This is a genomic window from Pseudomonas saudiphocaensis (genome assembly GCF_000756775.1).
Lineage (GTDB): Bacteria > Pseudomonadota > Gammaproteobacteria > Pseudomonadales > Pseudomonadaceae > Stutzerimonas > Stutzerimonas saudiphocaensis.
Genome location: NZ_CCSF01000001.1, coordinates 1,706,923 through 1,762,075, shown reverse-complemented (window position 1 = coordinate 1,762,075; position 55,153 = coordinate 1,706,923). Strand labels below are relative to the sequence as shown.

General features: G+C 61.2%; 55 protein-coding genes (2 of these 55 running past the window's edge). 29 read left to right on the top strand and 26 right to left on the bottom strand.

Going from position 1 to position 55,153, the window contains the following annotated elements; translation table 11 throughout:
• Together BN1079_RS08200 and BN1079_RS08195 are read right to left on the bottom strand one after the other, a co-directional pair.
• Nucleotides 1-1,377, bottom strand: the 5' portion of a protein-coding gene (locus BN1079_RS08200; RefSeq protein WP_037023580.1) for a TonB-dependent receptor domain-containing protein. It extends 906 nt beyond the left edge of the window; the window shows 1,377 of its 2,283 coding nt (coding positions 1-1,377); its start codon is at nucleotides 1,375-1,377; the stop codon falls past the left edge of the window.
• A gap of 266 nt (nucleotides 1,378-1,643) precedes the next feature.
• Nucleotides 1,644-2,336 (bottom strand): SIMPL domain-containing protein, encoded by a 693-nt coding sequence (locus BN1079_RS08195; protein ID WP_037023578.1) that lies wholly within the window; start codon nucleotides 2,334-2,336, stop codon nucleotides 1,644-1,646.
• A gap of 149 nt (nucleotides 2,337-2,485) precedes the next feature.
• On the opposite strand from BN1079_RS08195, the gene BN1079_RS08190 reads away from it, so the two are divergent.
• From BN1079_RS08190 to BN1079_RS08165, 6 genes are all read left to right on the top strand, one after another.
• On the top strand, nucleotides 2,486-3,739 hold the full coding sequence (locus tag BN1079_RS08190; protein WP_037023576.1) for an ATP-binding protein: 1,254 nt from the start codon (nucleotides 2,486-2,488) through the stop codon (nucleotides 3,737-3,739).
• 34 nt (nucleotides 3,740-3,773) lie between these two features.
• Nucleotides 3,774-4,334 (top strand): response regulator transcription factor, encoded by a 561-nt coding sequence (locus BN1079_RS08185; protein ID WP_037023575.1) that lies wholly within the window; start codon nucleotides 3,774-3,776, stop codon nucleotides 4,332-4,334.
• A gap of 299 nt (nucleotides 4,335-4,633) precedes the next feature.
• On the top strand, nucleotides 4,634-5,575 hold the full coding sequence (locus BN1079_RS08180) for an AEC family transporter (protein WP_037023573.1): 942 nt from the start codon (nucleotides 4,634-4,636) through the stop codon (nucleotides 5,573-5,575).
• A 197-nt stretch (nucleotides 5,576-5,772) separates the two neighbouring features.
• The gene (locus BN1079_RS08175; RefSeq protein WP_037023571.1) at nucleotides 5,773-6,756 is read left to right on the top strand and encodes a M23 family metallopeptidase; all 984 of its coding nucleotides are present in this window, start codon (nucleotides 5,773-5,775) and stop codon (nucleotides 6,754-6,756) included.
• Nucleotides 6,737-7,093, top strand: a complete 357-nt coding sequence (locus tag BN1079_RS08170; protein WP_037023569.1) for a hypothetical protein — start codon at nucleotides 6,737-6,739, stop codon at nucleotides 7,091-7,093. Before BN1079_RS08175 ends, BN1079_RS08170 begins: the two co-directional genes overlap by 20 nt.
• 18 nt (nucleotides 7,094-7,111) lie before the next feature.
• Nucleotides 7,112-7,537 carry a bactofilin family protein gene (locus tag BN1079_RS08165; protein WP_037023567.1) on the top strand — a complete coding sequence of 142 codons (426 nt, stop codon included), beginning with the start codon at nucleotides 7,112-7,114 and terminating at the stop codon, nucleotides 7,535-7,537.
• Nucleotides 7,538-7,541: 4 nt separating this feature from the next.
• Here BN1079_RS08165 and BN1079_RS08160 read toward each other — a convergent pair whose 3' ends face one another.
• The 6 genes from BN1079_RS08160 to gatC form a co-directional block, all read right to left on the bottom strand.
• Nucleotides 7,542-8,633 carry a calcium/sodium antiporter gene (locus BN1079_RS08160; RefSeq protein ID WP_037023565.1) on the bottom strand — a complete coding sequence of 364 codons (1,092 nt, stop codon included), beginning with the start codon at nucleotides 8,631-8,633 and terminating at the stop codon, nucleotides 7,542-7,544.
• Nucleotides 8,634-8,660: 27 nt separating this feature from the next.
• Entirely contained in the window at nucleotides 8,661-9,740 is a 1,080-nt protein-coding gene (locus tag BN1079_RS08155; protein ID WP_037023563.1) for a calcium/sodium antiporter, read from the bottom strand.
• Nucleotides 9,737-10,147, bottom strand: coding sequence for a septal ring lytic transglycosylase RlpA family protein (locus BN1079_RS08150; protein WP_037023561.1), 411 nt, complete (start codon nucleotides 10,145-10,147; stop codon nucleotides 9,737-9,739). The genes BN1079_RS08155 and BN1079_RS08150 overlap by 4 nt, the downstream gene beginning before the upstream one ends.
• 196 nt (nucleotides 10,148-10,343) lie before the next feature.
• Nucleotides 10,344-11,792: an Asp-tRNA(Asn)/Glu-tRNA(Gln) amidotransferase subunit GatB gene (gene gatB / locus BN1079_RS08145; RefSeq protein ID WP_037023559.1), complete on the bottom strand. Its 1,449-nt coding sequence runs from the start codon at nucleotides 11,790-11,792 to the stop codon at nucleotides 10,344-10,346.
• An 11-nt stretch (nucleotides 11,793-11,803) separates the two neighbouring features.
• A complete protein-coding gene (gene gatA, locus BN1079_RS08140) occupies nucleotides 11,804-13,255 on the bottom strand; it encodes an Asp-tRNA(Asn)/Glu-tRNA(Gln) amidotransferase subunit GatA (protein ID WP_037023557.1) in 1,452 nt (483 codons plus the stop codon).
• A gap of 14 nt (nucleotides 13,256-13,269) precedes the next feature.
• A complete protein-coding gene (gene gatC, locus BN1079_RS08135) occupies nucleotides 13,270-13,557 on the bottom strand; it encodes an Asp-tRNA(Asn)/Glu-tRNA(Gln) amidotransferase subunit GatC (RefSeq protein ID WP_037023556.1) in 288 nt (95 codons plus the stop codon).
• Between the two features lie 308 nt (nucleotides 13,558-13,865).
• On the opposite strand from gatC, the gene mreB reads away from it, so the two are divergent.
• The 8 genes from mreB to tldD all read left to right on the top strand — a co-directional run bounded on the left by mreB (nucleotide 13,866) and on the right by tldD (nucleotide 25,394).
• Nucleotides 13,866-14,903 carry a rod shape-determining protein MreB gene (gene mreB, locus BN1079_RS08130; protein WP_014851637.1) on the top strand — a complete coding sequence of 346 codons (1,038 nt, stop codon included), beginning with the start codon at nucleotides 13,866-13,868 and terminating at the stop codon, nucleotides 14,901-14,903.
• A 93-nt stretch (nucleotides 14,904-14,996) separates the two neighbouring features.
• On the top strand, nucleotides 14,997-15,965 hold the full coding sequence (mreC, locus tag BN1079_RS08125) for a rod shape-determining protein MreC (protein ID WP_269450531.1): 969 nt from the start codon (nucleotides 14,997-14,999) through the stop codon (nucleotides 15,963-15,965).
• Nucleotides 15,962-16,450: a rod shape-determining protein MreD gene (gene mreD / locus BN1079_RS08120; protein WP_037023552.1), complete on the top strand. Its 489-nt coding sequence runs from the start codon at nucleotides 15,962-15,964 to the stop codon at nucleotides 16,448-16,450. The genes mreC and mreD overlap by 4 nt, the downstream gene beginning before the upstream one ends.
• Nucleotides 16,451-16,600: 150 nt before the next feature.
• A complete protein-coding gene (locus tag BN1079_RS08115) occupies nucleotides 16,601-17,737 on the top strand; it encodes a PEGA domain-containing protein (RefSeq protein WP_037023551.1) in 1,137 nt (378 codons plus the stop codon).
• A gap of 96 nt (nucleotides 17,738-17,833) precedes the next feature.
• Complete coding sequence (locus BN1079_RS08110) at nucleotides 17,834-18,415, top strand: Maf family protein (protein WP_037023549.1); 582 nt, start codon at nucleotides 17,834-17,836, stop codon at nucleotides 18,413-18,415.
• A 75-nt stretch (nucleotides 18,416-18,490) separates the two neighbouring features.
• Complete coding sequence (rng, locus tag BN1079_RS08105; protein WP_037023548.1) at nucleotides 18,491-19,948, top strand: ribonuclease G; 1,458 nt, start codon at nucleotides 18,491-18,493, stop codon at nucleotides 19,946-19,948.
• A 37-nt stretch (nucleotides 19,949-19,985) separates the two neighbouring features.
• Nucleotides 19,986-23,786 (top strand): YhdP family protein, encoded by a 3,801-nt coding sequence (locus BN1079_RS08100; protein WP_037023547.1) that lies wholly within the window; start codon nucleotides 19,986-19,988, stop codon nucleotides 23,784-23,786.
• Between the two features lie 165 nt (nucleotides 23,787-23,951).
• Nucleotides 23,952-25,394: a metalloprotease TldD gene (gene tldD, locus BN1079_RS08095; protein WP_037023546.1), complete on the top strand. Its 1,443-nt coding sequence runs from the start codon at nucleotides 23,952-23,954 to the stop codon at nucleotides 25,392-25,394.
• A gap of 107 nt (nucleotides 25,395-25,501) precedes the next feature.
• On the opposite strand, the gene yjgA is transcribed toward tldD, so the two are convergent.
• Nucleotides 25,502-26,023, bottom strand: coding sequence for a ribosome biogenesis factor YjgA (gene yjgA / locus BN1079_RS08090; protein ID WP_037023545.1), 522 nt, complete (start codon nucleotides 26,021-26,023; stop codon nucleotides 25,502-25,504).
• Nucleotides 26,024-26,122: 99 nt separating this feature from the next.
• On the opposite strand from yjgA, the gene pmbA reads away from it, so the two are divergent.
• Nucleotides 26,123-27,469, top strand: coding sequence for a metalloprotease PmbA (gene pmbA, locus BN1079_RS08085; RefSeq protein ID WP_037023544.1), 1,347 nt, complete (start codon nucleotides 26,123-26,125; stop codon nucleotides 27,467-27,469).
• A 109-nt stretch (nucleotides 27,470-27,578) separates the two neighbouring features.
• Here pmbA and BN1079_RS08080 read toward each other — a convergent pair whose 3' ends face one another.
• From BN1079_RS08080 to BN1079_RS08035, 10 genes are all read right to left on the bottom strand, one after another.
• Nucleotides 27,579-27,851, bottom strand: a complete 273-nt coding sequence (locus tag BN1079_RS08080; protein WP_037023542.1) for an HPr family phosphocarrier protein — start codon at nucleotides 27,849-27,851, stop codon at nucleotides 27,579-27,581.
• Between the two features lie 9 nt (nucleotides 27,852-27,860).
• Entirely contained in the window at nucleotides 27,861-28,718 is an 858-nt protein-coding gene (rapZ, locus tag BN1079_RS08075; protein ID WP_037023540.1) for an RNase adapter RapZ, read from the bottom strand.
• A gap of 120 nt (nucleotides 28,719-28,838) precedes the next feature.
• Nucleotides 28,839-29,303, bottom strand: coding sequence for a PTS IIA-like nitrogen regulatory protein PtsN (ptsN, locus tag BN1079_RS08070; RefSeq protein ID WP_037023538.1), 465 nt, complete (start codon nucleotides 29,301-29,303; stop codon nucleotides 28,839-28,841).
• 3 nt (nucleotides 29,304-29,306) lie between these two features.
• Complete coding sequence (hpf, locus tag BN1079_RS08065; protein ID WP_037023537.1) at nucleotides 29,307-29,615, bottom strand: ribosome hibernation-promoting factor, HPF/YfiA family; 309 nt, start codon at nucleotides 29,613-29,615, stop codon at nucleotides 29,307-29,309.
• Nucleotides 29,616-29,711: 96 nt separating this feature from the next.
• Entirely contained in the window at nucleotides 29,712-31,220 is a 1,509-nt protein-coding gene (locus BN1079_RS08060) for an RNA polymerase factor sigma-54 (protein ID WP_074436831.1), read from the bottom strand.
• A 411-nt stretch (nucleotides 31,221-31,631) separates the two neighbouring features.
• Nucleotides 31,632-32,357, bottom strand: a complete 726-nt coding sequence (gene lptB, locus BN1079_RS08055; RefSeq protein WP_037023535.1) for an LPS export ABC transporter ATP-binding protein — start codon at nucleotides 32,355-32,357, stop codon at nucleotides 31,632-31,634.
• Nucleotides 32,357-32,920 carry a lipopolysaccharide transport periplasmic protein LptA gene (gene lptA, locus BN1079_RS08050; protein ID WP_037023533.1) on the bottom strand — a complete coding sequence of 188 codons (564 nt, stop codon included), beginning with the start codon at nucleotides 32,918-32,920 and terminating at the stop codon, nucleotides 32,357-32,359. The genes lptB and lptA overlap by 1 nt, the downstream gene beginning before the upstream one ends.
• Entirely contained in the window at nucleotides 32,907-33,479 is a 573-nt protein-coding gene (gene lptC, locus BN1079_RS08045; RefSeq protein ID WP_037023532.1) for an LPS export ABC transporter periplasmic protein LptC, read from the bottom strand. Before lptC ends, lptA begins: the two co-directional genes overlap by 14 nt.
• An 8-nt stretch (nucleotides 33,480-33,487) precedes the next feature.
• Entirely contained in the window at nucleotides 33,488-34,009 is a 522-nt protein-coding gene (locus tag BN1079_RS08040) for a KdsC family phosphatase (RefSeq protein WP_037023531.1), read from the bottom strand.
• The gene (locus BN1079_RS08035; protein ID WP_171819294.1) at nucleotides 34,009-34,989 is read right to left on the bottom strand and encodes a KpsF/GutQ family sugar-phosphate isomerase; all 981 of its coding nucleotides are present in this window, start codon (nucleotides 34,987-34,989) and stop codon (nucleotides 34,009-34,011) included. Before BN1079_RS08035 ends, BN1079_RS08040 begins: the two co-directional genes overlap by 1 nt.
• Nucleotides 34,990-35,231: 242 nt before the next feature.
• On the opposite strand from BN1079_RS08035, the gene BN1079_RS08030 reads away from it, so the two are divergent.
• The 11 genes from BN1079_RS08030 (at nucleotide 35,232) to hisC (ending at nucleotide 43,733) form a co-directional block, all read left to right on the top strand.
• Nucleotides 35,232-36,047 (top strand): ABC transporter ATP-binding protein, encoded by an 816-nt coding sequence (locus tag BN1079_RS08030; protein WP_037023528.1) that lies wholly within the window; start codon nucleotides 35,232-35,234, stop codon nucleotides 36,045-36,047.
• Nucleotides 36,040-36,837: a lipid asymmetry maintenance ABC transporter permease subunit MlaE gene (mlaE, locus tag BN1079_RS08025; RefSeq protein WP_037023527.1), complete on the top strand. Its 798-nt coding sequence runs from the start codon at nucleotides 36,040-36,042 to the stop codon at nucleotides 36,835-36,837. Before BN1079_RS08030 ends, mlaE begins: the two co-directional genes overlap by 8 nt.
• On the top strand, nucleotides 36,837-37,295 hold the full coding sequence (gene mlaD, locus BN1079_RS08020) for an outer membrane lipid asymmetry maintenance protein MlaD (RefSeq protein WP_037023526.1): 459 nt from the start codon (nucleotides 36,837-36,839) through the stop codon (nucleotides 37,293-37,295). The genes mlaE and mlaD overlap by 1 nt, the downstream gene beginning before the upstream one ends.
• A 27-nt stretch (nucleotides 37,296-37,322) precedes the next feature.
• Complete coding sequence (locus BN1079_RS08015) at nucleotides 37,323-37,970, top strand: MlaC/ttg2D family ABC transporter substrate-binding protein (RefSeq protein ID WP_037023525.1); 648 nt, start codon at nucleotides 37,323-37,325, stop codon at nucleotides 37,968-37,970.
• Complete coding sequence (locus tag BN1079_RS08010) at nucleotides 37,963-38,304, top strand: STAS domain-containing protein (protein ID WP_037023524.1); 342 nt, start codon at nucleotides 37,963-37,965, stop codon at nucleotides 38,302-38,304. The genes BN1079_RS08015 and BN1079_RS08010 overlap by 8 nt, the downstream gene beginning before the upstream one ends.
• Nucleotides 38,304-38,786 (top strand): phosphate-starvation-inducible protein PsiE, encoded by a 483-nt coding sequence (locus BN1079_RS08005; protein WP_037023523.1) that lies wholly within the window; start codon nucleotides 38,304-38,306, stop codon nucleotides 38,784-38,786. Before BN1079_RS08010 ends, BN1079_RS08005 begins: the two co-directional genes overlap by 1 nt.
• 88 nt (nucleotides 38,787-38,874) lie before the next feature.
• Nucleotides 38,875-39,114: a BolA family protein gene (locus tag BN1079_RS08000; RefSeq protein WP_037023522.1), complete on the top strand. Its 240-nt coding sequence runs from the start codon at nucleotides 38,875-38,877 to the stop codon at nucleotides 39,112-39,114.
• A 91-nt stretch (nucleotides 39,115-39,205) separates the two neighbouring features.
• A complete protein-coding gene (murA, locus tag BN1079_RS07995) occupies nucleotides 39,206-40,471 on the top strand; it encodes a UDP-N-acetylglucosamine 1-carboxyvinyltransferase (RefSeq protein ID WP_037023520.1) in 1,266 nt (421 codons plus the stop codon).
• 21 nt (nucleotides 40,472-40,492) lie between these two features.
• Nucleotides 40,493-41,122: an ATP phosphoribosyltransferase gene (gene hisG / locus BN1079_RS07990; protein WP_037023518.1), complete on the top strand. Its 630-nt coding sequence runs from the start codon at nucleotides 40,493-40,495 to the stop codon at nucleotides 41,120-41,122.
• A 111-nt stretch (nucleotides 41,123-41,233) separates the two neighbouring features.
• Nucleotides 41,234-42,544: a histidinol dehydrogenase gene (hisD, locus tag BN1079_RS07985; RefSeq protein WP_037023516.1), complete on the top strand. Its 1,311-nt coding sequence runs from the start codon at nucleotides 41,234-41,236 to the stop codon at nucleotides 42,542-42,544.
• A gap of 130 nt (nucleotides 42,545-42,674) precedes the next feature.
• Nucleotides 42,675-43,733, top strand: a complete 1,059-nt coding sequence (gene hisC / locus BN1079_RS07980) for a histidinol-phosphate transaminase (protein ID WP_037023514.1) — start codon at nucleotides 42,675-42,677, stop codon at nucleotides 43,731-43,733.
• Nucleotides 43,734-43,833: 100 nt separating this feature from the next.
• Here hisC and algW read toward each other — a convergent pair whose 3' ends face one another.
• On the bottom strand, nucleotides 43,834-44,976 hold the full coding sequence (algW, locus tag BN1079_RS07975; RefSeq protein ID WP_037023513.1) for a Do family serine endopeptidase AlgW: 1,143 nt from the start codon (nucleotides 44,974-44,976) through the stop codon (nucleotides 43,834-43,836).
• Between the two features lie 152 nt (nucleotides 44,977-45,128).
• Here algW and BN1079_RS07970 point away from each other — a divergent pair, with 152 nt between their 5' ends.
• The 3 genes from BN1079_RS07970 (at nucleotide 45,129) to cysN (ending at nucleotide 48,878) form a co-directional block, all read left to right on the top strand.
• Nucleotides 45,129-45,887: a Nif3-like dinuclear metal center hexameric protein gene (locus BN1079_RS07970; RefSeq protein ID WP_037026705.1), complete on the top strand. Its 759-nt coding sequence runs from the start codon at nucleotides 45,129-45,131 to the stop codon at nucleotides 45,885-45,887.
• Nucleotides 45,888-46,049: 162 nt separating this feature from the next.
• Nucleotides 46,050-46,967: a sulfate adenylyltransferase subunit CysD gene (cysD, locus tag BN1079_RS07965; RefSeq protein WP_037023512.1), complete on the top strand. Its 918-nt coding sequence runs from the start codon at nucleotides 46,050-46,052 to the stop codon at nucleotides 46,965-46,967.
• Between the two features lie 12 nt (nucleotides 46,968-46,979).
• The gene (gene cysN, locus BN1079_RS07960) at nucleotides 46,980-48,878 is read left to right on the top strand and encodes a sulfate adenylyltransferase subunit CysN (RefSeq protein WP_037023511.1); all 1,899 of its coding nucleotides are present in this window, start codon (nucleotides 46,980-46,982) and stop codon (nucleotides 48,876-48,878) included.
• Between the two features lie 189 nt (nucleotides 48,879-49,067).
• Here the strand turns inward: cysN and BN1079_RS07955 are convergent, their stop codons facing one another.
• The 6 genes from BN1079_RS07955 to lon all read right to left on the bottom strand — a co-directional run.
• Nucleotides 49,068-49,508 (bottom strand): YtoQ family protein, encoded by a 441-nt coding sequence (locus tag BN1079_RS07955; RefSeq protein WP_037023509.1) that lies wholly within the window; start codon nucleotides 49,506-49,508, stop codon nucleotides 49,068-49,070.
• A 108-nt stretch (nucleotides 49,509-49,616) separates the two neighbouring features.
• Nucleotides 49,617-50,411, bottom strand: coding sequence for an ABC transporter ATP-binding protein (locus BN1079_RS07950; RefSeq protein ID WP_037023507.1), 795 nt, complete (start codon nucleotides 50,409-50,411; stop codon nucleotides 49,617-49,619).
• Nucleotides 50,411-51,301 (bottom strand): ABC transporter permease, encoded by an 891-nt coding sequence (locus BN1079_RS07945; RefSeq protein WP_037023506.1) that lies wholly within the window; start codon nucleotides 51,299-51,301, stop codon nucleotides 50,411-50,413. The genes BN1079_RS07950 and BN1079_RS07945 overlap by 1 nt, the downstream gene beginning before the upstream one ends.
• A 59-nt stretch (nucleotides 51,302-51,360) precedes the next feature.
• The gene (locus BN1079_RS07940; RefSeq protein WP_037023505.1) at nucleotides 51,361-52,332 is read right to left on the bottom strand and encodes an ABC transporter substrate-binding protein; all 972 of its coding nucleotides are present in this window, start codon (nucleotides 52,330-52,332) and stop codon (nucleotides 51,361-51,363) included.
• Nucleotides 52,333-52,609: 277 nt separating this feature from the next.
• A complete protein-coding gene (locus tag BN1079_RS07935; protein WP_037026704.1) occupies nucleotides 52,610-53,005 on the bottom strand; it encodes a protease inhibitor I42 family protein in 396 nt (131 codons plus the stop codon).
• Nucleotides 53,006-53,295: 290 nt separating this feature from the next.
• Nucleotides 53,296-55,153, bottom strand: partial view of an endopeptidase La gene (gene lon / locus BN1079_RS07930; protein WP_037023504.1) — the 3' portion only. Its footprint extends 518 nt past the window's final position; the window shows 1,858 of its 2,376 coding nt (coding positions 519-2,376); its start codon lies beyond the right edge, outside the window; its stop codon occupies nucleotides 53,296-53,298.

Below are 55,153 nucleotides of genomic sequence, written 5' to 3'. Positions count from 1 at the left end.
GCGCGGACTGAAGTGGCCGCCAAAGGCCTCATGGTCGTCATATCGAGCGCCTAGAGTCAGCGCCAAGTTGTCGAGAATGCGCCATTCGTTCTCTGCAAAAACCGCTCGGGTGGTCTGTTCGAAGTCTTCACCGGCCAGGCTGTCCGTCATTTCGGCCTTCCACCACTGCACCCCGACAGTGGCTATGTTTGAGTCACCAATGGGGGCGGTCAGCTTGCTGTCGAATACCAGGTTGGTGGTTTCGAGTTCGCGGTCATCCCCAGAGATGATGGATGGATAACCTACATAAGGCGTGCCGATTGGCTTGAACTGTGGATTAGGGTTGCCACGCCGATCCAGAGGGGCTCCACCCGGAATCGTACGACCGATGGTCTCAGTGGTGTTATGCATCAAGCTGCTTTCTAGAGTGCCGAAGCTGAAGCGGCCGGTGTGGGTCAATGCATATTGATCCCGTTCAAAACGCAGCTTGTCGGAGTAGCCATTAGCTTGAGTCGGCTCACTAACCGAGCAGCCGAGGTCTGCGGGACCATTACCCCAGCCGTCGAGAGTGCCAAGTTGGCAGTCGTCGTTTTCGTACGATTGACGGCCACGTTCAACGTCCAGCGAAATGTCGTGGTCATCGTTTGGAGTCAGGGTCAGGCGGCCGCCGATAGTGTGGTTCCCACCTTCTACAGGTGAGCCACCGCGGCGGCTCATTGGCACGCCTGGGGCAAATTCCAAGTTAGATTCGTCACGGTCGAACAGGCTGCCGCGTACCTGCAGGCCGAGTAGGCCGTCGACCAGCGGACCACTGGCGAACACGCTAGTAGAGCGAGTGTCACCGTAATCGCGATCTTCCTGGTAGGTATAGTCTTGGGTGAACGAGCCGGTCCACTCCTTGCCTACCTTACGGGTGATGATGTTAATCACACCGCCCATGGCGTCGGAACCATACAGGGTAGACATCGGGCCACGAATGACTTCGATACGCTCGATGGCCGACAACGGTGGCATAAAGCTGGTTGAGGTTTCACCGAAGCCATTAGGGGTAACGTTACCGGCAGCGTTCTGCCGGCGGCCGTCGATAAGAATCAGCGTGTACTTGCTTTCTAGCCCGCGGATGCTGATGTTTAGCCCGCCCGTCTTGCCGGTGCCCTGGCCGATATCAATCCCTTCCACGTCGCCCAGCGCCTGAGCCAGGTTGTTGTAGCGCTTCTGCTGCAAGTCTTCCTGGCTGATCACACTAATGCTTGCTGGAGCATCAGTAACCTTCTGCTCGAAGCCGGAAGCACTGACAACCATGGTGTCCAGATTTACCGGATCGTTATTGGCTAAGGCAGGCAGACTGCAGCCGATTAGAGCGACGGCCAATGCTGAGCGAGCGAACGGAGCGTACATGCGCGGATCCTGTGGTAGGTGAGAATCATTCCGGCGCGCATGATAGTTATTCGCGAATAGGAATTCCTTACAAAATAATTGCTGCGATGGCGTTTTGTCTGCGCCGTTGGGCTGTAATGCCCGAACTGCAAGGCTTTGGCTAAATGTAAAAAAATGTTTCTCGGCTGTTTGGGGTGATTCCAACTGCCTTGGCGAGAGGTAGAGGCGCGCTTGCAGTTGCTGCAAGCGCGAGGTCGAACGCTTCGCTCTGTGGTCCCCGTTGTGCCTTATGGCATCAGCACTTCAATAACGCCGTCGGCAGTGACACTGACCTGGCGGGTGCCGGCTTCGATCTCGGGTGTCCCCATGCTGTCCATGGCTTTCATCGCCATGCTGCGCATCACCGGCTGGTAGCCACCGCCGCTGCCGAGGTTGAGGTTGACGATGCGGTAATCGCTTCCGCCCAGTGCCTCAGTGGCCAGCTCTGCTCTGGCGCGAAAGGCGGTGATGGCGTCTTTGAGCAGGGTGTCTTCGTTCTGTTTGCGGATCGGGTCGGAGACGCTGAAATGCATGCCGCCCATCTTCAGGTTCTGCATCAGTTCGCCAGTAAGCTGGGAAAGCGCAGCAAAGTTTCCGCTCTCCAGGCGCAGCTCTGCGCGTTCGCGCCAGGCGGTAATTTGCTGGCCTTTCTCTTCATACACCGGGTAAGTGTTGCGACTGCCCTGGCTGACCAGCACGTCCTTGGATTGCCGCGCGCGTTGCAAGGCCTGGTTCATCACCTCAGTGGTTTGTGCGGCAAGCTTTGCTGGATCCTGATGCTGGGCTTCGCTGTAAAGGGTGACATGCATGCGGTCGTGAGCCACTTCGCTGGTGGCTTCGGCGCGCAGGGATATCTGGTTGTAGCGTGGCTCATCGGCAAGGGCCGGAATGCAGACCAGGCAAGCCAGCAGGGCGACGGGGCGGGTCAAAAAAGCGGACATGTGGGCTCCTGAATGGTTGTTATGCAGGCTGCAGCCTTGTGACTTTAATCCGTTGTGAATGGTTGCGCAGATTTTCTATGCGTCTCATTGCCGCAGAACGGGTGCCTTCAGAGGTGCTTGGTTATACTCGCGAATCGCTTGGAGACCCTATGTACGCATCCGTTCAGCTGCTATCGGCCAGCCGGCAAAACCTTCGTCTGCTCACCCTTATTCGTGTCCTCGTGCTCGGTGCCCAGGCCGGCGCGGTGGGGCTGGCCTATGCCACTCAACTTGTCGCATTGCCGTGGCTGCATCTGGGCGTGACGCTGGCCGTTTCCGGCCTGATCTGCCTGGCGACCGCCTTTCGGCTGCGTGGCCCCTGGCCGGTTACCGAGCAGGAATATGCCTTCCATCTGGCAACCGACCTGCTGATTCACAGCGCATTGCTGTATTACTCGGGCGGCTCGACCAATCCCTTCGTGTCTTACTACCTGGTGCCGTTGACGATCGCGGCGGCGACCTTGCCGTGGTTGTATTCGATCGTTCTTTCCGGCCTGGCGCTGGCTGGCTATACGCTGATGCTGGTGTGGTACGACCCGGTCATCGTGCCGCCGGTCGACCGCACCACGATGCTGGTCTACGGCATGTGGCTGAGTTTCGCTCTGGCCGCCGCGCTGATTACCTTTTTCGTGGCGCGCATGGCTGAGCAGTTGCGGCGTCAGGAGCAGCTCCAGGCTCAGCGCCGCGAGGAAAACATGCGCGACCAGCAGTTGCTGGCCGTGGCCACTCAGGCTGCGGGTGCCGCACACGAGCTGGGCACGCCGCTGGCGACCATGAGCGTGCTGCTCAAGGAGTTGCGCCAGGAGCATCGCGACCCGCACCTGGATGAGGATCTTGCGCTGCTGCAGTCCCAGGTCCAGCTCTGCAAGGACAGTCTGCGTCAGCTGGTGCGCGCCGCCGAGGCGGACCGCCGCCAGGCCATCGTCGAAATGAACGCACGCGAGTGGGTTGAGTCGGTGATGCAGCGCTGGCATCTGATGCGTCCGGAAGCGACGTTCCGCTTCCAGTGCCTGGGCAGGGGTACACCGCCAAGGCTTATGCCGCCGGCCGATCTCGGCCAGTCGTTGCTTAATCTGCTGAATAACGCCACCGATGCCAGCCCGGACGACCTCGAAATCCGCCTGGATTGGGACGCCCAATGGATCAAGCTGACCATTCGTGACCACGGTGCGGGTGTCCCACTGGCAATTGCCGAGCAGATCGGCCGGCCCTTTATCACCACCAAGGGCAAAGGCTTCGGTCTGGGACTATTTCTCAGTCAGGCGAGCGTGACACGTGCCGGCGGGACTGTGAAACTCTACAATCACGAAGATGGCGGCGCCCTGACCGAACTGAGGCTGCCGCATGGCTCGGTACGGGCCTGATCACTGACGTGACCCAATTGCGAGGAATGCATAGATGACCGAAGAGTTGCAGCACGACGGCGAAGATCAGCCTCATCTGCTGCTGGTGGATGATGATCCGACCTTTACTCGCGTTATGGCGCGCGCCATGACCCGCCGGGGGTTGCATGTCAGCATCGCCGGTTCGGCAGAGGAAGGGCTGGAGATGGCCCGCCAGGAGACGCCCGATTACGCGGTTCTGGATCTCAAGATGGAAGGCGACTCAGGGCTGGTGCTGCTGCCCAAGCTGCTTGAGCTGGACCCGGAGATGAAAGTGCTCATCCTGACCGGCTATTCGAGCATCGCCACGGCGGTCGAGGCCATCAAGCGCGGCGCCTGCAACTACCTGTGCAAGCCTGCCGATGCGGACGACGTGCTTGCCGCGCTGCTGTCCAAGCATGCGGATCTGGATACGCTGGTGCCGGAAAACCCGATGTCGGTTGACCGCCTGCAGTGGGAGCACATCCAGCGTGTGCTGGGCGAACACGACGGCAATATCTCGGCCACTGCCCGTGCGCTCGGCATGCACCGGCGTACCCTGCAGCGCAAATTGCAGAAGCGGCCTGTCAGACGCTAACCTTCCGAACCTGTAGCGAACGTGTGCGTTGATCGTGCCGGGCGAGAAATGAAGCCGTCGGCTTGAGTGTGTGCAGCCTCCTGTGGGAGCGGGCCATGCCCGCGAACAAGCGCTGCACCTCGCTACCGTCCCTTCTTGGACGTGGCCGTTCTCAAGAAAGCGCTCGGTGCTTAGGTCGGGTTGCCGACGAGTCGCGATAAGCATAAAGGCGATACTCCCGCGCCTGGCTTCCAGTTGTAGTTCGGGTCGCGCGTCCATGACCCGGGGAGCGCCCTCCAGCCCATTGTCCGAGCCTATCCATGTCTTCCCTTGTTGTTCAGACACTCGGCGTCACCGCTCCGGTATTCGCGATGCTGTTTCTCGGCGTCGTGCTCAGGCGTATCGGCTGGATCGACAGCGCTTTTATCGCCAGCGCCTCGTCGCTGGTGTTCAGGGGCTGCATGCCGACGCTGCTGTTCCTTTCGATCCTCAAGGCGGATCTGAGCGCGGCGTTGCAGCCGGCGCTGCTTGGCTATTTCGTCCTGGCCACTGTCGCCAGTTTCCTTTTTGCCTGGGGCTGGGCCATATGGCGCTGTCCGCGAGCTGATCGTGGCGTCTATGTGCAGGGTGCCTTTCGCGGCAACAACGGCATTGTCGGCCTGGCCCTGGCCAGTAGCTTGTACGGCGACTATGGGCTATCGCTGGGCAGCGTGCTCGCCGGTTTGGTGATCATCATTTACAACATTCTCTCGGTGGTGGTGCTGGCCATCTACAGCCCCGGCGGCAACGCCAGCCTGCGCTCGGTCTTGTTGGGAATTGTGCGCAACCCGCTGATCATCGGCGTCGCGGTGGCGATTCCCTTCGCCTGGTGGCAACTGCAGTTGCCGGAGTGGCTGCTGACCTCGGCAGGCTACTTTGCCCAGTTGACCTTGCCGCTGGCGCTGATTTGTATCGGCGGAACCCTGTCGCTGAGCGCCCTGCGCGAAAGCAGTGGTACGGCTATCAGCTCCAGCTTGATGAAGATGGTCTGGCTGCCACTGTTTGCCACTCTGGGCGCCTGGCTGCTGGGTTTTCGTGGTGCGGAGCTGGGCATTCTCTTCCTTTATTTCGCCAGCCCCACAGCAGCTGCGAGCTTCGTCATGGCGCGTGCGGTCAATTCCAACTATCAGCTGGCCGCGACCATTATCGTGGTCACTACGCTGTCTGCGGCGGTGACCATCAACGCAGGCCTGTTGGCGCTGAGTTGGCTGGGGTGGATATAGCGACGGATTTGACAGCACGACCCGGCTGCCGCCGTCGCCCAATGTGAGCGGTATCGGCTCGAGCGCTTAAGAATCTTCAGGCGATGGTCGTATTCGGTTATCAGGCCTCAGAAAAAAAATCGGGTTTCCTTCAAATTGCCCAACTCGATCAACGGCTGCCCGGAGAGGCTGCCGTTTTATGTTTCAGAGAGTCGTTCATGGCGTTTTTCACATCTTCAAGCCGATCACTGACGCGCGACGACATTCGTGTGGTGAATCTGCGCAAGTTTGCCGTACCGGGTTTTGCTCTGCTGCTGGCATTGAGTCTGGGCAGTTTTGCCGGGGGCGTCTGGGTTGGCAGCGACAGGCGCGCCCTGCCCGAGGTTACGGATCAGTACGAGCCCGCCCTGGTCGATGAGGACCGATTCGTCATTGCCCGCGTTGGCAAGGTGGTGGGCCGGCTGAAATCGATGGAGTCCGATCTGCTCGCATTGCAGCGCATGATGGATGAGCAGCGCGTGCTGCACGGGCAGTTGTCGGCACTGGATCCGGCACTGGTGCCCTTGCTGTTACCTGAGCGCACGACGATCCCGGCAAAAGCGCAGGGTGGCGTACTGTTTCCGCCACAAGGTTGTTCAGGCGAGTTGCGGATGGGTGCAGGCGGTTTGACGCTCGCCGATCTGCAGCGCAGCGAAAAGTCGCTGCGCTGCATGCGGGAGATGTTGGACAAGCTGATGCAACGTGTGGCCGAGCGAAATGCCGCGCTGATGGCAATACCCTCTCGCCGGCCGGTGGGCGAGGCGCGGCTGGGGTCGGCCTATGGCAATCGCATCGACCCGTTCCGCAAGAAGTTGGCGTTCCATTCAGGCGTCGATTTCGCATTGCCCAGCGGCTCCGAAGTCGTCGCCGCTGCCGGTGGCCGGGTACGCTTTGCCGGATACCGCGGTGCGTACGGAAATCTGGTGGAAATCGATCATGGCAATCGTCTGGTCACACGCTATGCGCATCTGTCCCGGCTGAATGTGCAAGCTGGGGATGTGGTCACGCCTGCGCAGCGTATCGGTGCGGTGGGTTCCACTGGGCGTTCGACAGGCCCGCACCTGCATTTTGAAGTGCTGCACGATGGGCAGTTCGTCGACCCGCAACGCTTCCTGGCGTTAGGCGATCTGGAGCGAGACAGCGATGACCTGGCTGCCGACTAAACGCCTCTCCAGCAAAGATCTGGTTCGTGCCGAGCATCGTTTGCAGACCGCCAGGCGCCCGTGCGCAGAGCGTTGGGTGATCCTTGTTCTGCTTTGCGCGATAGGCGCGCTGCTCTTTCTGCGCAACCACGAGCAGACCGCCCATGCGCAGCGGATCGAGGCATTGAGTCAGGAGAGCGTGAACCTGCAGACGGCGCTGGAGCTGAGCCGGCTACAGTGCCAGGAGCACCAGGCCACCGAAGAGCAGCTGCTCAAACGCATCGCTGCGCTGTCAGCTCAGGCGGAACGGTTGCAGACCGACCTGGCCTTCTTCCGTCAGCAGAAGAAAACCCGTTAACCGTTTGTGGAGTAGGTGATGTTCAGCAAGAAAAAGCCGGTGTCGCGTGTCGCCATTGATCAGTTTTCCAGTTTGATTTCAGGAAATCTGTCGCTCGTCGGGGACGTGACGTTCGAGGAAGGGCTGAAGATCAGTGGCGAGGTACAGGGCAACGTCAGCCACAAGCCGGGCACCCATAGCCTTCTGGCGCTCAGTGCCGAGGGGCGGATCGAGGGGAATGTCAGCAGTTACGATGCGCTGATAGACGGCACCATCGTCGGTGATCTGGTGGTGGAGCATCTGCTCGAGCTGCATTCCAATGCCCGTGTGCAGGGCAACATCCGCTACCGTCAATTGAGCATGGAAAATGGCGCGGTGGTCGATGGTTCGCTCAATCGCATGGGCGACGATGAGGAGGTTGCACAGGTATTCGAGTTGCCGCGTCCGCAGGCCCGCGAAGGCTGAGGGCCTAGGTCCGGTGCTGCTTCTTCCAGGCCCGGGCGGCGATAATGAACAAGGTGATTGCGGTCAGTGGCAGGGCGTAACCGAGCATCACATCGCCGAAGGTGTCGGTGAACGGGCGGTTAGCGCTGCTCATTACCAGATAGGCGGTATACGCCACGTAGTAGGCAAGGAACAGCAGGCCCTCCCAGCGGTTGATGGTGTAACCGGCGAAGAAGATTGGCAGGCAGGCGATCGCCACTGCGATCATTACCGGGAAGTCGAAGGCCAGCGCATTGGGCGACACGGCAATAGCCTGCGGCGAGACGAGAGAGGCGAGCCCAAGTACGCAAAGCAGGTTGAAAATATTGCTGCCAACGATATTGCCTACGGCGATATCCCGCTCGCCTCGGAAGGCAGCCATGATTGAGGTAGCCAGCTCAGGCAAGGATGTGCCGATCGCGATCACGGTTAAACCAATGACCAGCTCCGACAGCCCGAGTGCGCGCGCCAGCGACACGGCCCCCTCGACCAGGAAGTTGGAACCGACCACCAGAAGCACCAATCCGCCCAGCACCAGGCATGCGTTGATCAGCCCGGCATGCGGCTTGGCTGGCGTATCCAGGCCGAACTCCTTGGCGAATTCGTCATTGGTATCAGTGGCTGTGTCGCGACGACTGCTAATGATCAGAAACAACGTATAGACCACCACGGCACTGAACAACAATGCACCATCGAGGCGGCTGAGCTCTCCATCCCAGGCTAGCGCGAAGGTGACAAGGCTCGCGCCTATCATGATCGGCACATCCAGGCGGATCAGTTGGCGCGATACTACCAGCGGCGTGACCAGCGCAGTCAGGCCGAGAATAAGCAGTACGTTGGCAATATTGCTGCCCACCACGTTACCAATCGCGATGTCACCGCTCCCGTTGACTGCTGCCTGCACACTAACCGCCGTCTCCGGCGCGCTGGTGCCGAAGGCGACGACCGTCAGGCCGATGATCAGTGGCGAAATACCGAACTGAGCCGCCAGTTTGGCGGCGCCGCGTACCAGTACCTCTGCGCCGGCAACGAGCAATACCAGGCCTGCAATCAGGTAAACGAAGGTCATCATGGTCAAGGGTGCAACTCCGGGGGCAGAACGGGTTTAACGCTGGACTTTCCAGGCGCGTAGAGAGGCCACGGCAAGCGTAATGCCCGTAATGGGCATTACGTACCAGATCATCACGTGGCGCAAGAGTTCGATGGCAGGCAGACCGGTGGAAAGCATCGCCAGGTAAAGCGTATACGCCAGGTAGTAGCCAAGCAGCAGCGCACCTTCCCAGCGGTTGATCCGGTAACCGGTGAAGAAAATTGGTATGCAGGCGACGAATACCGCAAACATGACCGGCAGATCGAAAGCCAGCGCATTGGGTGAAATCGACAACCCCTCGGGCACCACCAAGGCGCTTGCGCCGAGCACCAGCAGCAGGTTCAGAACGCAGCTGCCGACCACGTTACCGACGGCGATACCACGCTCGCCGCGATACAGGGCTAGCAACGATGTGGCCAGTTCAGGCAGAGAGGTGCCGACGGCCACCACTGTCAGACCAATCACCAGCTCGGAGAGGCCGAGGGCGCGCGCCAGAGAGATCGCGCCTTCGATGAGCAGCTGCGAGCCGAGTACCAGCAGGCCCAGCCCCATGAGTACCAAAAAAATGTGGCGGAGCCAGCCGCCAGGGGCGCTGGCCGGGCCGCGTTCAGACTCGGCTCTGCCGTTCAGTGCAAGACGCTGCTGGCGTTTGCCGGCCATAAGCAGAAAAAGGGCATAGAGCAGCATGCCGGCCAGCAGCATGCAGCCATCCCCACGGCTGATGCGGCCGTCCCAGGCCAGCACCAAGGTCAGTGCACCGGCAGCCACCATCACCGGAACATCCAGGCGAATAAGCTGCCGTGCCACCATCAGCGGTGCCAGCAGTGCCGCAAGACCGAGGATCAGCAGGATGTTGGCAATGTTGCTGCCGATCACGTTGCCAACGGCAATATCGCCGCTGCCGCTCAGCGATGCCTGGACGCTGACCGCCAGTTCCGGCGCACTGGTGCCGAAGGCTACAACGGTCAGGCCGATCACCAGTGATGAGATGCCCAGACGCTCAGCGATCTGCGCCGCGCCGCGTATCAGACTTTCGGCACCGAGGGCCAGCAGCAACAGCCCGGCAAGCAGATAGATAAGCGTCAGTGGTGTCATTCGATGGTTTCGATACGCACGCCGATGATGCCCTGATCGATCATGCCGATCCGTTCGGCAGCTGCGCGGGACAGGTCGATGATGCGCCCCCGCACAAAGGGGCCGCGGTCGTTGATGCGTACGACCACCTGCTTGCCGTTGCTCAGGTTGGTCACCCTGACTTGGGTGCCGAAAGGCAGGGAGCGGTGAGCGGCGACCAGTGCGTTCTGGTCGTGCCTTTCACCGTTTGCAGTACGTTTTCCGTGGTGCATTCGGGCGTAAAAGGAGGCCTTGCCCTGCTGGCTGAAGCTCTTGTCCTGCTGAGTGGGGCGAGGCTCAGGTGGTGTCGGGGCGGGTGCGCGTTCGGCGCAGCCGGAAACGAGCAGGGCAAGTAGAAGCGGGACAAGGTGCCATGTTCCCAGGCGCATGGAGTGTCCTTCAGTCTTGGTTGATCAACGAAAATACGGTAGGAGGTTGCGCCACTGTAGGAGCGGACTTGTCCGCGAGCTCTGCTTTCCCGTGCCAGCGCGGAGTCACCCGCCAAAAAGCTCGCGGGCGAGCCCGCTCCTACAAAAGCGGCTGCCGAACGCAGGTCCGAACGAATCCGGAGCTGCGCGGCTGCGGTTAGCCTTCGAGCTTCTGCTTCAGCAGTTGGTTCACCTGGCCGGGGTTGGCCTTGCCTTTGGAGGCTTTCATGGCCTGCCCGACGAAGAAGCCGAACATCTTGCCTTGCTTGGCTTCATCGCTGGCGCGGTACTGTTCCACCTGTTCGGCATTTGCCGCCAGGACCTCGTCGAGCATCTTCTCGATGGCGCCGGCGTCGGTGACCTGCTTGAGGCCCTTCTTCTCGATGATCTCGTCGGCTGAAGCGCCTTCACCGGCAGCCAGTGCTTCGAAGACCATCTTGGCGATCTTGCCGCTGATGGTGTTGTCCTTGATGCGCAGGATCATGCCGCCCAGCTGCTCAGCTGAAACCGGCGATTGCTCGATCTCCAGGTTTTCCTTGTTGAGCAGGCTGGACAGTTCGCCCATCACCCAGTTGGCGGCCAGCTTGGCGTCGCCGCAGGTGGCGTTGACCTGTTCGAAGTAGTCGGCCAGTTCGCGGCTGGCCGAGAGTACGCTGGCGTCGTAGGAGGAAAGACCGAACTGGCTTTCGAAACGCTCACGCTTCTGTACCGGCAGTTCCGGCAGACTGGCGCGGATTTCCTCGAGGAAGCTCGGTTCGATCACCACCGGCAGCAGGTCAGGGCAGGGGAAGTAACGGTAGTCGTTGGCTTCCTCCTTGCTGCGCATGGAGCGGGTTTCGTCCTTGTTCGGATCGTACAGGCGGGTTTCCTGCACCACCTTGCCGCCATCCTCGATCAGCTCGATCTGGCGCTGTACCTCGTAATTGATTGCCTTCTCGATGAAGCGGAAGGAGTTGACGTTCTTGATCTCGGCGCGGGTGCCGAACTCGGCCTGGCCCTTGGGGCGGACCGAGACGTTGCAGTCGCAGCGCAGCGAACCTTCGGCCATGTTGCCGTCGCAGATGCCCAGATAGCGCACCAGAGAATGCATGGCTTTCACATAGGCCACCGCTTCCTTGGCCGAGCGGATGTCCGGCTCGGAGACGACTTCCAGCAGCGGTGTGCCGGCGCGGTTCAGGTCGATGCCGCTCATGCCGTGGAAGTCTTCGTGCAGGCTCTTGCCGGCATCTTCCTCCAGGTGTGCGCGAGTGATGCCGATGCGCCGCGTCGTGCCGTCTTCCAGGGTGATGTCCAGATAGCCCTTACCAACGATGGGGTGATCCATCTGGCTGGTCTGGTAGCCCTTGGGCAGGTCCGGGTAGAAGTAGTTCTTGCGCGCGAAGACGTTCTGCTCGGCGATTTCGGCATTGATGGCCAGGCCGAACTTGCAGGCCATGCGCACGGCTTCGGCATTGAGCACCGGCAGGGTGCCGGGCATGCCCAGATCGACCAGGCTGGCCTGAGTATTGGGTTCGGCACCAAAAGTGGTGGCGCTGCCGGAAAAGATCTTCGACTGGGTGGCGAGCTGTGCGTGGATCTCAAGCCCGATGACGGTTTCCCATTGCATCTTCAATCTCCTCAGAATCCGGCCGGGGTGCGCTGGTGCCAGTTGGTAACTTGCTGATACTGATGCGCCACGTTGAGCAGGCGCGCCTCCTGGAAGTACGGCGCCAGCACCTGCACGCCCACCGGCAGGCCATCAATGAAACCGGCCGGCATGGACAGGCCGGGAATGCCGGCCAGGTTGGCGGTGATGGTGTAGATGTCTTCCAGATAGGCGGAAACCGGGTCGGCGTTCTTCTCGCCCAGTTTCCAGGCCAGATTCGGTGTGGTGGGGCCGAGAATCACGTCCACTTTTTCGAAGGCACTGACGAAGTCATTCTTGATCAGGCGGCGAATCTGCTGGGCCTTGATGTAGTAGGCGTCGTAGTAACCGGCGGAGAGGGCGTAGGTGCCAACCATGATGCGGCGCTTGACCTCATCCCCGAAGCCTTCGGCGCGTGAGCGCTTGTAGAGGTCCATGAGGTCCGCCGGGTTTTCGCAACGGTAGCCGAAGCGCACGCCGTCGAAGCGCGACAGGTTGGAGCTGGCCTCGGCCGGCGCGATCACATAATAGGACGGAATCGCGTGCTGCATGTTCGGCAGGCTGATGTCCTTCACCGTGGCGCCGAGCTTTTTCAGCTCCTCGACCACCGCCATCACCGCGTCAGCGATTTTCGGGTCCAGGCCTTCACCGAAGTATTCCTTCGGCAGGCCTATGCGCAGGCCGGCCAGGGGCTGGGTCAGGGCTGCGAGATAGTCATCCAGCGGCTGTTCGACACTGGTGGAATCCTTGGCGTCGAAGCCGGCCATGGCCGACAGCAGCAGCGCGCAGTCTTCGGCGGTGCGTGCCATGGGGCCGGCCTGGTCGAGGCTGGAGGCATAGGCGACCATGCCCCAACGCGAGACGCGACCATAGGTGGGCTTCAGGCCGGTCAGGTTGGTCAGCGCGGCTGGCTGGCGGATCGAACCGCCGGTGTCAGTGCCGGTAGCGGCAGGCAATAGGCGCGCGGCGATGGCTGCGGCCGAACCGCCTGAGGAGCCGCCGGGGACACGGTCAAGATCCCATGGGTTCTTCACCGGGCCGTAATGGCTGGACTCGTTGGCCGAGCCCATGGCGAATTCGTCCATGTTCAGCTTGCCGAGCGTGACAGTCCCTGCCGCGGCGAGCTTCTCGACCACGGTGGCGTCATAGGGGGCGGTGAAGTTGTCGAGCATCTTCGAGCCGCAGCTGGTGCGAATGCCCTGGGTGCAGAACAGGTCCTTGTGACCGATGGGGGCGCCGAGCAGGGCGCCATTCTCACCGGCCGCGCGACGCTCGTCGGCGGCTTTGGCCTGGGCAATTGCCTGCTCTTCGGTAACGGTAATGAAGCTGTTGATCTGCGGATCGAGCTGGGCGATACGGGCCAGCAGGCCGCGCGTCAGTTCTTCAGCGGAGAATTGTTTGTCGGCGAGGCTGCGAGCGATCTCGGCGAGGGTCAGTTGATGCATGTCGGCGTCCTTTATCACTCGATCACCCGTGGGACCAGGTAGAGGCCTTCTTCCACAGCCGGGGCGATGGCCTGGTAGGCGTCGCGCTGGTTGGTTTCGGTCACTGCGTCGGCGCGCAGGCGCTGGTGTGTTTCCAGGGGATGAGCCAGCGGCGCAACGCCTTGAGTGTCGACGGCCTGCATGCGGTCGACCAGGCCGAGGATATTGTTGAGGGTTTCGGTGGTGCGGGGGAGGTCGGACTCAGTCAGGCCCAGGCGGGCCAGGTGAGCGATTTTTTCCACCTCGGAGCGTTCAATCGCCATCGGTTTCTCCAGCGCAAAGCGAATCGGTGCGACCTGCATCTACCATGAGCGGCGCATGGGCGGCAGGCGGGCCACGGCGGCGGGCTTTCGGGCCCGGAAAAGCCGACAATCTTACATGTCTGCAAGGCTTCTCGGTAGCATGGCAACACTCAGGCGGCGGGCGGTTCATGGTTCGCGGCAGCCGCCTTTTCGCCGAATGGCTCACGCCTGGCCCGTTCGGCATGGACGTGCGCCTTGCCCTGCGATCCCTCCATTGTTAGAGTTTGCGGCACTTTTTCCCCACGCGTTTGCCCCAAGGGCCACTTCCCATGTTCAAAAAACTGCGTGGCATGTTTTCCAGTGATCTGTCGATCGACCTGGGCACTGCCAATACCCTTATTTATGTGCGTGACCGGGGCATCGTCCTGGATGAGCCGTCCGTGGTTGCCATTCGTTCTCACGGCAACCAGAAGAGCGTTGTGGCGGTAGGTACCGACGCCAAACGCATGCTGGGTCGCACCCCCGGCAACATCAACGCCATTCGCCCCATGAAGGACGGCGTTATCGCCGACTTCAGCGTTTGCGAAAAAATGCTGCAGTACTTCATCAACAAGGTGCACGAGAACAGCTTCCTGCAGCCCAGCCCGCGTGTTCTGATTTGTGTGCCATGCAAATCCACTCAGGTGGAGCGTCGTGCCATTCGCGAGTCGGCACTGGGTGCCGGTGCGCGTGAAGTGTTTCTGATTGAAGAACCCATGGCCGCCGCTATCGGTGCTGGCCTGCCGGTGGATGAGGCCCGTGGTTCGATGGTGGTCGATATCGGTGGCGGCACCACCGAAATCGCGCTGATCTCCCTCAATGGTGTGGTCTACGCAGAGTCTGTGCGTGTTGGTGGCGATCGCTTTGACGAGTCCATCGTCACCTATGTGCGCCGCAACTACGGCAGCCTGATCGGTGAGTCCACCGCTGAGCGCATCAAGCAGGAAATCGGCACCGCTTTCCCGAGCAATGATGTACGCGAAGTAGATGTGCGTGGTCGCAACCTGGCCGAAGGTGTACCGCGCAGCTTTACCCTCAACTCCAACGAAGTGCTCGAAGCGCTGCAGGAGTCGCTGGCAACCATCGTTCAGGCGGTCAAGAGTGCGCTGGAGCAATCGCCGCCAGAGCTGGCTTCGGACATTGCCGAGCGCGGCCTGGTACTGACCGGTGGTGGCGCATTGCTGCGTGATCTGGACAAGCTGCTGTCGCAGGAAACCGGGCTGCCGGTTATCGTGGCCGAAGAGCCTCTGACCTGCGTTGCGCGTGGCGGCGGTCGGGCACTGGAAATGATGGACCGTCATGCCATGGACCTGTTGTCCACCGAATAACCGGCGTCAGGGTACACATGCAAGCCGAAAGCGGGGTCAAGCCCGCTCTCGGCTTGTTGCGTTGAGTTTGCCTGCAGTTGCGAGGATTCGCCGATCAAACCGCTATTTGCCAAGGGACCCATGCTCGGAGTGCGCCTGCTGGTGCTTTCCGTGGTCTGTGTTGTGCTGATGGTGGTAGATGCCCGCTTCGATACGCTCAAACCTGTGCGCAGCCAGCTGGGGCTGGTGCTGACTCCTTTCTACTGGCTGGCTGATCTGCCGGTGCGTACCTGGCAGCGGGCCACCGAGCAACTCAGCAGCAGCACCAGCCTGGCGGCTGAAAACGAAAAGCTCAAGGCCGAAGCATTGCTGATGCAGCGGCGCCTGCAGAAGCTGGCAATGCTTACCGAGCAGAATGTGCGTCTGCGCGAGCTGCTCAACTCCGCTGCACTGGTCGATGACAAGGTCATCGTCGGCGAGCTGATCGGCCTCGACCCTAACCCCTTTACGCACCGCATCCTGATCGACAAGGGTGAACGAGACGGCGTGTTCGTCGGTCAGCCGGTGCTCGATGCCAGCGGCCTCATGGGGCAGGTCGTGGAGGTGATGCCCTATGCGTCCAGGGTCCTGCTGCTGACAGACGTTACCCATAGCATTCCGGTTCAGGTCAATCGCAACGGCCTGCGTGCGATTGCCGTGGGCACCGGCAGCCCGGACTATCTCGAATTGCGCCATGTCGCCGAGACCGCCGATATCAAGGAAGGCGATCTGCTGGTCAGCTCCGGTCTTGGTCAGCGTTTCCCCAGTGGCTATCCGGTTGCCCAGGTGACGGAAGTGGTACGTGGTTCCGGCCAGCCGTTTTCCATCGTTCGCGCGACGCCCACTGCAATGCTCAATCGCAGTCGATACCTGCTGCTGGTCTTCAGTGATTCGCGCACGCCCGAGCAGCGCGCCACAGATGCTGCCGAAGCCCAGGTTACGGCAGACCGGGAGGCGGCAGAGGTGCAACCCGCGCCGGCCGAGCCTGCAGCTGAGCCGCAAGCGCCAGCCGCTGAGCCTGAGAGCACGGAGCAACAACCATGAGTGGCGGGCGGACCAACGGCACCTGGGTCATCTGGCTGACCCTGATGATTGCGTTGTTGCTATCCATTGCACCCATGCCGTTCAGCGCCGGGCTTGGACGTCCGCTCTGGCTGGCCATGGTCATTTCGTATTGGGCGATTGCTCTGCCGCACCGGGGGGCGATGGTGGCGGCGTTCGTCTGCAGCCTGATGCTCGACGTGCTATCCGGCACGCTGCTGGGGCAGAACGGGCTGCCGCTGCTTCTGGTTACCTTCCTCGTGCTCAGCCTGCAGCAACGCCTGCGCATGTTCCCGCTGATGCAGCAGAGTCTGGTGCTGATGGTGATCCTCGGCATCGGACAGCTGGTGCAGCTATGGCTCAACACGCTCACCGGCAACCGTCCTCCGACCCTGCTGTTCCTGGTCCCGGTGCCCGTCAGTGCCTTGCTCTGGCCATGGCTGTTCATGGCGCTGCACTGGATGCGACGGCGCTTTAACGTCTATTGAGCCAAGCGCGCTGTGCCGGCTGCGGCGCTAGTGTCCTTGTGCCTTCACGCCTTTTCTGAAATCATCCACACCTTTGATAGCCAAAGGCCACGCTGGCCCGAAACTTATAATTAGATCTATCACGCTAAGCACAATACGGACGAGTGGGTTATGGATACGGGCGTTTCGATTTGTTCCAAGCCGAGAAAGGTGTTTATTGGGGCGAAGGCGGTGCTGGCGGGGGCCGGCTTCCTCGGCGCACTGGTCATGTTGCTGGCGGTGGGCAGCGGCTACTCCCAGGCCGACAGCGTTGCTGTATCTGGCAAAGGTGCGCAACCTCAGATCGCACCCCTGAGCAAGACAGCGTCGGGCAGCGGCGAGTATTCCGAACAGCTGGCGAAGAAGATTGCCGAACTCGACGCCATCCTGGCTGAAAAACAACGTCTCGAAGACGCCTTGCGTGTCGAGAAGAGCGCGCAAAGCGCAGCCGCCTTGCAGTCGAGCAATGCCAAGAAGCTGATCCGCATGGAGCTGGAGGATTTCTTCGCGCAAGCCAGCAACCGCGAGCGTCTCGACTCCCTGCTTGAGGATTACAAGCGCAGTGCCGATGAAGAGCAGGCCGCGTTGCAGCGTGTGCAGTCGGTAGAGAAGGACCTGAGTGCCAAGCAGTTGAGCTTCTCCCAGGCCGCGAGAGATGTGGAGCGCCTGAAGGCACAGCTGGCTTCCGAAGTGCGCAAACGCAACAGCAAGAAGATCCAGTCGATTGCCCGTCGCCTGGACAAGACGCTCTATTTCAACGAATCGGTTTCATTCCGCTGCTCGACCACCAAGAGCCTGGCTGCCTGTCTGGCTGGCTACGAGCACGATGGGCGGATGTCGCAGTGGGTGCTCGATCACTACGAGCGGGTTCTTGGCGAAGACATTCGCGATCAGGTCGAAAACCTCAAGCTCAGCCCCAACTGGTACGGCTATCGCACCAAGACCGAGTTTTCTGACGCGAGCATGAGCATGGATGGCACCGTCAGTGCGCAGATGAGCATCCAGGCCACCGTGACTGCCAAGAAGATGATGGCCTGCGCGATTCTCGACGTGCCGTATGAAATGTGCGACAGCAAGACCCACTCGCTTATCGTGCGCAGCAACAAGTACAACGATAAGGTGGTGATCAACGAGCAGCCGCAGGGTTCGACACCCGTTTCGCTGATGCTCGACAGCGGTGTTTACGACATCCAGGTGACCTCTGGTGGTGTGACACAGAAGCGCACCCTGTCGCTCAAAGGCGATCAGGTCGTCAACTTCAAGTTCTGATCCGAACAAGCTGGCGTGCCTCGCACGTCAGCTTCCGGCCCACGCCCGGATATGCGAACCTGCCTAGTCTCCATCTGACCAGGATCAAGACCAGGCATGCCCGCATTGTTTCTCGCCTCCGCGTCGCCCCGGCGACGTGAATTGCTGACCCAGATCGGCGTTCCCTTCAGCCTTCTTTCCGTTGCCATTGACGAGACGCCTCACGCGGATGAGTCGCCGGACACTTACGTCCAGCGGCTGGCGCGGGAAAAGGCGCTGGCAGGGCTCGCGTCCGTCGAGCAACCCGCAGCCTGTGTTCTGGGCGCCGATACCACGGTGGTGCTGGACGGGCAGATTCTAGGCAAGCCCGCCGACAGGGCTGATAGCTTGGCGATGCTGCAAGCCCTGTCCGGGCGCGAACACCAGGTAATGACTGCCGTGGCGCTGGCGAACAATACCGAGTGTATCGTGCGCCTGGTTGTCAGCCGGGTGCAGTTTCGCCCGATTACGACGGACGAGGCTGAGCGCTACTGGGCCAGTGGCGAGCCGGCGGACAAGGCCGGTGGCTATGCCATCCAGGGCCTGGGTGCAGTATTCGTCAGTGGCCTGCAGGGCAGCTATTCCGGCGTGGTCGGCCTGCCTTTGTGCGAAACGGTGCAGCTGCTCGAGGCTTTTGGTATTCCTGTCTGGGCCACTTGAGCCATTCAAACCGTTAGAATCGGACCACCTGTCAGCTTCGGCTGTTTCGTATCCCGCCACAGGCCGAGAAGAATAATGAGCGAAGAGATTCTGATGAATATCACCCCCATGGAGTCCAGGGTGGCGGTGGTGGAGAATGGTGTCCTGCAGGAGGTGCATGTCGAGCGCACACAGCGTCGTGGCATCGTCGGCAACATTTATAAGGGCAAGGTGGTGCGGGTGCTGCCGGGCATGCAGGCGGCGTTCGTCGATATCGGTCTGGAGCGCGCCGCCTTCATCCATGCCTCGGAAATCTCCGCACGTGAAGGCAATGCAGTCGAGCCCATCAATGCGCTGGTTCATGAAGGCCAGGCGCTGGTGGTTCAGGTGACCAAGGACCCCATCGGCACCAAGGGTGCGCGGCTGACCACGCAGCTGTCGATTCCTTCCCGCTACCTGGTGTACATGCCCAGGACCAGCCATGTGGGGATTTCCCTGCGCATCGAGGATGAAACCGAGCGCGAGCGCCTCAAGCAGGTGGTGGCCGAGTGCGTTGCCGCCGAGGGCATCAAGGAAACCGGCGGTTTCATTCTGCGCACCGCAGCGGAAGGGGCTGGCAGCGACGAGATCCTTATGGACATCCGCTACCTGCGCCGCCTCTGGGAGCAGATCGATGAGCAGATGAAGACTGCGGGGGCGCCGACGCTGATCTATGAAGACCTGTCGCTGGCCATGCGCACCCTCCGCGACCTGATCAATCCGCGTATCGAGAAGATTCGCATCGATTCGCGGGAAAACTTCCAGAAGGTCAGGCAGTTCGTTGATGAACTCATGCCTGAACTGAGCGAGCACCTGGAGCATTACCCGGGCGAAAGGCCGATTTTCGATCTGTACAGCGTCGAAGATGAAATCCAGAAGGCGCTCGATCGCAAGGTGATGCTCAAGTCCGGTGGCTACCTGATCATCGATCCGGCTGAAGCGATGACTACCATCGACGTCAATACCGGCGCCTTCGTTGGTCATCGCACCCTTGAGGAAACCATCTTCAAGACCAACCTCGAATCCGCAACTGCCATTGCCAGGCAGCTGCGCCTGCGCAATATCGGCGGCATCATCATCATCGATTTCATCGACATGGCGGACGAGGAGCACCGGCGTCAGGTCCTGCGTACTCTGGAAAAACAGCTGGAGCGCGACCACGCCAAGACCAATATCATCGGGATCACCGAACTGGGTCTGGTGCAGATGACTCGCAAGCGCACCCGCGAGAGCCTCGAGCAGGTGCTCTGCGAGCCGTGCATGTGCTGCCAGGGGCGCGGCAAGCTGAAAACGCCGGAGACGGTCTGCTATGAGATCTTCCGGGAAATCCTCCGCGAGGCCCGGGCCTACCAGCCTGAAGGCTATCGCGTGCTGGCCAACCAGAAGGTCATCGACCGGCTGCTCGATGAGGAGTCGGGCAACGTCGCCGACCTTGAAAGCTTTATCGGACGCTCGATTAAATTCCAGGTCGAAACCATGTATTCACAGGAACAGTATGACGTGGTGCTGCTCTGAACCGACGCCCGCCTGAAGTCGCCTGGAGCTCAAGTCCGTGAGCCGGTTGTCTGCGTTTTCCCTCGCTGTTTTGCGCCGCACGCTCTGGCTGATTGCGGTCGGGCTGATGCTGGTGGCCCTGTACGTCAGCCTTGGCCGGCAATTGGTTCCGCTGGTGGCCGAGTATCGGCTTGAAGTACAGGGCAAAGCCCACGAGTTGCTTGCCATGCCGCTGAGCATCGGGCGCCTGGAAGGTCGCTGGAGGGGCTTCGCGCCACGGCTGCTGGCCCATGATGTGCTGCTCGGCGAGGGAGGCGCGGCGATGCGCCTGGACCGTCTGGCCCTGGAGCCTGATCTTGCCGCCAGTCTCTGGTCGCGGCAGTTGCATTTCAAGTCCGTGGAGGTCTCGGGTATTCATCTGAGCCTTGTGCAGGATGAGGAAGGCCGTTGGCGTGTCGAGGGCTTTCCCGAGCGCGAGCAACAGTCGTCCAATCCGCTGGAACGCCTCGCTGAAGTGCAGCGCCTTGGCCGGCTATCGCTGCTTGATAGCCAGGTAACCGTCGAAGCACATGGCGAAGCGCCGCTGGCCCTGACCTACGCCAACCTGGAGCTGCGCAGCCTCGATCAGCGGCTGCAGCTAAGTGGCGGCCTGATATTGCCCGACGGCCAGCCGCTGAGCCTGAATGTCCAGGCACGAATCAATCACGATGATTGGCGCGATAGCGCGGCGCGGCTGTATCTGCAGTTGCCGCGAAGCGACTGGGCGCAATGGTTGCCGGAAAAGCTGATGACCAGCTGGAAACTGGAGCGCCTGCAGGCAGGAGGCGAACTCTGGCTCGATTGGCGTGAGCGCAGCCTGGCCAAAGGCGTGGCGCATCTGGTGGCGCCAGCGCTTGAGCTGGGTCAGTCGCAATCCGAGCCTGTGCTGATCGAGGAGCTGGCGCTCAAGGCCTATCTGGACCGTGCAAGCGAAGGCTACCGGTTGCAGGTCGACGGGCTGGCTTTCAGCTTCGATGGTACCCGCTGGGACGATATGGCGCTGGTGCTGCAACAGCATGTTGCCGATGACCACTGGCAGTTGGGTATCGATCAGCTTCCAGTCGCGCCGCTGGCAAAGTTGGCTCAGGCTCTGGTGCCTATGCCGGCAGTCGCCAGCGAATATCTGCTGGGACTGGCGCCCAGTGGAACGCTGCGCAATGTTCAGCTCGATTACCGTGCCGCAGCGCCGCTGGCCGAGCGGCTGGCTTTTGTGGCCAACCTCGACAAGGCGGCAATCGACGCCTATCACTGGATTCCCGCGGCAAGCAACGTCAGCGGCCTGGCACGCGGCAATCTTGGCGGCGGCGAGCTGCATTTTGACAGTCAGGATTTCAGCCTGCATCTGGCGCAGTTGTTCCCGCGCCCGTGGGACTATCAGCGCAGCCGTGGCAGCCTTGCCTGGACGCTGAATGAAGAGGCGTTCACGTTGGTTGCGCCTTATCTGCAGGTCGAAGGCGAGGAGGGGAAGCTTGCTGGCGACTTCCTGATCCGCCTGATGCGTGACCCCGAAGCCGAAGACTATATGGACCTGCGTGTGGGGCTGAGCGAGGGCGATGCGCGCTACACGGAGAAATACCTGCCAACCCGCTCGCCGGCATTGAGTCCGGCCCTGAGCGAGTGGCTGACGGCGGCGATCCGCGAAGGCATTGTTGAGCAGGGCTATTTCCAATATCAGGGTTCGTTGAACAAGTCCGCCGTGGATACCGCGCGCAGTCTGAGCCTGTATTTTAAGGTCCGTGACGCCGATTTTGCCTTTCAGCCAGGCTGGCCAGCGTTGCGCGAAGGGCGCGGTGAAGTGCTGATCGAGGACGACCAGGTGCGTGTGCGCCTCGCCGAGGGGCGCATGCTCGACAGCCGCGTGCATCATGTTCTGGCTCGGATTCCCCTGCGTCAGGGCGAACGGCCGCTGCGGCTGGCCATCGAAGGGCAGGTCGAGGCAGGCCTGCGGGATGCGCTGACGCTGATGCAGGTTGCCCCTATCGGTACCGCCGATCTGTTTGCCGGATGGCGTGGCGAAGGAGCACTGAGCGGTTCGCTGAAACTGGATATTCCCTTGGCGGCCGGCAAGGCACCCAAGGTGGAGGTGGAGTTCTCCAGCGCCGATGCGTCGCTGTACATCCCGCAGGCCGATCTGCAGCTCGGGGCGCTGAGCGGTGACTTTCGCTATGACAGCGAGCGCGGCCTCAGTGCCTCACGTATCAGTGCGAGTGCACTGGGCAGCCCGATCAGCGGCAAGGCCAGCGCCACCGGCACTCCGGGCAAGCCGGCCACTCGCATCGAGGCGGGTGGCGTGGTGTCTGTGGCTCAGCTGAAGGCCTGGCGGAAGATCGAACAATCATTGCCGGCTTCGGGCCAAATACCCTTTCAGTTGAGCCTGGCCCTGGGCGGCACGGGGAGTCGCCTGCAGATCGATTCTTCATTGCTGGGCACTAGGCTTCAATTGCCGGAGCCCTTCGCCAAGGCTGCCAACCAGCGGCGCGACACGACCCTGCGCATGACCTTGGGTGGCGAGCGCCAACAGTACACGGTCAAACACGGATCTTTGGCCGCGCTGACATTCACCGCTCCCGGTAACCGGTGGAGCGACGGTGGTGGCGAGCTTGTACTGGGCGGGGCGGCGGCCAACCTGCGCAGCGACCGTGGTCTGCACGTGCGTGGCCATCTGCCACGGGCCAACCTGGCTGACTGGCAGGCGCTGCTAGCCGAGTACAGCGCGCCCGATCAGGGCCAACAGGCAACCTCCTTGTTGCGTCGCGCGCAGCTGGATATCGGTGTCTTTGAAGGGTTCGGCACCAGGGTTGAGAATCTGGCGCTGGACCTGCGCCGGCAGGCAGACGCCTGGTCGCTGGGACTGGATAGCCAAATCGTCGCCGGCAGCGTTCGGCTGCCCGATGCACAAGGGCAGCCCATGGTGCTGAAACTGTCGCACCTGCGTCTACCGGTATCCGAGCCGGCGGAGCCTGAGATACCACGCCAGGATCCGCTTGCTGCAGTTGATCCCCGAAACCTGCCAGCAATGGATATCGCTGTGGCCAAGGTGCTGCAAGGCGAGCAGCTGCTGGGCGCCTGGTCGCTGAAGATGCGTCCGCGCAGCGACGGCGTGGAATTCTCGGATCTGGATCTGGACCTGAAGGGGCTTCGGCTTGCCGGTGCGGGAGGCTGGAGCACCTCACGCAGCTGGTACAAGGGGCGACTGGAAGGCGGCAACCTGGCCGACGTGCTGTTGGCCTGGGGCTTTGCGCCTTCGACCACCAGCGAGCGCTTCCACGTGGATGCCGATGCCAGTTGGCCCGGCTCGCCGGCATTCTTCGGCATACAGCGTCTGAGCGGTCGTCTGGACGCCAGGGTGCGTAACGGTCAGCTTCGCGAAGTCGATGGCAGTGCTCAGGCGCTGCGCGTGTTCGGCCTGCTCAATTTCGACTCCATTGGCCGGCGTCTGAGGCTGGATTTCTCCGATCTGTTCAGCAAGGGCCTGAGCTTTGACCGGATCAAGGGCGAGCTGGTCGCAACCGAAGGCATCTTCGTGACCCAAGGCCCCATTACGGTGACCGGGCCGTCCAGTAACCTGGAGCTCGATGGCCGGCTGGACATGGTGCGTGACCGCATCGACGCCAAGCTGCTGGTAACTCTGCCGGTCAGCAACAATCTGCCGCTGGCTGCACTGATCGTCGGGGCGCCGGCCATCGGCGGCGCGCTGTTCGTGGTCGACAAACTGCTGGGTGACAAGGTCGCCCGCTTCGCCAGCGTTCAGTACAAGGTCGAAGGACCATGGCAGTCGCCGAAAATCACTTTCGATAAACCCTTTGAAAAGCCCAACTGATGGCCCGGGGACCGTTTGCCGGCTTGAGGATGGACCTCAGGGCCATGTCCCTTATCATGTAGCCTTTGCAATGAACCCGAATCCCGGGCTTTCGTCGTCCGTGCACGCTGGTGCAGCGTACCCCGTCTTTTCGTAGCGTGCCGGCATAGCCCGTGTGGAGTAAATATGAGTGAACTGCTGTTACCTGTCACCGAGCGCCTGCTGACACCCGGTGGGCTGACCCTCGATGATCTGCCGGGGCTACTCGGCGAATTGGCCGGCCCTGGTATCGACGCGGCAGATTTGTATTTTCAGGATCAGGTGAGCGAGACCTGGGTGCTGGAAGACGGCATCGTCAAAGAGGGCGGTTTCCATATCGAACAGGGGGTTGGCGTACGGGCGCTCTCCGGTGAAAAAACCGGTTTCGCCTACAGTAACGCAATTACCGGAGAGGCCCTGCGTGAGGCCGCGATGGCGGCGCGCTCAATCGCCCGTGACGGTCGCCAGGCATCTGTCGAAGTATTATCGAAAGCTTCCTTCGCGCCGCTTTATGAACAGGGCAATCCGCTGGACGGCCTGAGCCGCGCGGAGAAGGTCGAGCTGCTCAAACGCATCGATGTTGCCACGCGTGCGCTGGACCCTCGCATCAAACAGGTAACCGTCAGTCTGGCCGGCGTCTGGGAGCACGTTCTGGTGGCCGGGCTGGATGGCGCCATGGCCGCGGACGTACGCCCGCTGGTGCGCTTCAATGTCAGCGTCATCGTTGAACAGAATGGTCGCCGTGAGCGCGGCGGGCAGGGCGGCGGTGGTCGCAGTGGCTACGAATATTTTCTCAGCGAAGACCGCGCCATGGGCTACGCGCGGGAAGCGCTGCGCCAGGCCCTGGTGAACCTGGAGGCCGTGGCGGCACCGGCCGGTACGCTGCCGGTGGTATTGGGGCCGGGTTGGTCCGGCGTGCTGCTGCATGAGGCGGTCGGCCATGGTCTGGAGGGCGACTTCAACCGCAAGGGCAGCTCGGCCTATAGCGGACGCATTGGCCAGAAGGTCGCTTCGTCGCTATGCACCATCGTCGATGACGGCACTCTTGCCGGGCGCCGCGGCTCGCTCAGTGTCGATGACGAGGGCACGCCCACCCAGTGCACCACGCTGATCGAGAACGGCATTCTCAAGGGCTATATTCAGGACAAGCTCAACGCTCGATTGATGGGCGTGGCACCGACCGGCAACGGGCGCCGTCAGTCCTATGCGCATCTACCGATGCCGCGCATGACCAACACTTACATGCTCGCCGGTGAAAGCGATCCGGAAGAAATCATCCGTTCGGTGAAGAAGGGTATCTATTGCGCCAGCCTCGGCGGCGGTCAGGTGGATATCACCAGCGGCAAGTTCGTTTTCTCCACCAGCGAGGCCTACCTGATCGAAGACGGAAAGATTACCGCGCCGGTGAAGGGCGCGACCCTGATCGGTAACGGCCCTGAGGTGATGAACAAGGTGTCGATGGTGGGCACCGACCTGGAGCTGGACAGCGGTGTGGGCACCTGCGGCAAGGACGGGCAATCGGTGCCCGTCGGAGTCGGCCAGCCGACATTGAAGATTGACGGGATTACCGTCGGTGGCACGGGTAGCTAATAAAACTTCTGAGTTGGAGGTCGTGATCTGTCTGTGGGAGTGGCGTCAGCCGCGAAGTTCGCGGCTAAAGAATTCGCTCCCACAGCCGTCAGCCAGCGGGAGTTGAATCAACGCAAGCCGCGCTGGCTTTCATCCAGTTCGCGGATGTATTTGAAAATCTTGCGGCTGGCGGCAGGCGGTTTGTTGCGGGCCGCTTCGTGCTGGGCATGGCGGATAAGACTGCGCAGATGCTGGCGGTCGGTTTCGGGATAGTCGGTGACGAAGGCTTCAAGCGTCTCGTCGTTTCCCGCGACCAGGCGGTCGCGCCAGCGCTCCAGCGCATGGAAACGTTCGTTGTATTGGCGGGTGGAAGCGTCGAGCTGGTCGACCAGAGCCAGAATGGCTTCGACGTCCTGGGCGCGCATAAGCTTGCCGATGTACTGCAGGTGGCGTTTCTGTGCGATGTGCGCCGTATGTTTCGGCGCGTCGGCCAGGGCCTTGCGCATGGCATCGGTCAGCGGCAAGCGGTCGAGAACGTCGGGCTTGAGCGTGGCGAGGCGCGCGCCAAGGTCCTGCAGCGCATGCAGCTCACGCTTGACTTGAGTTTTACTTTTTTCCTCGAAGCCATCGAGATCGGAAATATCAGGCATGGGGCAGGTCCAGTAGGAGATGCCGCCATGATAACAGCAGCCTTGATGCCGGCGCAGTCGGCTCGGCGCCTAGAACGAATCAGTGGTACGGAGTGTTTTATGAGTGAAGTAGAGGGGATCGGCCCACAGGCGTTGCCGGGTTTGCGTGAGCAGGTTGCGCGCATCATCGAGGAGGCGAGTCGGCAGGGCGCCAGCGCCTGCGAAGTTTCCGTCTCGATGGAGCAGGGGCTGTCGACTACTGTGCGCCAGCGTGAAGTCGAAACCGTCGAATTCAATCGTGATCAGGGCTTCGGCATCACGCTCTATGTCGGCCAGCGCAAGGGCTCGGCCAGCACCACCGGCAGCGGTGAAGAGGCCATTCGGGAAACCGTGGCTGCTGCTCTGGCAATCGCCAGGCACGCTTCGGAAGACGAATTTGCCGGGCTCGCTGACCCTGCCTTGATGGCAACCGAGGTTGCCGACCTTGACCTTTACCACCCTTGGGGTATTTCTCCAGATGAGGCGGTGGAGCTGGCGCTGTCCTGCGAGGCCGCCGCCTTTGCCGCCGACAAGCGCATCCTCAATGCTGACGGGACCACGTTGAGCACTCACCGCGGCTGTCGCGGCTACGGCAATAGCAATGGCTTCATCGGCGCCTACAGCAGCAGCCGGCACAGCCTGGGCTGCGTGATGATCGCCGAGTCCGAAGGGCAGATGCAGCGCGACTACCACTACGATGTCAGCCGTGTCGCCAGTGAGCTGGCGGCTCCGGAGGCAATCGGCAGGCGTGCTGCCGAACGCGCCGTACGGCGCCTTGGCGCCCGTCCAGTGCCGACCTGCGATGTACCGGTGCTGTTCTCCTCGGAGTTGGCGACCGGTCTGTTCGGTCACTTTCTCGCCGCGATTTCCGGCGGCAATCTGTATCGCAAGTCGTCCTACCTCGAAGGAGCGTTGGGGCAGACGCTGTTTCCCGAATGGCTGAGCCTGGACGAGCGCCCGCATCTTCCTCGTGGGTTGGCCAGTGCGGCTTATGACGGCGACGGTCTGGCCACCTACGCAAAACCGTTCGTGGAGAACGGCAAGCTGGTGTCATATGTGCTGGGGACCTATTCCGGTCGCAAACTGGGTATGCCAAGCACGGCCAATGCCGGCGGTGTGCACAACCTGTTCGTCAGCCATGGAGATGAGGACCAAGCGGCCCTGATCCGTCGGATGGGGCGAGGCTTGCTGGTCACCGAGCTGATGGGGCAGGGGTTGAACCTGGTTACTGGCGATTATTCACGCGGTGCCGGTGGATTCTGGGTGGAAAACGGCGAAATCCAGTTTCCGGTTCAGGAGGTGACCATCGCTGGCAACCTGCGCGATATGTTCCGGCAGATCGTCGCGGTGGGTTGCGATACCGAGACCCGAAGCAGCATCCACACCGGTTCGGTGCTGATCGAACGGATGAAAGTGGCAGGGCAGTAAGCGGCTGCAACTGGAGCACACAGTCTCGGCTCGTCGGGTCAGGCTTTAGCGGCTCGGCGAGCGGGAAGCCAGAGGAACGGCCGTTGAGGCTTACCGCCTCGCAGCCCCGTTATTCCCCTTCTTCGAAATAATTTTCGACCAATGCCACCAGAGCCTTGATGGCCTCATCCTCCTGCTCACCTTTAGCTTGCAGATGCAGCGTCGTTCCCTTGCTGGCCGCGAGCATCATCACGGCCATGATGCTCTTGCCGTTGATCAGGCTGCTGGGCTCGTGCCCTATCTGGATATCGCAGGGAAACTGGTTGGCCACGCCAACGAACTTGGCAGCTGCGCGGGCATGCAGCCCCAGCTTGTTGATGATGGTGATTTCGCAGGACGGCATGAAGGGTTCCTAGACCAGATCGCGATGGCGGACCTGGACGTTCTTGAGGGGCTCACGTAGCGCGTTGCAGAGTCGTTCTGCCAGGTACACCGAGCGATGGTGACCGCCGGTACAGCCGATAGCGACAGTAACGTATGCGCGATTGCTGGCGGCGAAGCGGGGGAGCCATTTGCTCAGATAACCGAGAATGTCCTGAAACATCTCCTGGACGTCGTTTTGGGTATCCAGGTACTCAATGACCGGCTGATCGAGCCCGGAAAAGTCGCGCAGCTCAGCCCGCCAATAGGGGTTGGGCAGGCAACGGACGTCGAAGACCAGGTCGGCATCCACCGGCATGCCGCGTTTGAACCCGAAGGACTCGAACAAAAAGGCGGTGCCTGGCTCAGGCTTGTTCAGCAGGCGCAGTTTCAGGGAGTCGCGCAGCTGGTAAAGGTTGAGGTTGGTGGTATCGATCTTCAGGTCGGCCTGATCGATGATCGGCGCCAACAGCTCTTCTTCATCACGTATGGCTTCGGCCAGAGAGCGGTTTTCATTGGTCAGCGGGTGCCGTCGGCGCGTTTCCGAGAAGCGCTTGAGCAGCGTCTCGTCGGCGGCGTCGAGATAGAGCACGTCACACTGGATATGCCGGGCACGGGCCTCTTCGAGCAGCTCCGGGAAGCGCTTGAGCTGGCTCGGCAGGTTGCGTGCGTCGATGGAGACTGCCACCAGCGGCTGCAGCAGCTCAGTATGCAGCAGAGCCTTTTCAGCCAGCTCTGGCAGCAGCCCGGCTGGGAGGTTATCAATGCAATAGAAGCCACTGTCTTCGAGAACGTCGAGGGCGGTGCTTTTGCCCGAGCCAGAGCGCCCGCTGACAATTATCAGGCGCATGGACGCAAACTAACTGGCGCGTGGAGTTGAGAACCCTGCTGCAGGCAGCAGGGGCGCGAAATGCGTGAAGGACTGATTGCGGACACGTCTCGCTCCCTGTTGGCGGGCACGCCCGGCCGTTTAACGGCCGTGCTGGATATCGACCACTGCCTGATACAGTTCCTGGTCGGTTGTAACCTCGCGCAGCCGGTCACGGACCTCTTCCTGGTCCAGCATGCTGGCAATCTGTCGAAGCAGCTCAAGGTGTTCGTCGGTCGCCGCTTCCGGTACCAGCAGTACAAACAGCAGGTCGACCGGAGCGCCGTCAATGGCGTCGAAGTCCACCGGTGCGTCGAGCCGCAATACTGCACTAAGCGGTGCCTCGCAGCCGGGCATGCGGCAGTGAGGGATGGCAATGCCGTTGCCGAAGCCGGTGGAACCCAGCTTCTCGCGAGCCACGAAGCTTTCGAAAATGCTTTGAGGGTCGAGTTCGGGAAGGTCCTGGCCGATCACCTTGGCAATCTGCTCCAGGACGCGCTTTTTGCTACCGCCCGGCACGTTCACCAGTGAACGGCCGGGGGTGAGTATGTTTTCAAGTCGGATCATGGGTCAGCGAGCCACGGTACCTTGGGTATGGTCGAGTTGTTTTTCTTTGTGCTTGATCAGCTGACGATCGAGTTTGTCGGCAAGCAGGTCGATCGCAGCATACATATCTTCGTGTTCGGCATTAGCAACCACTTCGCGGCCGGCAACGTGCATGGTGGCTTCGGCTTTCTGCTTCAGTTTTTCGACTTGCAGGGTGACCTGGATATCGATGATGCGATCGAAGTGCCTTTCCAGACGTTTCAGTTTCTCCTCGACATAGATACGCAGTGCTTCGGTTACTTCCAGATGAAGGCCGGTAATCTTGACTTGCATACTGCTTCTCCTTTTTGCCTCATGCGAATGAACGAGCCCTGAAGCCCGTCCCCAGAAGAAATCGGCCAGGATGTCGGCTGTTGCAACACGCTGGCATTACAGCAATCGCTTGCGCTCGCTGGAGGGTGCAATTCCCAGGGATTCCCGGTACTTGGCGACGGTGCGACGTGCCACCTGAATGCCCTGCTCCTCAAGTAGACCAGCGATCTTGCTGTCGCTCAATGGCTTTTTGGGGTTTTCCGCTGCCACCAGCTTCTTGATTATGGCGCGGATTGCGGTGGATGAGCACTCGCCACCCTCGGCTGTGCTGACGTGGCTGGAGAAAAAGTACTTCAGCTCATAGATGCCACGGGGGGTATGCATGTATTTCTGCGTGGTCACGCGGGAAATGGTCGATTCATGCATGCCGACCACTTCTGCGATGTCATGCAGCACCAGCGGTTTCATCGCCTCGTCGCCGTGCTCAAGAAAGCCGCGCTGATGCTCAACGATCTGGGTCGCTACCTTCATTAGGGTTTCGTTGCGGCTGAGCAGGCTCTTGATGAACCAGCGCGCCTCCTGCAGCTGGTTGCGCATAAAAGTGTTGTCAGCGCTGGAGTCGGCGCGCTTGACGAAGCTGGCGTACTGGGCGTTCACCCGCAGGCGCGGCATCGCGTCCTGGTTGAGCTCGACCAGCCAGCGGTTGTTGTCCTTGCGCACGATCACGTCAGGAACGATGTATTCAGGCTCGCTCGTTTCGATCTGCGAGCCGGGACGGGGGTTGAGTGACTGAATCAGGTCAACGATCTGGCGTAGCTCGTCTTCCTTGAGCTTCATGCGCCGCATCAGCAGGCTGTAGTCGCGGCTGCCGAGAATGCCCAGGTGATCGCTGACCAGACGCGTGGCTTCGTTCAGCCAGGCGGTATCTGCGGGCAGTTGGCGCAATTGCAGCAGCAGACACTCACGCAGGTCACGGGCGCCGATGCCTGCCGGCTCGAACTGCTGGATGCGGCGCAGTACCACTTCGACTTCGTCGAGTTCGATTCCCAGCTCGGGGTCGAAGGACTCCAGCACTTCTTCAAGGCTTTCATCCAGGTAGCCCTGGGGGTTGATGCAGTCGATCAGGGTGGTGGCGATGAGGCGATCGGTGTCGCTCATGGGGGCCAGGTTGAGCTGCCAGAGCAGGTGCGACTGCAGGCTCTCGCCCGATGATGTGCGGCTGGTGAAATCCCATTCCTCGTCATCGTTGCTGGGCAGGCTGCTGGCGCTGGTCTGGTAGATGTCTTCCCAGGCGGTGTCTACGGGCAATTCGTTGGGAATGCGCTCGCCCCAGTCGCCTTCCTCGAAACTCTCCATCGTGTTGACGGGCTCTTCGTACTGGCTGTCCGGGCTGCTGTTCTCGCTAGGAGTGTTCTCGATCTTCTGGTCGAGAGACTCGGCCATCGGATCCGGATTGTCGAAGTCTTCTCCGTCTTCTTCGCGCTCGAGCATGGGATTTGAATCCAGCGCTTCCTGGATCTCCTGCTGGAGGTCGAGGGTCGAGAGCTGGAGCAGTCGTATGGCTTGTTGCAGCTGGGGTGTCATCGTCAGCTGCTGGCCCATCTTCAGGACTAGCGATGCTTTCATTGCAGAGGACTTCGAACCTTGTTTGCCGGCGCAACTGCGCCTGTTCCGACTTCGCTGGCGCTGCTGCGCCGGTTTAAGCAAATTATATGCCTGAAGAGGAAGCGGTTGGCTAGTCCTGAATTGCTCCATTCGAGGACGGCAGGCAGACAGGTCTTTGAAAAAACGTAAGCGAGGCAGGCAAGACGAGGCGCAACGACCAACGGGAGTAACAGCCAAAGGCTGGCCCGAAGGGCAAGTGCAGCGAGTCAAAAGCCGAAGAACGGACCGGGCTCGCGTACGGGTTTAGTTTCCTAAATGAGCATTACTCACTTCGCTCGCCCTCCGGGCCGCGCTGAAGCGCGTTAGCCGCAAGCGGCTTTCTGAAGCTGCTTTTTACGAAGTATTGCCAACGTAGGTTGTTTCAAAGGCTTGCTACAGGCGGAACTCGTGACCCAGATAGACTTCCTTGACCAGCTGGTTGTCGAGGATGGTCTGTGCGTCGCCTTCGGCAATTAGCTGCCCGTCGTTGACGATATAGGCGGTTTCGCAGATGTCGAGTGTTTCGCGCACGTTGTGATCGGTGATCAGTACGCCGATGCCCTTGGACTTGAGGTGGTGAATGATCTGCTTGATGTCGCCGACCGAGATCGGGTCTACCCCGGCAAAGGGTTCGTCCAGCAAGATGAATTTCGGGGCAGTGGCCAGTGCGCGAGCGATCTCCACACGACGCCGCTCACCGCCGGACAGGCTCATACCGAGGCTGTCGCGGATGTGGTTGATGTGGAACTCCTGCAGCAGGCCTTCCAGGGCTTGCTGGCGACCATTGCGATCCAGGTCCTTGCGGGTTTCGAGGATGGCCATGATGTTGTCAGAGACCGACAGCTTGCGAAAGATCGAAGCTTCCTGGGGCAGGTAGCCGATGCCAACGCGCGCGCGGCCGTGCATGGGCAGGTGAGTGACGTCCTGATCGTCGATCAAGACGCGCCCCTGGTCGGCCTTCACCAGGCCGACGATCATGTAGAAGCAAGTGGTCTTGCCGGCACCGTTCGGGCCCAGCAGCCCGACGATCTGCCCGCTTTCGATGGACAGGCTGACGTCGCGTACGACTTGGCGGCTTTTGTAGCTTTTGGCCAGATGCTGGGCCTTGAGGGTTGCCATTACTCGCTCTGCTCCGCAGCCGGCGTTCCTGTAGCGGAACCTTCTTTCTTGCGCGGCTGGATGACCATATCCACGCGTGGGCGAGGGCTGGTCACGTCGACGTTGGTGGCGCGACCGGCGTTGACGATCTGGCGCTGGGTGTCATAGACGATCTTCTCGCCCTCGAAGGTGTTGCCCTCCTGGATGACCTTGGCCTGGTCGATCAGGATGATGCGTTCGTTGGCGGCGAAATACTGGATGGTCAGGCCGTAAGCCTTGACGATCTCCTTGTCGACCGCCGGCTTCTGCTCGTAGTAGGCGGGCTTGCCGATGGAGGTGAAGACCTCGACATCGCCATTGCCGTCCTGGGTGATGGTCACCGTGTCGCCGGTGATCTTCATCGTGCCCTGGGTGATCACCACGTCGCCGCGGTAGACCGCAACGCCCTGGCGATCGTCCAGTTCGGCGGTGTCTGCCTGGATCCGGATCGGCTGGTTGCGATCTTCAGGAAGGGCGTGGGCGTTGCTGCCGAGCAGGAAAATGCTCAAACCGAGCAGGAATGGGAGAGTCTTAACGCAGCTCATGCTGGCCTCTTACGTTGGATAGCAGGAGCATCCTGCCTTCGTTCAGGTACGCTTTCATGCCCGTGGCAGTTGTCACGCCGTTCGCGGCGACGATTCTAACGGGTTGTCGGGTCTCGGCATAATCCTTCTCGGGCAAAACCGTCATCCGCGTAGTGGTGATGATGGTCGGGCGGCCTTCGGCGTCGGTGCGCTCGATCCGCACGCTGTCAATCAGCTCGACTTCTTCGCCTTGAGGGCCGACTTCGCCGCGCTCGCTGGTGATGTGCCAAGGCAGCTCGGTGCCGCGGTAGGAGCGCAGGTCGGGGCGGGTCAGCAGGCTGATGTCGCTGGCCTTGATGTGCTCCATTCTTTCGGCGGTAAGCTCGTAGTTGCGTCTGCCGTCCGGCTGATATTGCACGGTGCGCGGGTTGATCACGTAGAAATCGATCGGCGACTCTTCGGTCGAGGTCGTGCGCGGTTGCTGCATAAAGCTTTCTGGACGGATGTTCCAATAGCCAGCTGCAGCCAGTAACAGGGCGATCAGTAGCAGGATGGCGGGAAGACGGATCTTGCTCAGCATCGAAACCTCTAGAGATAGGCCGATTGGGCGGCTGCAAGGGTGCCCTGGGCGCGCATGATCAGTTCGCAGAACTCGCGTGCTGCACCCTCGCCGCCGCGAGCGCTGGTGACGCCGTGAGCATGCTGGCGTACGAAGGCGTCGGCGCTGGCCACGGCCATGCCCAGGCCGACCCGGCGAATCACCGGCAGGTCTGGAAGATCGTCGCCGAGGTAGGCTACCTCAGAGTAGTCGAGGCCCAGCTCGGCGAGCAGTTCATCGAGCACCACCAGCTTGTCTTCACGGCCCTGATAAAGGTGCTGGATGCCCAGGTTCTGCGCCCGGCGTTCGACCACAGGGGTCTTGCGGCCGCTGATGATCGCGGTGCGCACGCCGGAGTTGATCAGCATCTTGATGCCGTGGCCGTCCAGGGTGTTGAAGGTCTTGAATTCGCTGCCGTCGACCAGGAAATACAGCTTGCCGTCGGTCAGCACTCCGTCCACGTCGAATATGGCCAGGCGAATGTCCCGGGCGCGGTGCAGAAGATCATTCATTACATTACTCCCGCACGCAGCAGATCGTGCATGTTGAGCGCGCCGACCGGTCGGCGGTTGGCATCCACCACGACCAGCGAGTTGATCTTATTGTCCTCCATGATCTTCAGAGCCTCGGCGGCGAGCATTTCGGCACTGGCGGTTTTGCCGCCCTTGGTCATCACCTCATCAATGCTGGCCTGGCGCACATCGATGCCCTTGTCCAGGGTGCGACGCAGGTCGCCGTCGGTGAAGATCCCGGCGAGGCTGCCGTCGTCGGCGAGAACCACGGTCATGCCCAGCCCCTTGCGGGTCATTTCCAGCAGCGCATCACGCAGGGAGGTGCCGCTCTTGACTTGTGGCAGGCGGTCGCCGGAATGCATCACGTTGTCGACCTTGAGCAGCAGGCGTCGGCCCAGCGCCCCGCCGGGATGGGAAAAGGCAAAATCCTCGGCAGTGAAGCCTCGCGCTTCGAGCAGAGAGATGGCCAGCGCATCACCCAGCACCAGACTGGCCGTGGTGGAGGAGGTCGGGGCAAGGTTCAGCGGGCAGGCCTCGGTGCTGACACTGGCGTCAAGGTTGACCGCGGCGGCGCGTGCAAGCAGCGACTGGGGATTGCCGGTCATGCTGATCAGGGTGATACCCAGGCGCTTGATCAGCGGCAGCAGCGTGACGATCTCGTTGGTGGTGCCAGAGTTGGAGAGGGCGAGCACGACGTCATCCTGGGTGATCATGCCCATGTCGCCGTGGCTGGCTTCGGCAGGGTGCACGAAGAACGCCGGCGTGCCGGTGCTGGCCAGCGTAGCGGCAATCTTGCGGCCGATATGGCCGGACTTGCCCATGCCCACCACAACCACGCGGCCCTGGCATTGAAGGATGAGTTCGCAAGCCTGGACGAATTGCTCGTCGATGCGAGCCTTGAGTTGCTCGACCGCTTCGATTTCCATGCCGATGGTGCGTCGGGCGGTTTCGATAAGCTGGCTGCTTTGGCTCATGTTCACATCTTCGCCTGAATGAAAACGCGAGATTATAACGACAAAGCGTATGTTGCTCACCGAAAAAGCTGTGACTTATTGCGCCTTGCAATCCTGCGCCTGGAGGTGCACTGCTCACCTGCCGATACATTCAGCGGCTTGGGAGCGATTCTGCGCGGTGCTATAGTGCGCCGCCGAAAGCAGCCCTGCGACGTATCCCTGCGGATTCGTGGAGCGTCTGAAACGCAGGCTGTATCCAAGGAGAACTGATGAGCGTTGCCAGCGCCTACGCTGTCGAGCTGAAGAATCTGACCTTCAAGCGCGGCGAGCGGAGCATTTTCAATAATGTCGATATCGCCATTCCGCGCGGCAAGGTGACGGCCATCATGGGTCCGTCCGGCTGTGGCAAGACGACTCTGCTGCGCCTGATCGCCGCCCAGTTGCGCCCGGAAAAGGGTGAGGTGTGGGTTAATGGCGTCAACCTGCCGAGTCTGGGGCGTCGCGCGCTGTTCGACATGCGCAAGCAGTTCGGTGTGCTGTTCCAGAGCGGCGCGCTGTTTACCGACCTCGATGTGTTCGAGAACGTCGCCTTTCCTCTGCGGGTGCATACCAAGCTGCCCGACGAAATGATCCGCGACATCGTCCTGATGAAATTGCAGGCGGTGGGGCTGCGCGGCGCCGTCGAGCTGATGCCCGACGAGCTGTCCGGCGGTATGAAACGGCGCGTGGCGCTGGCGCGGGCCATCGCGCTGGACCCGCAGATTCTGCTTTACGATGAACCCTTCGCTGGCCAGGATCCCATTGCCATGGGCGTGCTGGTCAAGCTGATCCGTCTGCTCAACGATGCCCTGGGTATCACCAGTATCGTGGTGTCTCATGATCTGGCCGAGACCTCCAGCATCGCTGACTACATTTATGTGGTCGGTGATGGTCAGGTGCTGGGCCAGGGTACGCCCGCCGAGTTGCGCGATTCGACCAATCCCCGCGTGCAGCAGTTTATGCGTGGCGCGGCGGACGGCCCGGTGCCTTTCCATTTCCCCGCGCCGGCCTATGCCGAGGATCTGTTGCGAGGCCCCAATGCGTAAGTTGTCTGTTACCGAACGCGTTCGCAGAGTCGGCGAGGCCGGCCTGAACGTTGTTGGCGCGCAGGGGCGCGCAACGCTATTTCTGTTCCACGCACTCTTTGGTCGCAGTGGGTTGGACAACCGCTTTGCCCTGCTGGTCAGGCAGCTTTACTCAGTGGGCGTGCTGTCGCTGGCGATTGTGGTGGTTTCGGGCATCTTTATCGGCATGGTGCTGGCGCTTCAGGGGTACAGCATTCTCAGCAGCTATGGTTCCGAGCAGGCGGTGGGGCAGATGGTTGCGCTGACGCTGCTGCGCGAGCTTGGGCCGGTGGTGACTGCGCTGCTGTTTGCCGGGCGTGCCGGCTCTGCACTGGCTGCTGAGATCGGCAACATGAAGTCCACCGAGCAACTCTCCAGCCTGGAAATGATCGGTGTCGATCCGCTGAAGTACATCATCGCGCCGCGTCTCTGGGCCGGCTTCATTTCGTTGCCGCTGCTGACCGTGATTTTCAACGTTGTTGGCATCTGGGGCGGCGCCATGGTGGCGGTAGACTGGCTGGGCGTCTATGAAGGTTCGTTCTGGGCCAATATGCAGAACAGCGTCAGCTTTACCTCGGATGTGCTCAATGGCGTGATCAAGAGCCTGGTGTTCGCCTTTGTCGTCACCTGGATCGCAGTGTTCCAGGGTTACGACTGCGAGCCGACCTCTGAAGGAATCAGCCGTGCCACCACACGAACCGTGGTCTACGCCTCACTGGCGGTGCTCGGCCTCGACTTTATTTTGACCGCCCTGATGTTTGGAGATTTCTGATGCGTATCCGCACCCTGGAAATTGGTGTTGGCCTGTTCCTGCTTGCGGGCGTGCTGGCCTTGCTGCTGCTGTCGTTGAGAGTCAGCGGGTTGAGCGTGAGCAATGGCGACACCTACAGGCTGTACGCCTATTTCGACAATATCGCCGGCCTCACGGTCAGATCCAAGGTGACCATGGCGGGCGTGACGATTGGCAAGGTGACGGCCATCGACCTGGACCGGGAAAGCTACACCGGTCGCGTCACCATGGAGATCCAGCAGGATGTCGATATCCTGCCTTACGATTCCACCGCCTCTATCCTCACCGCCGGCCTGCTGGGTGAGAAGTACATCGGCATCAGCGTGGGTGGCGAGGAGGAAACCCTCGGTGACGGCGACACCATTCGCGACACGCAGTCTTCCCTGGTGCTGGAAGATTTGATCGGCAAGTTTTTGCTCAATTCGGTAAATAAAGAGTAAGGGCCTGAATAGATGAGAAGCCTGAATATGATGAAAGCCCTGCGTCGCGGCCTGCTGGTGTTGTTGGCTTTGCCCATGCTGGCGCTGGCCGCACCGAGTGCCCATGAGGTCATTCAGAAAACCACTGATGAACTGCTGGCCGATCTCAAGGCTAACAAGGAGCAGTATCGCCAGGACCCGAATGCCTTCTACACATCGCTGAACGAGATTCTCGGCCCCGTGGTGGATGCCGAGGGCATTTCCCGTAGCATCATGACGGTGAAGTATTCGCGCACTGCCAGTGCCGAGCAGATGAACCGCTTCCAGGAAAACTTCAAGCGCAGCCTTATGCAGTTCTATGGCAACGCCTTGCTTGAATACAACAATCAGCAGATCCGTGTGCTGCCGGCCAGCGGCAGGCAGGACCCCGAGCGCACCAGCGTCGGCATGGAGGTGACCGGTCGCCAGGGCGAGATCTATCCGGTGTCCTACACCATGGTCAATCAGGGTGGGGAGTGGCTGGTGCGCAACGTGATCATCAACGGCATCAACATCGGCAAGTTGTTCCGCGATCAGTTCGCCGATGCCATGCAGCGTAATGGCGGCGACCTGGACAAGACCATCGATGGCTGGGGTGAAGTGGTCGCACGGGCCAGGGACACCGAGGCCGGGCAGCAGGCTGCCGGCGATGACTGAGGGCCGCGTTGAGCGCGGTGCCGATGGTGTTCTGCGACTCGTCGGCGTGCTCGATTATCAGTCCGGGCCGGCCTTGCGTCGGCAGGGGCAGGCACTGATTCGCGCTGATAAGAGCGGACCTTTGCAGATCGATTGCTCGGCGGTGGAAAAATCCAGCAGCGTCGGGCTCTCCCTGCTGCTGGCCTTTATCCGGGATGCCATGGCGCTGGGGCGCGAGGTGGCGATCACCGGCCTGCCTGATGACATGCGCGAAATCGCCGCAGTATCCGGGTTGCTGGAGGTTCTGCTGCCGGCGGATACTGGCGCCGGGAAAGACGCACAGGGAGCGTTTTGATGCTGTTACGTCGGGCAGAAGCAATGCGCCTCAAGGTCCATACAGCGGCCGAGTCGTTGGGCAATCTGTTTGTCGAAACCTTTCACTATCTTTCGCTTTTTGCCATTGGTGCGATCACGGCGTGGGCAGGGCTGGTGGCATTTCTCGGCATGGTCGAGAAGGGCAACGTTACGGTTGACGACATCCTGCTGCTGTTCATCTACCTTGAGCTGGGTGCGATGGTCGGGATTTACTTCAAGACCAACCACATGCCGGTGCGCTTCCTTATTTATGTAGCGATCACGGCGCTGACCCGTCTGTTGATATCCGATGTATCGCATCACCATCGCCCGGATATGGGTGTGGTCTATATTTCAGGTGCCATCCTGTTGCTGGCGGTGGCCATTCTGGTGGTTCGTTACGCGTCCTCGCGCTTCCCGGCGGTATCTGCCGAGAGCCGTCACCGACTGCCGCGGGACAATGAAGCCGAGACGCTTGAGTAAAGGCCGTCCTGATGCTCGGGCTTCGCAGGCTTCGGCCTTTTTTGTATGATGTCCGGCTGTGCGCATCCGGCGCTGATCGAGGTTGAACATGCAGGCTGTAGAAGTTAAGCGTTTCCTGGAAGAGAAACTTCCGAATGCACAAGTGGAAGTCGAAGGCGAAGGCTGCAACTTCCAGTTGAACGTGATCAGTGACGAGCTGGCCGGCCTGAGTCCGGTCAAGCGTCAACAACAGATTTATGCCCATCTCAATCCATGGATCGCCGATGGCAGCATTCATGCCGTGACCATGAAATTCTTCAGCCGCAACGACTGGCTCGCTCGCGGCTGAACACCTCATTCCAGGCAGGGCCGCAGTATCCATTGCTGCGCGCCGCCCACTCTCCGGCAAGGTTTCCAACCTGCGGGTTACAGGAACATCCATGGACAAACTGATCATCACCGGCGGTACCCGTCTCGACGGCGAAATCCGCATTTCCGGCGCGAAGAACTCGGCGCTGCCGATCCTCGCCGCAACCTTGCTGGCTGACACCCCCGTCACCGTCTGCAACCTGCCGCACCTGCACGACATCACCACCATGATCGAGTTGTTTGGCCGCATGGGTGTGCAGCCGATCATCGATGAGAAGCTCAGCGTCGAAGTTGACGCCAGCCGTATTCAGACGCTGGTCGCGCCCTATGAGCTGGTCAAGACCATGCGCGCCTCGATCCTCGTGCTCGGCCCCATGGTCGCGCGCTTCGGTGAGGCCGAAGTGGCCTTGCCAGGTGGCTGTGCCATTGGTTCGCGTCCGGTGGACCTGCACATCCGCGGGTTGGAAGCCATGGGCGCACAAATCGATGTGGAAGGCGGTTACATCAAAGCCAAGGCGCCCGCCGGCGGCCTGCGTGGCGCGCATTTCTTCTTCGATATCGTCAGCGTTACCGGTACCGAGAACATCATGATGGCCGCGGCGCTGGCCAATGGCCGCAGTGTGCTGGAGAACGCCGCGCGCGAGCCGGAAGTGGTCGATCTGGCCAACTTCCTCAACGCCATGGGCGCAAAAGTTTCCGGCGCCGGCACCGACACCATTACCATTGATGGCGTCAAGCGCCTGGGCGGTGGTCGTTACAGCGTAATGCCCGACCGTATCGAGACCGGTACCTACCTGGTCGCTGCTGCCGCCACCGGTGGCCGCGTGAAGCTCAAAGATACCGACGCCACCCTGCTTGAAGCCGTATTGCACAAGCTGGAAGAGGCCGGCGCTCACATCGATACCGGCAAGGACTGGATCTCGCTGGACATGAAGGGCAACCGCCCGCGCGCGGTCAATCTTCGCACCGCACCGTATCCGGCGTTTCCCACTGACATGCAGGCACAATTCATCGCCTTGAACGCGGTTGCCGAGGGCACCGGCACGGTGATCGAGACGGTGTTCGAGAACCGTTTCATGCACGTCTACGAAATGAACCGCATGGGTGCGCAGATTCTGGTCGAGGGCAATACCGCCATCGTCACCGGCGTACCGCGGCTCAAGGGTGCACCGGTCATGGCCACCGACCTGCGCGCCTCGGCGAGCCTGGTCATTGCCGGCCTGGTGGCAGAGGGCGATACGCTGATCGACCGCATCTACCACATCGACCGCGGCTACGAATGCATCGAGGAAAAACTGCAGCTGCTGGGCGCGAAAATTCGCCGCGTAGCGGGCTGAGGCCACTCAAGGAACAACGCAATGCTGACCATCGCCCTGTCCAAAGGCCGCATTCTCGATGACACCCTGCCGCTGTTGGCGGCTGCCGGTATCGTTCCCACCGAGAATCCGGAAAAGAGCCGCAAGCTGATCATCCCCACCACTCAGGACGACGTGCGTCTGCTGATCGTGCGCGCCACCGACGTGCCAACATACGTTGAGCATGGTGCTGCGGACCTGGGCGTGGCCGGCAAGGACGTCCTGATGGAGTATGGTGGGCAGGGCCTGTATGAGCCGCTGGACCTGAACATTGCCAAGTGCAAGTTGATGACAGCTGGTCGGGTCGGTGCTCCGGAGCCGAAAGGGCGCCTGCGCGTGGCGACCAAGTTCGTCAACATCGCCAAGCGCTACTACGCCGAACAGGGTCGCCAGGTCGACGTCATCAAACTGTATGGCTCGATGGAGTTGGCGCCGCTGGTAGGTCTGGCTGACAAGATCATCGACGTGGTGGATACCGGCAACACGCTGCGGGCCAATGGCCTGGAGCCGCAGGAGCTGATCTGCCATATCAGCTCGCGGCTGGTGGTCAACAAGGCCTCGATGAAGATGCAGCACAGCCGTATCCAGGCGTTGATCGATGCACTGCAGAGCGCCGTCGCTCAGCGCGCCTGAGCCTGCGCGGTCTATCCGCGCCATAGTCTGAATTTCAGGGTGCCCGCACGCTTGGCTTGTTAATCTAGGGCACCTGCCACAGTTTCGACGTACCCCCTCATGAGGCCCGCTATGACCGCTGCCACCGCCATTCGCCGACTCAACGCTGCAGATGCCGATTTCGCCCGGCATCTGGATCATCTGCTGAGCTGGGAAAGTGTTTCCGACGATGGCGTCAACCAGCGTGTACTGGAGATTATCCGCGCCGTGCGCGAGCGTGGTGATGCGGCGCTGGTGGAACTGACCCAGCGTTTCGACGGCCTTGAGGTCACCTCCATGGCCGGTCTGATCCTTCCCCGTGAGCGTCTGGAACTGGCGCTTGAGCGCATCTCCCCCGAGCAGCGCCGGGCTTTGGAAGTAGCCGCCGAGCGCGTGCGTACCTATCACGAACGGCAGAAGCAGGACTCCTGGACCTACACCGAGGCCGACGGCACGGTGCTAGGGCAGAAAGTTACTCCGCTGGATCGCGCTGGCCTCTATGTGCCGGGTGGCAAGGCGTCCTATCCGTCCTCGGTATTGATGAACGCGATTCCGGCAAAGGTGGCCGGGGTACCCGAGGTGGTCATGGTGGTACCGACCCCGCGTGGCGAAATCAATGAGCTGGTACTGGCTGCCGCCTGTATCGCCGGCGTCGATCGGGTCTTCACCATCGGTGGTGCTCAGGCCGTCGCAGCGCTGGCCTACGGCACCGAAAGTGTACCGCCGGTGGACAAGATCGTCGGTCCCGGAAATATCTATGTAGCCACCGCCAAGCGTCACGTCTTCGGCAAGGTAGGCATCGACATGATTGCCGGGCCATCGGAAATCCTCGTGGTCTGCGACGGCCAGACCGATCCGGACTGGATCGCCATGGACCTGTTCTCCCAGGCCGAGCACGACGAGGATGCCCAGTCGATTCTGGTCAGCCCCGACGCAGCCTTCCTCGACAAGGTTGCTGAGAGCATCCAGCGCCTGCTGCCGACCCTGGAGCGCGCGGACATTGCCCGTACTTCCATCGAGGCCCGTGGTGCGCTGATTCAGGTGGCCGACATGCAGCAGGCCATCGAAGTGGCCAACCGCATTGCCCCGGAGCACCTGGAGCTGTCAGTGGAAAAGCCCGAGCAGTATCTGGATCAGATCCGCCATGCCGGTGCGATTTTCATGGGCCGCTACACTGCCGAGGCGCTGGGCGACTACTGCGCCGGGCCCAACCATGTGCTGCCGACCTCGGGTACTGCGCGCTTCTCCTCGCCGCTCGGGGTGTACGACTTCCAGAAACGTTCGTCGATCATTCACTGCTCGGCCGAGGGCGCTTCGGAACTGGGCAAGGTGGCCTCGGTGCTGGCGCGCGGAGAATCGTTGACCGCCCACGCGCGCAGCGCTGAATACCGCATCAAGCCCTGAGACGAACACCGGATCTGTAGGGGCGAGCTTGCTCGCGAACGGACGGCTGTGTGACGCATGATCGCCAGCAAGCTGGCTCCTCCAGTAAATAGTGCGGGAAAACCGTTGAATTCCTAAGGAGAGCAGGGCCGTGAGCAAATTCTGGAGCCCCTTCGTCAAGACCCTTGTGCCCTACGTGCCAGGTGAGCAGCCGAAGCTGAGCAAGCTGGTCAAGCTCAATACCAATGAGAACCCCTACGGCCCGTCGCCCAAGGCGCTTGCCGCAATGCAGGCAGAGATCGGTGACACCTTGCGCCTGTATCCGGACCCCAACGGCGAGCGCCTCAAGCAGGCGGTAGCCGAGTATTACGGCGTGCAGCCCGCTCAGGTGTTCGTTGGTAACGGTTCCGACGAAGTGCTGGCGCACGCCTTCCATGGTCTGTTCCAGCACGGCAAGCCGCTGCTGTTCCCCGATGTCACCTATAGCTTCTACCCGGTCTACTGCGGGCTTTACGGCATCGACTACGAAGCCATCGCGCTGGATGACGAGTTCCAGATCGATGTGGCCGATTACAGCCGGCCCAACGGTGGCATCATTTTCCCCAATCCCAATGCGCCTACGGGGCGGGTGCTTGCGCTGGCGGCCATCGAGCGGCTGTTGCAGGCCAATCCCGATTCCGTAGTGCTGGTGGACGAGGCCTATATCGATTTCGGCGGCGAGACGGCTATTGCCCTGGTCGACCGCTATCCGAACCTGCTGGTGACCCAGACGCTATCCAAGTCGCGCTCATTGGCTGGTTTGCGCGTCGGGTTGGCGGTCGGTCATCCGGACCTGATCGAGGCGCTGGAGCGGATCAAGAACAGCTTCAACTCCTACCCTCTGGACCGCATCGCCATTGCTGGCGCCGCTGCGGCATTCGAGGACCGTGAGTACTTCGAGCAGACCTGCCGCCAGGTCATCGCCAGCCGCGACAGCGTTACCGAGGCGTTGACCGCGCTGGGCTTCGCCGTGCTGCCCTCGGCGGCCAACTTCATCTTCGCCTGCCACCCTGCACACGACGCTGCTGCGCTGGCTGCGGCACTCCGTGAAGACGGTGTGATCGTTCGCCACTTCAAGCTGCCGCGTATCGATCAATACCTGCGCATCACCATCGGTACCACGGAGCATAACCAGGCGCTGCTGGATTCGCTCGCAAAGATCCTGGGGTAGGGTGGCTCGGACTTCGGCAGGCTGAATCTGCTCTATGGCAGATCCCGCCTGCTGTCCTGCCTGCTTGTCAAATGGGTCGCCGTGGCGATTCCTTCTGCTCTTACGGCTTTGGCTCTGCCGGCGGCCTAATACCGATTTCGGCTTTCAGCGTCAGTTGTTCACCGTTACGGAGGATGACAATGTCGATCTTGTCGCCAGGCCGTGCGCGAGCCACCTGGTTCATCGAGTTGCGGCCGTCGTTGGCCTGTTGGCCGTCGATGCTGAGGATCAGGTCGCCAGGGCGCAGGCCGGCACGCTCCGCAGGGCCATCGCGATGAACGCCAGCCACCACGATTCCGGGCCTGCCGGGCTGGCCGAAGGACTCGGCCAGTTCCTGGGTCAGCGATTGCACCGTTACACCAAGCCAGCCGCGAATGACCTGTCCCTGTTCGATGATCGCCTTCATCACATCCATGGCGAGCTTCACCGGTATCGCGAAACCGATGCCCTGAGAGCCGCCGGATTCGGAGATGATCGCCGTGTTGATGCCGATTAGATGGCCTGCTGCATCCACCAGCGCACCACCCGAATTACCGCGGTTGATCGCGGCGTCAGTCTGGATGAAGTCTTCATAGGTATTGAGCCCAAGCTGGTTGCGTCCGGTGGCACTGATGATGCCCATGGTCACCGTCTGCCCTACGCCGAACGGGTTGCCAATCGCCAGGGTCACATCGCCTACACGAATGCTGTCCGAGCGTCCAAGGGTGATGGCCGGAAGGTTTGCAAGGTCGATCTTCAGTACTGCGAGATCGGTTTCCGGGTCGCTGCCAATCACGCGTGCCAGGGTTTCCCGGCCATCACGCAATGCCACCACGATCTGCTCAGCATTGGCAGTCACATGGTTGTTGGTCAGCAGGTAGCCTTCGGGGCTCATGATTACCGCTGAACCGAGACTCGACTCCATGCGCCGTTGGTGCGGGAGGTTGTTGTCGTTGAAGAAGCGCTGGAAGACCGGGTCGTCCTTGGGCGTCTCCTGCTGGGGCTTTTCGATGACCTTGGTGGTGTACAGATTGGCTACCGCCGGTGCGGCGCGGCTGACTGCACTGGCGTAGGAATACGGTCCTGAGGACTGTGGAGCTTGTTGCAGAGTGTAGGCTGGCTCGGTTTTCAGCCCCACCCAGTGCGGGTAGCGCTGGATGATCAGCAGGGCGAGGAGCAGGCCGGCCAGCAGGGGCCAGCCCAGGTAGCGCAGGGCGTTGATCATCTGAACATGCAATCCGGGCAGGTTGCGGGGGGAGAGTGCCCCCTTTAAGGTGGCGGCATTATACGAAGCTGGCGCTGAAATGCAGCGTGCTGATTATCAGCCGCCAGCGTTTGCCTTTCGCTTATTCCAACCGATTTCAGGAGTTCCTTTCCATGGCAATTGCACTGGCCACGCTGGTCGCTGAGACCGATCGCTACCTGAACGTGACAAAAATACCCGACTACTGCCCCAACGGTCTGCAGGTCGAGGGTCGGTCCGAGGTGCGCCGTATCGTCAGTGGTGTGACCGCCAGCCAGGCGCTGCTCGATGCTGCGGTAGCGGCAGAGGCGGATGCAGTGCTGGTGCATCATGGCTATTTCTGGAAAAACGAAGACGCCCGCATCGTGGGGATGAAGCAGCGGCGCCTGAAAACCCTGCTTAACCATGATATTAGCCTGCTCGCCTATCACCTGCCCCTAGATGTGCACGAAGAAGTCGGCAACAACGTGCAACTGGCGCGGCTGCTGGGCCTGACCATCGAAGAGCTGCTGGAGCCGGACAACCCGAAAACTGTCGGTTTGGTCGGTTCACTGGCAACGCCGCTGACGCCTGCCGAGTTCGCCCGGCTGGTGCAGGAAAAGCTCCAGCGTGAGCCGCTGGTGGTTGAAGGCAACGGCCTGATCAGTCGTGTCGGCTGGTGTACCGGTGGTGCTCAGGGCTACATCGACAAGGCTGTGGCAGCAGGCGTGGATGCCTATCTGACAGGGGAAATCTCCGAACCCACCGTGCACAGCGCGCGCGAGAATGGCCTGAGTTTTTTTGCCGCCGGCCATCATGCCACCGAGCGGTATGGGGTTCAGGCGCTCGGCGAATACCTGGCGCGTCGTTTCGATATCGAACACATTTTCATTGACTGTCCCAACCCGGCCTGACCGTTTTTCTGCTGACCAAGCCCGGGCCGTCGGGCGTTTCAGTTGATATAAATCTAGTCCATTTCGTTCTAAGGAGCTGCCTGATTAGAATCGGGCGGCGTGTTAAAGTTGCGCCCTTCTTTATGGCCTGCTGGCCTTCCATCTGCATATTCGTGAGTAGCCATGGTCGACAAACTGACGCATCTGAAAGAGCTGGAGGCGGAAAGCATCCACATCATCCGCGAGGTGGCCGCCGAGTTCGACAACCCGGTGATGCTCTATTCCATCGGCAAAGATTCAGCCGTGATGCTGCACCTGGCACGCAAAGCGTTCTACCCGGGCAAACTGCCGTTTCCGGTGATGCACGTGGATACACGTTGGAAATTCCAGGAAATGTACAGTTTCCGCGACAAGATGGTCGCTGAGATGGATCTGGATTTGATCACCCATGTGAACCCGGACGGCATCGCTCAGGATATCAACCCCTTTACCCATGGCAGCGCCAAGCACACCGACATCATGAAGACCGAGGGCCTCAAGCAGGCGCTGGACAAGCATGGTTTCGATGCCGCTTTTGGTGGTGCGCGCCGCGATGAAGAGAAGTCCCGGGCCAAGGAGCGCGTTTACTCCTTCCGCGACGGCAAGCATCGCTGGGACCCGAAGAACCAGCGCCCCGAGTTGTGGAACGTTTACAACGGCAAGGTCACCAAGGGCGAGTCGATCCGCGTTTTCCCGCTATCAAACTGGACCGAGCTGGATATCTGGCAATACATCTATCTGGAAGGCATTCCGATCGTGCCGCTGTACTTTGCAGCCGAGCGCGAGGTGATCGAGAAGAACGGCACGCTGATCATGATCGACGACGAGCGTATCCTCGAGCACCTCACCGATGAGGAAAAGGCACGTATCGAAAAACGCATGGTCCGTTTCCGCACCCTGGGTTGCTACCCGCTGACTGGCGCCGTGGAGTCCACAGCTGCTTCGCTGCCCGAGATCATCCAGGAAATGCTCCTGACCCGAACCTCCGAACGCCAGGGCCGCGTTATCGACCACGATGGCGCCGGTTCGATGGAAGAGAAAAAACGCCAGGGCTACTTCTAAGGATTCCGCACCATGTCTCATCAGTCTGATTTGATCAGCGAGGACATCCTCGCCTACCTGGCCCAGCACGAACGCAAAGAGCTGCTGCGCTTCCTTACCTGCGGCAACGTTGACGACGGCAAGAGCACCCTGATCGGCCGCCTGCTGCACGACTCCAAGATGATCTATGAAGATCACCTGGAAGCCATTACCCGCGACTCGAAAAAGGTCGGCACCACCGGTGACGACGTGGATCTGGCGTTGCTGGTCGACGGCCTGCAGGCCGAGCGCGAGCAGGGCATCACCATCGATGTGGCTTACCGCTACTTCAGCACTGCCAAGCGCAAGTTCATCATTGCCGACACCCCCGGCCATGAGCAGTACACCCGCAACATGGCCACCGGTGCTTCCACCTGCGACCTGGCGATCATCCTCGTCGATGCCCGTTACGGCGTGCAGACCCAGACTCGTCGCCACAGCTTTATCGCGTCCTTGCTGGGCATTCGCCATATCGTCGTTGCCATCAACAAGATGGATCTGATGGACTTCGATCAGAGCGTGTTCGAAAGCATTCGCGGCGATTACCTCGCGTTCGCCGAGCGTATCGGCCTCAAGCCGACATCGCTGCATTTCGTGCCCATGTCTGCGCTCAAGGGCGACAACGTGGTCAACCGCAGCGAGCGCGCGCCCTGGTATCAAGGCCAGTCGCTGATGGAAATCCTGGAAAGCGTCGAGATCGCCGGCGACCGCAACTTCGACGACCTGCGCTTCCCGGTACAGTATGTCAACCGGCCAAACCTGAACTTCCGAGGTTTTGCCGGCACTCTGGCCAGCGGCATCGTGCGCAAGGGCGATGAAATCACTGTCCTGCCATCGGGCAAGAGCAGCCGCATCAAGTCCATCGTCACCTTTGACGGCGAGCTGGAGCAGGCCACGCCGGGCGAAGCCGTCACTCTGACCCTGGAAGACGAGATCGACGTCTCCCGTGGCGACATGCTGGTGCATGCCGACAACCTGCCGCGCATTGCCGACAGCTTCGACGCGATGCTGGTATGGATGGGCGAAGAGCCGATGCTGCCGGGCAAGAAATACGACATCAAGCGTGCGACCAGCTACGTGCCGGGTTCCATCGCAAGTATCGACCACACGGTAGATGTGAACACCCTGGAGAAGGGGCCGGCGAGCAGCCTGCAGCTCAACGAGATCGGTAAGGTGCGGGTCAGCCTGGACGCGGCCATCGCTCTGGATGGTTACGCACAGAACCGCACCACCGGCGCATTCATCGTCATTGACCGGCTCACCAACGGCACCGTTGGCGCGGGCATGATCATTGCCGAGCCGCTCGGCCACGGGCACGGCGGTCATCATGGTGCGCTGGCCCACGTGTCCACTGACGAGCGTGCGGTGCGCTTCGGCCAGCAGCCGGCCACCGTCCTGTTTACCGGCCTCTCCGGCGCTGGCAAGAGCACCCTGGCCTACGGTGTCGAGCGCAAGCTGTTCGACATGGGTCGTGCGGTCTATGTGCTCGACGGCCAAAACCTGCGTCATGACCTGAACAAGGGTCTGCCGCAGGATCGCGCCGGACGCACCGAGAACTGGCGTCGTGCGGCCCATGTGGCCAAGCAGTTCAACGAAGCGGGACTGATTACCCTGGCAGCATTCGTTGCGCCGGACGCCGAAGGTCGCGAGCAGGCCAAGGCGCTGGTCGGTGCCGAGCGTCTGATCACGGTGTATGTCCAGGCGTCGCCGCAGGCTTGCCAGCAGCGCGACCCGCAGGGGCTGTATGCCGCCGGCGGCGACAACATCCCGGGCGAGTCCTTCCCCTACGATGTGCCGGGCAACGCGGATCTGGTGATCGATACCGAATCGCTCAGCGTGGCGGAAGGCGTCAAGCAGGTGATTGATCTGCTGCGTCAGCGTGGTGCGATATAACAAGTCGCGGTAACGAAAACGCCCTGCATCTGCAGGGCGTTTTGCTTTTTAGGGTCAGCGACACATTGGTCAAAGAAAAGCTTCGTGCCGGGGATTGCGTTCCCATGGTTTGAGGGGACTGCATCGCTTTCGTGGGAGCTGCGCCCTCGCGGCGAATGCAGGCAATCGACTCGCCGATATCGCTGGCTATCAGTCGCGCAGCACGTACTTCAGGATCTCCACCACCTGCTCGGTGGTCGTTGCCCAGGCCATGGCCGCTGCATCGACTTCCTTCAGCGGATGCACGATGTCCTCGCCATGCAGGGTGACGTAAGGCTTATCCAGTGCGGCGCAGTAACCAGCATCGAAGGCAGCGTTCCATTGCTTGTACTTGTCGCCGAAGCGCACCACCACCAGGTCGGCCTGCTGGATCAGCGTCTTGGTGCGGATTGCGTTGACCTTGGATGACTTGTGGTCGCGCCAGAAGGCGTTTGACTCGGCACCGAGGCAGTCGCCGGCGGCGTCGCTGGCGTCATGGTCGGTTACGGCCGAGGTAAACACCACGTCCAGCCCTGCAGCCTCGGCGCCGCGCTTGATCTCGTCGCGCCAGTCGGTGTGGATTTCGCCGGACAGGTAAACGGTAAAGCTCATGAATCCTCCAGTAGTTCGTGGCCGCCGGCGATTCATCGCGCCGGCACAGAAGGCCCGATGCTAGCCCGGATCATGCCCGAGGGCCAGAAAGTCGGGCCGAGCTGCTCTTCAGCCCAGCAACAAGGCGTCGTCGGAGATCTTTTCGCCGCGCACCTTCTCGAACATCTGCAGCAAATCCGGCACGTCCAGCCCCTTGCGCTCGTCACCGGCCACATCCAGTACCACCTGGCCCTGGTGCAGCATTACCGTGCGGTCACCGATGTCCAGCGCCTGACGCATGCTGTGCGTGACCATCATGGTGGTGAGCTTTTTCTCGGCGACGATGCGGGCGGTAAGTTGCAGGACGAAATCGGCGGTGCGAGGGTCGAGGGCAGCTGTGTGCTCATCCAGCAACAGGATGCGCGAGGGCTGCAGAGCCGCCATCAGTAGGCTGACAGCCTGTCGCTGGCCACCCGAGAGCAGGCCGATTCGGTCGGTGAGGCGGTTTTCCAGGCCCAGGCCCAAGGTCGCCAGGTGCGCGCGGAATTCGTCTCGCATCGACGCCTGTACGGCCCTTGCCAGACCGCGGCGATGGCCGCGCTGCTGGGCCAGAGCGAGGTTTTCTTCGATGGTCAGGTCTTCGCAGGTACCGGCCATGGGGTCCTGGAAAACCCGTGCTACGCGACCGGCGCGGTTCCAGACCGGCAACTGGGTCACGTCGTCGCCGTCGATAAGGATGCTGCCGCTGTCCACGGACAGATCGCCGGAGACGGCATTGAGAAAAGTCGACTTGCCAGCGCCGTTGGTGCCGATCACGGTTACGAACTGGCCGCTGGGAATGTCCAGCGAAAGCCCCTGAAGTGCCTTGGTCTCGATAGGCGTGCCGGGGTTGAAGGTGATTTTCAGGTTCTGTGCGCTGAGCATTAGCTGTACCTCCTGCGGGTCAGGCGCTGTTTGATCAGCGGAATGACCAGCGCGATAACGACCAGCACCGCAGTGATCAGGTTCAGGTCCTGCGCTTGCAAGCCAATGAAGTCACTGTTCAGAGCCAGGGCAATGAAGAAGCGGTAGATCACTGCGCCGAAGACTACGGCCAGGGTCAGGTAAAAGATCCGTCGGGCCGGGATGATGCTTTCGCCGATGATTACCGCGGCCAGGCCGATGACGATGGTGCCGATGCCCATGGAGATATCCGCGCCGCCCTGGGTCTGCACGAACATGGCGCCAGCCAGGCCAACCAGCGCGTTGGAAATGGCCATGCCCAGAATCACCATGGCGCCGGTATTTACGCCCTGAGAGCGGGCCATGCGCGGGTTGGAGCCGGTAGCGCGAATGGCCAGGCCCTGGCGAGTGGCAAAGTACATATCAAGGAGGATCTTGGCGGCGATGACCACCACCAACAGGATCAGCGGGCGTGCGACATAGTCGGACAGCCACTCTGGCTGCAGGATGCTGAACATGGTCGGTTCCATGATCAGCGGAATATTGGGTCGGCCCATGATGCGCAGGTTGATCGAGTACAGCGCAATCATCATCAGGATGCTGGCCAGCAGATCCATGATTCTCAGGTGCACGTTGAGTACCGCGGTGACCATGCCGGCCAGCGCACCAGCTGCGGCGGCGATCAGTGTGGCCAGGAAGGGGTCGGTGCCATTGGCGATGAGTACGGCACAAACGGCGCCGCCCAGCGGGAAGCTGCCGTCGACGGTCAGGTCGGGGAAGCGCAACAGGCGAAAGGAGATAAATACGCCAAGCGCGACCAGACCGAAGATCAGGCCAACCTCAAGGGCGCCAAACAGGGAAAACAGTGACATGGAAGATGTGCCTTTGGTGAGCGGCTGCGCCGACGCAGGGTGCGTCGGCGCAGGTCAGATCATTCGATGACTTCGGCGGCCGAGTCGATCAGCTCCTGAGACAGGGAAACACCCTGGGCAGCAGCGGCAGAGCGGTTGAGGAAAAGGCTCAGGTCAGTGGTTTTCTGCGGAGCGATGTCACCGGGCTTCTCGCCCTTGAGCAGACGCACCACCAGTTCGCCGGCCTGCACGCCGTGTTTGTAGTAATCGATGCCGATCGCTGCGATGGCGCCGCGCTTGACGCTGTCGGTATCGGAGGCGACCAGCGGGGTCTTGGTATCAGTGCCGACCTTGACCAGCGACTCGTAAGCCGAGACCACATTGTTATCGGTGCTGGTGTAGATCACGTCCACCTTGCCCACCAGGCTGCGGGCCGCGGAGCCCACATCTACGGTCCGCGGTGCAGCGGCTTCGACCAGGGTCATGCCCATGGTTGGCAGCAGTTCGCGCAGGCGTTCGACCACGACCACGGAGTTGGCTTCGCCGGGGTTGTAGACCATGCCGACACGGGTGGCATTGGGCACGACGCGCTTGACCAGCTCCATCTGGCGATCCAGTTCCAGCTCGTCGGAGACGCCGGTGACGTTGCTGCCAGAAGGCTCCCAGGAACGCACCAGCTGTGCGGCGACCGGATCGGTCACGGCAGCGAACACCACCGGCAGCGACTTGGTGCTGGCTACCACGGCCTGAGCCGAAGGGGTGGCGATGGCAACGATGGCGTCCGGGCGATCACCCACGTATTTGCGCGCGATTTGCGCCGCAGTGGCGGTGTTGCCTTGGGCGGTCTGGTATTGCCACTTCAGGCTGTTGCCGCTGTAACCGGCCGCTTCCAGCGCGTCACGCACGCCGTCACGCACGGAGTCCAGCGCCGGGTGCTCGACAATCGAAGTGACCGCTACCGCCTTGGTCTCGGCCGCGTAGGTTGTGAACGGAGTAGCCAGGGTCAGGGCAAGGGCGCCCAGGGACAGCCATTGGGTGAGGGATGACTTCATGGGTGGATATCCTATCGGGCTCTGCGGCCCTATCTGGTTGTTGTGTCCATCACAGTGAAGAATCAGAGCGCGCACCCTGTCGGGCCCGTCGCTGATGCGTTCGCAGGTGTGCTGTGGAGAATATGGGGACAGGCTCGTTTTTGCCAGTAAAGCCGCTGTGTTTGCAGTGACTTTTAAGCCAGGAGCTGGACGATCGGCGCAGGTGCCATGTGTGGGACCGTCTGTAGCTGGCAATGTGGCCGGCTCGTCATGCGCGCCGCTTTGTCTGCGCGGCGGGCTACCGGACCTCGATGCGGCAGTCGAACAGCCCTGCCGGTTCGGCATCTGCTTCCCAGGGGCGCTGGTAAGCCAACAGAAGCTGCCCGTTACCAGCCTCTTGGGCCACGAAGCGCCAGGTGGAAATGCCGTCGCCACCAATAAGGCTGTTGTCCTGTGTACTGAAGACCTCGGGGCCAAGGCTTTTCAACAGTTCAGCGGATGCTTCTTGCAACTGCCAGCGATAACCCGTGGCGGGATTGCTCGGTAACGCGACGATCAGTGTCTGGCCGACGTTCAGCGATAGCGGGCATACCCGGTCGTCGCTGACGGAAACACTGCTGGGCGGTGTGCTTGCACAGGCCCCCAGCATCAGCAGAGACAATGGCAACAGGCAGCGGGAGATGGCGAAAGGCATGGTCGTCGGCACCCTTTGAAATACGAAAGAGAAAGAATAGCGGGCATTGCTGCGAAGGCCCAGGCGCATGGCGCCAGGAGCTTTCAGGAACCCCCCGAGACCTAAGCTGCCGATGTTCGCTGTAGAGCAGATCAGTCTTGGAGCTTTGCAGGATATGTAAAAAAAGCTCCGGACGAGTCCGCTTCTGCACGGCTGCGCGACGGTGAAACACCGACCCGGACTGATCTGGTAGGAGCGAATTTATTCGCGAGTTCTTGGCTGCACAAAAGCTCGCGTATCGCTCGTCAGGATTAGAACAACACCTTGATCACATCAGTGAAACGCTTGGCGAAGTGCACCGTCAGCCCCTCCTTGAGGTAGTCGGGCAGCTCCTGGAAATCGCCACGGTTCGACTCGGGGATGATCAGCTCGTAAAGCTTCAGGCGCCGTGCAGCGATCACCTTTTCCCGCAGGCCGCCGATGGCCAGCACCTGGCCGGTGAGGGTCAGCTCGCCGGTCATTGCCACACCTTTCCTCGGCGGCTGGTTGCGCGCCAGGGAGAGCAGGGCACTGGCCATGCTGATACCGGCGCTGGGACCATCCTTGGGCGTCGCGCCCTCGGGCACATGCATGTGTACGAAGGCCTGGTCGAAAAAGGTCGGGTCGCCCTTGAACTCCTTCAGGTGCGCATTGACGTAGCTATAGGCGATCTCCGCGGACTCCTTCATCACCTCGCCAACCTTGCCGGTCAGCTTGAAGCCGCGGTTGAGGGTGTGAATCCGCGTAGCTTCGATCGGCAATGTCGCGCCGCCCATGCTGTTCCACGCCAGGCCGGTGACCACGCCGACGCCGCTGAGCAGCTGCTCCGGATGCCAGAAGGGCAGCCCCAGGTAGCTTTCGATGCTTTTGGGGCTGATCTTGATGGTACTTTCCGGCTCGTCGAGCAGCTTGACCACTGCCTTGCGCACCAGCTTGCCGAGCTGCTTGTCCAGCTGGCGCACGCCAGCCTCACGGGCATAACCCTCGATCAGCGCGCGCAGGGCGGAGTCGGTGATGCTCAGGCGATTCTTGGGTACGCCGGCCTTTTCCAGCTGGCGTGGCCAGAGATGGCGCTTGGCGATCTGCAGTTTTTCCTCGGTGATATAGCCGGACAGGCGCACGATTTCCATACGGTCCAGTAGCGGGTCTGGTACCGAATAAAGCGTGTTGGCCGTGCAGATAAACAGCACCTTGGACAGGTCCAGGCGCAGGTCCAGATAGTGGTCGAGGAAGCCCGCGTTCTGCTCTGGGTCGAGGGTCTCCAGCAGTGCAGAAGCCGGGTCACCCTGGTGGCTGCTGCCGAGCTTGTCCACCTCGTCGAGCATGATCACCGGGTTCATCACCTCAACTTCCTTCAGCGCCTGCACCAGCTTGCCGGGCAAGGCGCCGATATAGGTGCGGCGGTGGCCCTTGATCTCGGCTTCGTCGCGCATGCCGCCTACGCTGAAGCGGTAGAAGGGCCGGCCCAGAGATTCGGCGATGGATTTGCCGATGCTGGTCTTGCCGACACCAGGTGGGCCTACCAGCAACACGATGGAGCCTGAAATCTCGCCACGATAGGCACCGACGGCGAGAAACTCGATGATGCGGCTCTTGATGTCGTCGAGCCCGGCATGGTGCTTGTTGAGCACCTTGCGCGCCCGGGCCAGATTGAGCTTGTCCTCTCCGTAGAGGCCCCAGGGAATCGAGGTGGCCCAGTCCAGGTAATTGCGGGTGACGGCGTATTCGGGTGAGCCGGTTTCCAACACCGAGAGTTTGGCCAGCTCATCGTCGATGCGCTTCTGGGCTGCTGCCGGTACGATTTTTCCTTCCAGACGCGAGCGGAATTCGTCGGCATCGGCGCTACGGTCATCCTTGGTGATGCCCAGCTCCTGCTGGATGATTTTCAATTGTTCCTTGAGGAAGAACTCGCGCTGGCGTTCGCCGATCTTGCGGTTGACCTCGCCGGTCAGCTCCTTCTGCAGCTTGGCGACCTCGACCTCCCTGCGCAGCAGCGGCAAGACCTTCTCCATGCGCTTGAGCACCGGCACGCTGTCGAGTACGTCCTGCAGCTCGTTTCCGGGAGCGGTAGTCAGTGCAGCGGCGAAGTCCGTCAGTGGCGACGGCTCGTTGGGGCTGAAGCGGTTGAGA

What these genes read in the sequence shown, in the direction of transcription:
- algW (WP_037023513.1), bottom strand. Translation starts at nt 44,976, where the DNA reads ATGATCAACGCCCTGCGCTACCTGGGCTGGCCCCTGCTGGCCGGCCTG.
- lptB (WP_037023535.1), bottom strand. Translation starts at nt 32,357, where the DNA reads ATGGCAACCCTCAAGGCCCAGCATCTGGCCAAAAGCTACAAAAGCCGC.
- BN1079_RS08005 (WP_037023523.1), top strand. Translation starts at nt 38,304, where the DNA reads ATGCTGTTACGTCGGGCAGAAGCAATGCGCCTCAAGGTCCATACAGCG.
- BN1079_RS07935 (WP_037026704.1), bottom strand. Translation starts at nt 53,005, where the DNA reads ATGCCTTTCGCCATCTCCCGCTGCCTGTTGCCATTGTCTCTGCTGATG.
- BN1079_RS08185 (WP_037023575.1), top strand. Translation starts at nt 3,774, where the DNA reads ATGACCGAAGAGTTGCAGCACGACGGCGAAGATCAGCCTCATCTGCTG.
- BN1079_RS08155 (WP_037023563.1), bottom strand. Translation starts at nt 9,740, where the DNA reads ATGACACCACTGACGCTTATCTATCTGCTTGCCGGGCTGTTGCTGCTG.
- gatA (WP_037023557.1), bottom strand. Translation starts at nt 13,255, where the DNA reads ATGCATCAACTGACCCTCGCCGAGATCGCTCGCAGCCTCGCCGACAAA.
- BN1079_RS08010 (WP_037023524.1), top strand. Translation starts at nt 37,963, where the DNA reads ATGACTGAGGGCCGCGTTGAGCGCGGTGCCGATGGTGTTCTGCGACTC.
- mreD (WP_037023552.1), top strand. Translation starts at nt 15,962, where the DNA reads ATGAGTGGCGGGCGGACCAACGGCACCTGGGTCATCTGGCTGACCCTG.
- cysN (WP_037023511.1), top strand. Translation starts at nt 46,980, where the DNA reads ATGTCTCATCAGTCTGATTTGATCAGCGAGGACATCCTCGCCTACCTG.
- mreB (WP_014851637.1), top strand. Translation starts at nt 13,866, where the DNA reads ATGTTCAAAAAACTGCGTGGCATGTTTTCCAGTGATCTGTCGATCGAC.
- gatB (WP_037023559.1), bottom strand. Translation starts at nt 11,792, where the DNA reads ATGCAATGGGAAACCGTCATCGGGCTTGAGATCCACGCACAGCTCGCC.
- hisG (WP_037023518.1), top strand. Translation starts at nt 40,493, where the DNA reads ATGCTGACCATCGCCCTGTCCAAAGGCCGCATTCTCGATGACACCCTG.
- BN1079_RS08195 (WP_037023578.1), bottom strand. Translation starts at nt 2,336, where the DNA reads ATGTCCGCTTTTTTGACCCGCCCCGTCGCCCTGCTGGCTTGCCTGGTC.
- BN1079_RS08115 (WP_037023551.1), top strand. Translation starts at nt 16,601, where the DNA reads ATGGATACGGGCGTTTCGATTTGTTCCAAGCCGAGAAAGGTGTTTATT.
- gatC (WP_037023556.1), bottom strand. Translation starts at nt 13,557, where the DNA reads ATGGCGATTGAACGCTCCGAGGTGGAAAAAATCGCTCACCTGGCCCGC.
- tldD (WP_037023546.1), top strand. Translation starts at nt 23,952, where the DNA reads ATGAGTGAACTGCTGTTACCTGTCACCGAGCGCCTGCTGACACCCGGT.
- BN1079_RS07945 (WP_037023506.1), bottom strand. Translation starts at nt 51,301, where the DNA reads ATGTCACTGTTTTCCCTGTTTGGCGCCCTTGAGGTTGGCCTGATCTTC.
- lptC (WP_037023532.1), bottom strand. Translation starts at nt 33,479, where the DNA reads ATGCTGAGCAAGATCCGTCTTCCCGCCATCCTGCTACTGATCGCCCTG.
- lptA (WP_037023533.1), bottom strand. Translation starts at nt 32,920, where the DNA reads ATGAGCTGCGTTAAGACTCTCCCATTCCTGCTCGGTTTGAGCATTTTC.
- mlaE (WP_037023527.1), top strand. Translation starts at nt 36,040, where the DNA reads ATGCGTAAGTTGTCTGTTACCGAACGCGTTCGCAGAGTCGGCGAGGCC.
- BN1079_RS08170 (WP_037023569.1), top strand. Translation starts at nt 6,737, where the DNA reads ATGACCTGGCTGCCGACTAAACGCCTCTCCAGCAAAGATCTGGTTCGT.
- rng (WP_037023548.1), top strand. Translation starts at nt 18,491, where the DNA reads ATGAGCGAAGAGATTCTGATGAATATCACCCCCATGGAGTCCAGGGTG.
- BN1079_RS07970 (WP_037026705.1), top strand. Translation starts at nt 45,129, where the DNA reads ATGGCAATTGCACTGGCCACGCTGGTCGCTGAGACCGATCGCTACCTG.
- BN1079_RS07955 (WP_037023509.1), bottom strand. Translation starts at nt 49,508, where the DNA reads ATGAGCTTTACCGTTTACCTGTCCGGCGAAATCCACACCGACTGGCGC.
- BN1079_RS07940 (WP_037023505.1), bottom strand. Translation starts at nt 52,332, where the DNA reads ATGAAGTCATCCCTCACCCAATGGCTGTCCCTGGGCGCCCTTGCCCTG.
- pmbA (WP_037023544.1), top strand. Translation starts at nt 26,123, where the DNA reads ATGAGTGAAGTAGAGGGGATCGGCCCACAGGCGTTGCCGGGTTTGCGT.
- BN1079_RS08040 (WP_037023531.1), bottom strand. Translation starts at nt 34,009, where the DNA reads ATGAATGATCTTCTGCACCGCGCCCGGGACATTCGCCTGGCCATATTC.
- hisD (WP_037023516.1), top strand. Translation starts at nt 41,234, where the DNA reads ATGACCGCTGCCACCGCCATTCGCCGACTCAACGCTGCAGATGCCGAT.
- BN1079_RS08060 (WP_074436831.1), bottom strand. Translation starts at nt 31,220, where the DNA reads ATGAAAGCATCGCTAGTCCTGAAGATGGGCCAGCAGCTGACGATGACA.
- BN1079_RS08180 (WP_037023573.1), top strand. Translation starts at nt 4,634, where the DNA reads ATGTCTTCCCTTGTTGTTCAGACACTCGGCGTCACCGCTCCGGTATTC.
- hpf (WP_037023537.1), bottom strand. Translation starts at nt 29,615, where the DNA reads ATGCAAGTCAAGATTACCGGCCTTCATCTGGAAGTAACCGAAGCACTG.
- BN1079_RS08030 (WP_037023528.1), top strand. Translation starts at nt 35,232, where the DNA reads ATGAGCGTTGCCAGCGCCTACGCTGTCGAGCTGAAGAATCTGACCTTC.
- mlaD (WP_037023526.1), top strand. Translation starts at nt 36,837, where the DNA reads ATGCGTATCCGCACCCTGGAAATTGGTGTTGGCCTGTTCCTGCTTGCG.
- BN1079_RS08000 (WP_037023522.1), top strand. Translation starts at nt 38,875, where the DNA reads ATGCAGGCTGTAGAAGTTAAGCGTTTCCTGGAAGAGAAACTTCCGAAT.
- BN1079_RS08190 (WP_037023576.1), top strand. Translation starts at nt 2,486, where the DNA reads ATGTACGCATCCGTTCAGCTGCTATCGGCCAGCCGGCAAAACCTTCGT.
- cysD (WP_037023512.1), top strand. Translation starts at nt 46,050, where the DNA reads ATGGTCGACAAACTGACGCATCTGAAAGAGCTGGAGGCGGAAAGCATC.
- yjgA (WP_037023545.1), bottom strand. Translation starts at nt 26,023, where the DNA reads ATGCCTGATATTTCCGATCTCGATGGCTTCGAGGAAAAAAGTAAAACT.
- BN1079_RS07950 (WP_037023507.1), bottom strand. Translation starts at nt 50,411, where the DNA reads ATGCTCAGCGCACAGAACCTGAAAATCACCTTCAACCCCGGCACGCCT.
- murA (WP_037023520.1), top strand. Translation starts at nt 39,206, where the DNA reads ATGGACAAACTGATCATCACCGGCGGTACCCGTCTCGACGGCGAAATC.
- BN1079_RS08175 (WP_037023571.1), top strand. Translation starts at nt 5,773, where the DNA reads ATGGCGTTTTTCACATCTTCAAGCCGATCACTGACGCGCGACGACATT.
- ptsN (WP_037023538.1), bottom strand. Translation starts at nt 29,303, where the DNA reads ATGATCCGACTTGAAAACATACTCACCCCCGGCCGTTCACTGGTGAAC.
- BN1079_RS08165 (WP_037023567.1), top strand. Translation starts at nt 7,112, where the DNA reads ATGTTCAGCAAGAAAAAGCCGGTGTCGCGTGTCGCCATTGATCAGTTT.
- BN1079_RS08150 (WP_037023561.1), bottom strand. Translation starts at nt 10,147, where the DNA reads ATGCGCCTGGGAACATGGCACCTTGTCCCGCTTCTACTTGCCCTGCTC.
- BN1079_RS08015 (WP_037023525.1), top strand. Translation starts at nt 37,323, where the DNA reads ATGATGAAAGCCCTGCGTCGCGGCCTGCTGGTGTTGTTGGCTTTGCCC.
- BN1079_RS08080 (WP_037023542.1), bottom strand. Translation starts at nt 27,851, where the DNA reads ATGCCGTCCTGCGAAATCACCATCATCAACAAGCTGGGGCTGCATGCC.
- rapZ (WP_037023540.1), bottom strand. Translation starts at nt 28,718, where the DNA reads ATGCGCCTGATAATTGTCAGCGGGCGCTCTGGCTCGGGCAAAAGCACC.
- BN1079_RS08110 (WP_037023549.1), top strand. Translation starts at nt 17,834, where the DNA reads ATGCCCGCATTGTTTCTCGCCTCCGCGTCGCCCCGGCGACGTGAATTG.